The organism is Mesorhizobium sp. M0239, from assembly GCF_040321815.1.
In the GTDB taxonomy this organism is placed as follows: domain Bacteria; phylum Pseudomonadota; class Alphaproteobacteria; order Rhizobiales; family Rhizobiaceae; genus Mesorhizobium.
In genome coordinates this window covers 110290-150782 of record NZ_JAMYSG010000019.1, presented here as the reverse complement: position 1 = coordinate 150782, position 40493 = coordinate 110290, and the positions used below count along the sequence as shown (strand labels likewise).

General features: G+C 63.5%; 38 protein-coding genes (1 of these 38 running past the window's edge). 14 read left to right on the top strand and 24 right to left on the bottom strand.

The genetic code is table 11. The annotated features are described in order from the left end of the window. Positions 1–125: 125 nt before the first annotated feature. From NKI99_RS20995 to NKI99_RS20975, 5 genes are all read right to left on the bottom strand, one after another. Positions 126–1064, bottom strand: coding sequence for an ABC transporter substrate-binding protein (locus NKI99_RS20995; protein ID WP_027038073.1), 939 nt, complete (start codon positions 1062–1064; stop codon positions 126–128). A gap of 77 nt (positions 1065–1141) precedes the next feature. After that, positions 1142–2140 (bottom strand): ABC transporter permease subunit, encoded by a 999-nt coding sequence (locus NKI99_RS20990; RefSeq protein ID WP_352611812.1) that lies wholly within the window; start codon positions 2138–2140, stop codon positions 1142–1144. Beyond that, positions 2137–3681, bottom strand: coding sequence for a sugar ABC transporter ATP-binding protein (locus NKI99_RS20985; protein WP_352442064.1), 1545 nt, complete (start codon positions 3679–3681; stop codon positions 2137–2139). Before NKI99_RS20985 ends, NKI99_RS20990 begins: the two co-directional genes overlap by 4 nt. Then, a complete protein-coding gene (locus NKI99_RS20980) occupies positions 3678–5057 on the bottom strand; it encodes an FGGY-family carbohydrate kinase (protein ID WP_352611811.1) in 1380 nt (459 codons plus the stop codon). Before NKI99_RS20980 ends, NKI99_RS20985 begins: the two co-directional genes overlap by 4 nt. Continuing rightward, positions 5054–5830 carry a DeoR/GlpR family DNA-binding transcription regulator gene (locus NKI99_RS20975; RefSeq protein ID WP_352611810.1) on the bottom strand — a complete coding sequence of 259 codons (777 nt, stop codon included), beginning with the start codon at positions 5828–5830 and terminating at the stop codon, positions 5054–5056. Before NKI99_RS20975 ends, NKI99_RS20980 begins: the two co-directional genes overlap by 4 nt. A 192-nt stretch (positions 5831–6022) precedes the next feature. Here NKI99_RS20975 and NKI99_RS20970 point away from each other — a divergent pair, with 192 nt between their 5' ends. Genes NKI99_RS20970 through NKI99_RS20960 form a run of 3 tightly spaced genes read left to right on the top strand, consistent with a single transcriptional unit; the run spans position 6023 to position 9196 of the window. After that, positions 6023–7066 carry a class II aldolase/adducin family protein gene (locus tag NKI99_RS20970; protein WP_352442062.1) on the top strand — a complete coding sequence of 348 codons (1044 nt, stop codon included), beginning with the start codon at positions 6023–6025 and terminating at the stop codon, positions 7064–7066. 7 nt (positions 7067–7073) lie between these two features. Beyond that, a complete protein-coding gene (locus tag NKI99_RS20965) occupies positions 7074–8348 on the top strand; it encodes an FGGY-family carbohydrate kinase (protein WP_352611814.1) in 1275 nt (424 codons plus the stop codon). After that, complete coding sequence (locus tag NKI99_RS20960; RefSeq protein ID WP_352611809.1) at positions 8345–9196, top strand: TIGR01459 family HAD-type hydrolase; 852 nt, start codon at positions 8345–8347, stop codon at positions 9194–9196. Before NKI99_RS20965 ends, NKI99_RS20960 begins: the two co-directional genes overlap by 4 nt. On the opposite strand, the gene NKI99_RS20955 is transcribed toward NKI99_RS20960, so the two are convergent. Next, entirely contained in the window at positions 9183–10193 is a 1011-nt protein-coding gene (locus NKI99_RS20955; RefSeq protein WP_127269653.1) for a sugar-binding transcriptional regulator, read from the bottom strand. The two genes, NKI99_RS20960 and NKI99_RS20955, sit on opposite strands and share 14 nt — an antisense overlap. 159 nt (positions 10194–10352) lie before the next feature. On the opposite strand from NKI99_RS20955, the gene NKI99_RS20950 reads away from it, so the two are divergent. Beyond that, complete coding sequence (locus NKI99_RS20950) at positions 10353–11156, top strand: hypothetical protein (RefSeq protein ID WP_128309612.1); 804 nt, start codon at positions 10353–10355, stop codon at positions 11154–11156. A 14-nt stretch (positions 11157–11170) separates the two neighbouring features. Here the strand turns inward: NKI99_RS20950 and ptsP are convergent, their stop codons facing one another. From ptsP to NKI99_RS20925, 5 genes are all read right to left on the bottom strand, one after another. Next, positions 11171–13150 carry a phosphoenolpyruvate--protein phosphotransferase gene (gene ptsP, locus NKI99_RS20945; RefSeq protein WP_352611808.1) on the bottom strand — a complete coding sequence of 660 codons (1980 nt, stop codon included), beginning with the start codon at positions 13148–13150 and terminating at the stop codon, positions 11171–11173. A 56-nt stretch (positions 13151–13206) separates the two neighbouring features. Beyond that, positions 13207–13587: a PTS glucitol/sorbitol transporter subunit IIA gene (locus NKI99_RS20940; RefSeq protein WP_013529330.1), complete on the bottom strand. Its 381-nt coding sequence runs from the start codon at positions 13585–13587 to the stop codon at positions 13207–13209. Between the two features lie 109 nt (positions 13588–13696). Beyond that, positions 13697–14698, bottom strand: coding sequence for a PTS glucitol/sorbitol transporter subunit IIB (gene srlE / locus NKI99_RS20935; protein WP_127295941.1), 1002 nt, complete (start codon positions 14696–14698; stop codon positions 13697–13699). A gap of 16 nt (positions 14699–14714) precedes the next feature. Further along, positions 14715–15476, bottom strand: coding sequence for a PTS glucitol/sorbitol transporter subunit IIC (gene srlA / locus NKI99_RS20930; protein WP_013529328.1), 762 nt, complete (start codon positions 15474–15476; stop codon positions 14715–14717). Between the two features lie 88 nt (positions 15477–15564). Then, a complete protein-coding gene (locus NKI99_RS20925; protein WP_023811041.1) occupies positions 15565–16002 on the bottom strand; it encodes a transcriptional regulator GutM in 438 nt (145 codons plus the stop codon). 195 nt (positions 16003–16197) lie between these two features. Between NKI99_RS20925 and NKI99_RS20920 the strand changes: the two genes are divergently transcribed. Both NKI99_RS20920 and NKI99_RS20915 read left to right on the top strand, forming a co-directional pair. Then, positions 16198–16839 carry a hypothetical protein gene (locus NKI99_RS20920; RefSeq protein ID WP_128309425.1) on the top strand — a complete coding sequence of 214 codons (642 nt, stop codon included), beginning with the start codon at positions 16198–16200 and terminating at the stop codon, positions 16837–16839. A 94-nt stretch (positions 16840–16933) separates the two neighbouring features. Further along, positions 16934–17608: an HAD family hydrolase gene (locus tag NKI99_RS20915; protein WP_352611807.1), complete on the top strand. Its 675-nt coding sequence runs from the start codon at positions 16934–16936 to the stop codon at positions 17606–17608. Here NKI99_RS20915 and NKI99_RS20910 read toward each other — a convergent pair. From NKI99_RS20910 to NKI99_RS20885, 6 genes are all read right to left on the bottom strand, one after another. Beyond that, positions 17605–18774, bottom strand: a complete 1170-nt coding sequence (locus NKI99_RS20910; RefSeq protein ID WP_352611806.1) for a DUF930 domain-containing protein — start codon at positions 18772–18774, stop codon at positions 17605–17607. The two genes, NKI99_RS20915 and NKI99_RS20910, sit on opposite strands and share 4 nt — an antisense overlap. A 108-nt stretch (positions 18775–18882) precedes the next feature. Continuing rightward, a complete protein-coding gene (locus NKI99_RS20905) occupies positions 18883–19641 on the bottom strand; it encodes a 5'/3'-nucleotidase SurE (protein WP_352611805.1) in 759 nt (252 codons plus the stop codon). Continuing rightward, positions 19638–20804 carry an MBL fold metallo-hydrolase gene (locus tag NKI99_RS20900; protein WP_352554516.1) on the bottom strand — a complete coding sequence of 389 codons (1167 nt, stop codon included), beginning with the start codon at positions 20802–20804 and terminating at the stop codon, positions 19638–19640. Before NKI99_RS20900 ends, NKI99_RS20905 begins: the two co-directional genes overlap by 4 nt. After that, positions 20804–21883, bottom strand: a complete 1080-nt coding sequence (locus NKI99_RS20895) for an ABC transporter ATP-binding protein (RefSeq protein WP_023811035.1) — start codon at positions 21881–21883, stop codon at positions 20804–20806. Before NKI99_RS20895 ends, NKI99_RS20900 begins: the two co-directional genes overlap by 1 nt. After that, positions 21871–23574, bottom strand: coding sequence for an ABC transporter permease (locus NKI99_RS20890; RefSeq protein ID WP_023811034.1), 1704 nt, complete (start codon positions 23572–23574; stop codon positions 21871–21873). Before NKI99_RS20890 ends, NKI99_RS20895 begins: the two co-directional genes overlap by 13 nt. Positions 23575–23662: 88 nt before the next feature. After that, on the bottom strand, positions 23663–24649 hold the full coding sequence (locus tag NKI99_RS20885; protein ID WP_128305052.1) for an ABC transporter substrate-binding protein: 987 nt from the start codon (positions 24647–24649) through the stop codon (positions 23663–23665). A gap of 257 nt (positions 24650–24906) precedes the next feature. Here NKI99_RS20885 and NKI99_RS20880 point away from each other — a divergent pair, with 257 nt between their 5' ends. Further along, positions 24907–25878, top strand: coding sequence for a sugar-binding transcriptional regulator (locus NKI99_RS20880; RefSeq protein WP_023811033.1), 972 nt, complete (start codon positions 24907–24909; stop codon positions 25876–25878). A 45-nt stretch (positions 25879–25923) separates the two neighbouring features. Here NKI99_RS20880 and NKI99_RS20875 read toward each other — a convergent pair whose 3' ends face one another. The 5 genes from NKI99_RS20875 to NKI99_RS20855 form a co-directional block, all read right to left on the bottom strand. Further along, entirely contained in the window at positions 25924–26292 is a 369-nt protein-coding gene (locus NKI99_RS20875; RefSeq protein WP_013529317.1) for a hypothetical protein, read from the bottom strand. A gap of 114 nt (positions 26293–26406) precedes the next feature. Then, positions 26407–27789, bottom strand: a complete 1383-nt coding sequence (locus NKI99_RS20870; protein WP_352554468.1) for a pyruvate dehydrogenase complex dihydrolipoamide acetyltransferase — start codon at positions 27787–27789, stop codon at positions 26407–26409. 3 nt (positions 27790–27792) lie between these two features. Beyond that, positions 27793–28791, bottom strand: coding sequence for an alpha-ketoacid dehydrogenase subunit beta (locus tag NKI99_RS20865; protein WP_128305050.1), 999 nt, complete (start codon positions 28789–28791; stop codon positions 27793–27795). After that, positions 28791–29819, bottom strand: a complete 1029-nt coding sequence (locus tag NKI99_RS20860) for a thiamine pyrophosphate-dependent dehydrogenase E1 component subunit alpha (RefSeq protein ID WP_127261511.1) — start codon at positions 29817–29819, stop codon at positions 28791–28793. The genes NKI99_RS20865 and NKI99_RS20860 overlap by 1 nt, the downstream gene beginning before the upstream one ends. Before the next feature lie 2 nt (positions 29820–29821). Next, complete coding sequence (locus NKI99_RS20855) at positions 29822–31150, bottom strand: NAD(P)H-dependent oxidoreductase (protein ID WP_128305049.1); 1329 nt, start codon at positions 31148–31150, stop codon at positions 29822–29824. Between the two features lie 374 nt (positions 31151–31524). On the opposite strand from NKI99_RS20855, the gene NKI99_RS20850 reads away from it, so the two are divergent. Next, positions 31525–32424, top strand: a complete 900-nt coding sequence (locus NKI99_RS20850) for a hypothetical protein (protein ID WP_352611804.1) — start codon at positions 31525–31527, stop codon at positions 32422–32424. Between the two features lie 6 nt (positions 32425–32430). Here NKI99_RS20850 and NKI99_RS20845 read toward each other — a convergent pair whose 3' ends face one another. Then, positions 32431–32589, bottom strand: a complete 159-nt coding sequence (locus NKI99_RS20845; RefSeq protein ID WP_164893025.1) for a hypothetical protein — start codon at positions 32587–32589, stop codon at positions 32431–32433. Positions 32590–32697: 108 nt separating this feature from the next. On the opposite strand from NKI99_RS20845, the gene NKI99_RS20840 reads away from it, so the two are divergent. The 6 genes from NKI99_RS20840 to NKI99_RS20815 all read left to right on the top strand — a co-directional run bounded on the left by NKI99_RS20840 (position 32698) and on the right by NKI99_RS20815 (position 40284). After that, complete coding sequence (locus NKI99_RS20840) at positions 32698–33645, top strand: MurR/RpiR family transcriptional regulator (RefSeq protein WP_023811028.1); 948 nt, start codon at positions 32698–32700, stop codon at positions 33643–33645. A 46-nt stretch (positions 33646–33691) separates the two neighbouring features. Further along, on the top strand, positions 33692–35134 hold the full coding sequence (locus tag NKI99_RS20835; RefSeq protein WP_128305046.1) for an amidase: 1443 nt from the start codon (positions 33692–33694) through the stop codon (positions 35132–35134). 75 nt (positions 35135–35209) lie between these two features. Next, positions 35210–36742: an ABC transporter substrate-binding protein gene (locus NKI99_RS20830; protein WP_352611803.1), complete on the top strand. Its 1533-nt coding sequence runs from the start codon at positions 35210–35212 to the stop codon at positions 36740–36742. A 74-nt stretch (positions 36743–36816) separates the two neighbouring features. Then, complete coding sequence (locus NKI99_RS20825; protein ID WP_023811025.1) at positions 36817–37755, top strand: ABC transporter permease; 939 nt, start codon at positions 36817–36819, stop codon at positions 37753–37755. Positions 37756–37805: 50 nt separating this feature from the next. Continuing rightward, a complete protein-coding gene (locus tag NKI99_RS20820) occupies positions 37806–38603 on the top strand; it encodes an ABC transporter permease (protein ID WP_155930577.1) in 798 nt (265 codons plus the stop codon). 1 nt (position 38604) lies between these two features. Next, the gene (locus NKI99_RS20815) at positions 38605–40284 is read left to right on the top strand and encodes a dipeptide ABC transporter ATP-binding protein (RefSeq protein ID WP_352611802.1); all 1680 of its coding nucleotides are present in this window, start codon (positions 38605–38607) and stop codon (positions 40282–40284) included. Positions 40285–40369: 85 nt separating this feature from the next. On the opposite strand, the gene NKI99_RS20810 is transcribed toward NKI99_RS20815, so the two are convergent. Further along, positions 40370–40493: the end of a TetR/AcrR family transcriptional regulator gene (locus NKI99_RS20810; protein ID WP_023811021.1), read on the bottom strand. It continues 410 nt past the right edge of the window; 124 of the gene's 534 nt are visible here — the last part of the coding sequence; its start codon lies beyond the right edge, outside the window; its stop codon occupies positions 40370–40372.

Below are 40493 nucleotides of genomic sequence, written 5' to 3'. Positions count from 1 at the left end.
AGCGATTGCCGCGGGCTAAGCCAGCGCCCTACGAAAGCCCCCTCTCCGGGCGCGTAGCGGCCCCCACACCCCCCCCCCGGGGGGGGGGGGGGGGCCCCCCCCCCCCCCACCGGCCTTGGGAGGATTTAGCGGGCTGCGGTCCAGCCCTTGTAGTCCTTCAGGTTCTCGGCCGTGATGAGCTTCGGGTCGAGCAGGACGGTCGGCTCCGCCGGCTTCTTGCCGGCCAACAGTTCGGCCGCCATCGTCAGCGACTGGCCGGCCATCACATAGGGATCCTGCGAGGCCGAGGCCTTGATCATCGAGGTGCCGGAGGAGAGTTCCTTCTCGATATCGGGCGCGCCGTCGACGGCGGTGAAGATGAACTCCGAGCGGTTGAGCTGCTTGGCGGCAAGCTGGGCGCCGATCGCCGTCGGATCGTTGATGGCAAACACCGCATCGATCTTGTCGAAGCGGGTGAGCAGCGACTGGAACACCTTCAGGCCGCCGTCGCGCGAGCCTTCGGCATTCTGGTCGTCGGAGAGGATCTTGATGTCGGGATGCTGCGCCAGCACGTTCTTGCAGCCCTTCACCCGCTCCAGAATCGACGACGATGCCGGTCCGTTGAGGATGACGTAGTCGCCCTTGCCGCCGGTGTGGTCGACCAGGTACTGGCAGGCCTCTTCGCCGGCCTTGACGTTGTTGGTCATCACGGTCACGTCGGCGCCCGGCGCCGAAACGTCGAAGGCGGCAACGACGATACCCGCAGCCTGTGCCTTCTTCACCGCCGGCGCGATCGCCTTGGCGTCGACGGCATTGAGCATGATCACGTCGACACCGGCGGCGATGAACGAATCGACCTGCGAGACCTGCTTGTTGAGGTCATAGTCGGCCGACACCGAGGTCACCTCGACCTTTGGGTTGATCTTCTTGGCCGCGTCCTCGATGCCCTTGATGGTGGCGACGAAGAAGGGATTGCCGAGCAGGCCGACCGAGATGCCGACCTTATTGAGGTCCTTGGCCGAAGCAGGCGCGATGGCGAGCGACGCGAGTGCGACGCCGCAGAGCAGTTTGGCGATGGTCTTCATTGCTTTCCTCCGATTGCCCCGCGCCTCTCACGGTGCGTTACATGAAACCGGTCGTTGACGCCGGCGACTAAGGTCAATCACGTTCTTGCTCCTGCCTGGAGCCTGTAGCGGTCGAGGGCGACCGCCACGATGATGACCAATCCCTTGATGATGTACTGCCAGATGTCGGAGACACCGGCCAAGATGAGCCCGTTGGAGAGCACCGCGATGATCAGGCCGCCGATCAGCGTACCCCAGATCGAGCCGACGCCACCGACGAAGCTGGTGCCGCCGAGGATGACAGCGGCAATGGCGTCGAGTTCATAGGACTGCCCGAGCTGCAGCCCGTTGGCGGCATAGAGCCGGGCCGCCGACATGGCGCCGCCAAGGCCGGCCAGCAGGCCGGAAATGCCATAGACGAAGAGCAGCACCAGCGGCACCTTGATGCCGGTCAGCCGCGCCGCTTCGGCATTGCCGCCGACGGCATAGATCCAGGTGCCGAGCACGGTGCGCTTGAGCACCAGCCAGGACAGCACCACCACCGACAGCGCGATGATGACCAGCCAGGGAATGCCGAACAGCGAACCGTTGCCGATAAAATCGAACGGCAGGTCCGAGTTGAACACCGTGGTGTCCTGGCCGAGCAGGCGGGCAACACCGCGCACCGCGGTCAGCGAACCCAGCGTGACGATGAAGGGCGGCAGCTTGATATAGGCGATGAGCAGCCCGTTGATGAGGCCGAAGCCGAGCCCGACCAGAATGGCCGCCGGCACGCCGAGCAAACCCCAATCCGGCACCAGCGACACCATCACCGCCACCATCGCCGATGCGGCGAGGATGGCGCCGACGGACAGGTCGATGCCGCCGGTCAGGATGACGAAGGTCATGCCGGCCGCCAGCACGATGTTGATCGACGACTGCTGGGTGACGATCAAGAGGTTGGTCTCGGTCAGGAAGCGCGGGTTCAGGAACTGGAAGCCGGCCGCCAGCAGGATCAGCACCGGCAGCATGCCAAGGGCAGCGAAAGCCGTGCGCAGCCGTCGGCTGGTGCCGGTGGCCTGGCCGCCTGCGCTGATCTCGGTCGCCTTGTCGGTCATTGCTGAGCCGCTCCCGTTGCAAGTTCCATGATTTTCTCCTGGCTTAGCGGTTCGCCTTGCGATGCCGTCACCTCGCCCGATATCGTGCCGTCGCGCATCACCAGCACGCGGTCGGCAACGCCGATCACCTCGGGCAGTTCGCTGGAGATCATCAGGATGGCGATGCCCTGTTTGGCGAGATTGTCGATCAGCCGGTAGATTTCCGATTTCGCCCCGACATCGACGCCGCGGGTCGGCTCGTCGAGGATGACGACCTTCGGCTCGGTTTCGAGCAGGCGGGCGAGCAGCACCTTCTGCTGGTTGCCGCCCGACAGCGAGCCGGCATTGGCCTGCACCGAACTGGTGCGGATGGAGAGACCGGCAACGGCCTTGGAAGCGCGCCTTTCGGCGGCCGCGAAGTCGCGCAAGCCGCCGGCGCGCGAATCCCGCGCCAGCACGCCCATGCTGATGTTGTCGGAAATCGACATGTCGAGGAACAGGCCGAGTTCCTTGCGGTCCTCGGTCAGATAGGCGATGCCGGCATCGAGCGCCTCGCGCGGCGAGCCGATGGTTACAGGTTTGCCGTCGAGTTCCAGCGTGCCTGACACGCGCCTGTCGGCGCCGAAGATCAGCCGCGCAAGCTCGGTACGGCCGGAACCGACCAGACCCGCCAGCGCCAGCACCTCGCCCTTGTGCAGGTCGAACGAACAGTCTTTCAGGAGACGGCCGTCGGACATGCCACGCACCGAGAGCGCCACCGCGCGCTTTTCGTCCGGCGGCCGATGATCCTTCTTGTAGAAAGCCGACAGATCGCGGCCGACCATCATCGAGACGAGGCGCGAGGCGCTGAGGTCGGCACGTTCGAGCGTACCGACATAACCGCTGTCGCGCAGCACGCTGACGCGATCGGCAAGCTGGTAGACCTCTTCCATGCGGTGACTGATGTAGATGATGGCGATGCCTTGCGATTTCAGCGTCGCGATGACCTCGAACAGCCGGTCGGTCTCGCGCGAGGTCAGCGACGTCGTCGGCTCGTCCATGACGATGATGCGCGCATTGGTCGACAGCGCGCGGGCGATCTCGACCAATTGGCGCTCGCCGAGCGACAGGCTGGAGACCATGTCGCGGGCCGAAAAGGAGACGCCCAGACGCGCGATGATCTCCCTGGCGCGCCGGGTGCACTGGTCACGATCGACGATGCCGAAGCGTCGCGGCTCGTTGCCGAGGAAGATGTTCTGCGCCACCGTCAGATTGGGCGCCAGCGACAGCTCCTGATAGATCACCGCGACGCCGCTGGCGCGCGCCTTGATCGGATCGCCGGTCGCGGCCGGCATGCCGTCGATCAGGATCTCACCGCCGGCATCCGGCCGATAGGCGCCTGAAAGCACTTTCATCAATGTCGACTTGCCGGCGCCGTTCTCGCCCATCAAGGCGTGCAGCTCGCCGGCATGGACGCTGAGCGAGACATCGTGCAAGGCACGGATGGTGCCGAACGTCTTGGAGATGTGGCGCATCTCCAGCACCGGCTGGCGCACCGTCTCGGCCTTGGCAATCGCACTCATCGCGCGCCTCCCGCCACCGCACCAGCGACGCCCCGGTCCATGGTGGCGGCACGCCAATTGCCGCGATAGCCTGCCAACCCGGTGAAACGCGACGCGCGCACCGGCTCCGGAACTTCGGCGGCGAATTCGCGCCCAACGCTCTCGAAGGCGAGCGCCGCTGCACCGGTGGCACTGCCCTCCAGCGTGGCGCCCTGCAGGAAAGCCTGGTCGGGACGCAATTGCGCCAGCAGTCCGGCGAGCAGACCGCCCGTGTTCAGCCCGCCATCGACGATCACCGTGTTGTTCGAATGGATGAGATCGAGCGACAGATCGACCATCAGCGCGACGTAGAGCAGCGCCGTAGCCGCGCGTTCCTCGGCATTGGGCGCGCGCCCCGCCAGTCGGCCGGAATGCCCCGCCATCGGCCCGCCCGGCGCGAAGCTCGGCAGCGCCATGATGCCGGCATCGATCACCCGCTGCACCGCCGGGCCGGCGATCTCGCCTTGCCAGCCGGCGCTGATGGTTGCGAATTCACGCCCGCCCATGAAGCGGATGGTCGGCACTGGGCCGCCGCCGACATCGACATTGACCAGCATGTCGCGGTCCCGGTCGAGCGCGTCGAGGGGACAGGACGGATTGAGCACGACGACCCAGGTGCCGGTAGAAACGACGGTGACCGGGCCAAGCTCCTGCCGGCGATAGGCATGCAGCGCCGCATTCGAGTCATGGACGCCGTTGTGGATGGCGATCGGGCTTGCCGCAGCGCCGAGGCGCTGCTCGCCGATAACGGTGCCGGCGCGCTCGAAGGCAGGCATCCGGTCACGCCAGCCCTGCGCGTCGACCAGCGAGGAAAAATCTTGGCGGCGCGGCGCCCACAAATGCGAATGGCAGCCGAGATAGGATACTTCCGAGACCGCCCGTCCGCCAAGGCGCCAGCTCCAATATTGCGGATAGCCGAGGATCGATTTCGACGCGGCGAACGCGTCGGGCTCGACCTCCTGCAGCCACAGCATGTGGCGGCCGTAGTTGAAGCCCAGCGGCAACCGCGGCGAGAAGGTCTCGGCAAAGCCCGGAATGCGGCGATCGATCCGCGCGGCAATCTCGGCCGGCGGCTCTTGCTCGTAATCGAGGATCGGATGCGTCAGCGCCGCCTCGTCGACCAAGGCAAAGGTGCAGCCATGGCCCGAGACCATGACCCCTTCCACTCCATGACCATCGACCGCATCGGCAACGGCGCTGAGCGCCCAATGGTGGAGCGGCGCCTCGTCGAGCACGCTGAAGCCGCCTTGGCGCACCCATTTCGGCTGGGTCCGGCGCTCGTCGACAATGCGCCCGTCCTGGCCGAAGACGAACAGCTTCGAATTGGTCTTGCCGAAATCGAGGACAGCCACCTTCACTGGATGGCTCCCGAGGCTATCCGCACCATGACGCCGGCGTCTTCCAGCATGCGCGCATCGGCATCGGAAAGACCGTCGTCGGTGACCAGCGTGCCGATGCGGGAAAGCGGGAGCGCGACATTGCGCGCGTGGATCGACAGTTTGCGGCTGTCGGCCAGCACCACGATCTGGTCGGCGCAGAGGCTGAGATCGACGATCGAGCGCACCAGCAGCGGGTGCGATTCCATCACGCCTTCCTGGCCAAGGCCTTGCGCGCCGAGAAAGAATTTGGAGGCGTAGAAGGGCACGGCCTGGGTGAGCGAATGAATGATGCCGGGTTCGCGATGCAGATCACCGCCCGCAACCGTCAGGCTGCAATGGCCGTGGTCGCTGAGATAGGCCGCCAGCGGCATCGAGTTGGTGTAGAGGCGGATGTTGCGCTCGGCGAGCTTGACCCCGAGATGGAAGCAGGTCGAGCCGCCATGCACGATGACGGCGTCGCCGTCACGCACCATGGTCGCCGCGAGAGCGGCGATCTGCCGCTTGGCCTCGACCGCAAGGTCGCGGTTCTCGTCATAGGGCCGGGCGTAGGCGACACCGGCCTGGGAAGCGCCGTCGAGCGCCGAGATGCCGCCATAGACCTTCCGCGCTTCGCCGGCTTCGTCGATCCTGTCGATATCGCGCCTGACCGTCGCGGCTGAAACGCCAAGCCGTTCCTGCAGCTCGCGCACCGAAGCGAACGGACGGTCCCGCAGCAGTTCGACGATCTGACGCTGGCGGCCGGAGTCTATCAATTCTTTCCTCCCGGATGCCATTTCCATGGCAGTTGGCGCAACTTACTCAACATTAGCCGGATTGCAAGCGGGTTTTGATGATACTAGATCACTATTGACGTAGATCACTCGTATCTGCGATATCAGCGCCAATTCGACCCCGGCAACGGGATTTCGCGCAGGACACGGCCGAGCCGTTGGAGGAAAAGCGCCATGGCGACCCAAGCTGACGCGCAGGAACTGGCGGCCTTACGGGCGCTTTCGGCCAGCATCGGGCAGAGCCCGCATCTGACCCAGGCGGCAGGCGGCAACACCTCGCTGAAAGCCGGCGACACGCTGTGGATCAAGGCCTCCGGCACCTGGCTGAAGGACGCGCTGGTCGATGACATCATGGTGCCGGTGGCGATGGCGCCGTTGCTGAGAGCCGTCGAACAGCGCGATCGCGCCGCCGACCAGCCGCAGGGTTTCACCATTGCAGCGCTCAACCCGCGCGGCCTGCGGCCGTCGATCGAGACCACGGTGCACGCCCTGATGCCGCAGCGCGTGGTTCTTCACGTCCATTGCGTCGACACCATCTCGCTTGCCGTGCAGGCCGATGGCGAGGCCGAGGTCGCCAGGCGGCTCGATGGCATCGACTGGGCCTATGTGCCCTATTTCCGGCCCGGCCTGCCGCTTGCACGCGGCATTGCTGAAAAACTGCGGCCTGGTGTCGACGTGCTGATCCTTGGCAATCACGGGCTGGTCGTCGCCGCCGAAACCGTCGCCGGGGCGGAGCTTCTGCTGCGCCGTATCAGGTCATTGCTGGCCCGGCCGGCGCGCGCGACCGCCGCACCCGACCTCGATGCCTTGGCGGCGCTTGCCGGCGACAGCTTCTACAGATTGCCGGCCGATGTCGAAGCGCATGCGGTTGCGCTCGACCCTGAGAGCCGCCGCATGGCGCAGGCCGGCAGCCTCTATCCGGACCACGTCATCTTCCTCGGCCAGGGCTCCATCGTGGCGAAACCGGGCGAGGCGGTGGCCGATGTCATTGCACGACTGGACACGTCGCCTGCGGCGATCCTGTTTCCCGGCGCAGGCGTGCTGATGCGCGGCGACGCCAGTGCCGGCGCCGATGCCATGCAACGCTGCCTCGCCGACGTGACGGCGCGCATCGACGTCGCCGCACGGCTGAACTATCTCACCGCTTCCGAGAATGACGAGCTGGTCAACTGGGACGCCGAGCAATATCGCCAGAAGCTCAACGCGGCTGGCGGCTAGCATGGACATGATGCCACTTGTCATCGGCATCGACCTAGGCACATCAGGTGCGCGCGCCGTCGCCATGCGCCCGGATTTTTCCATAGCCGGGCATTCGGCCGTTCCACTCGACAGGTTTGGCCGCGATGACCGAGCCCCCACGGCATGGTGGCAAGCGGTCAAGGCGGTGCTGACGGACCTGCTTTCCGGCATCGACCGCACGGCGGTCCGCGCCATCGCCATCGACGGCACCTCCGGCACGCTGCTGCCGGTCGACGCCGCCGGGCGGCCGCTGGCCGAACCGCTGATGTACAACGACAAGGTCGATGACGACGACATTCTGGCCGCGATCGACCGCACCGCGCCGGCTGCAAGTGCAGCGCACGGAGCGACATCCGGCCTCGCCAAGGCCCTGCGCTTCCAGCATCTGCCGGGCATTGCGGCGGTGCTGCATCAGGCCGACTGGATTGCCGGAAACTTCTCCGGCCGCTTCGACGTCAGCGACGAGAACAATGCCCTGAAGACAGGCTATGATGTCGAGGCCCGCCGCTGGCCGGAATGGATCGCCGCGACCGGAATGCGCGTGGAGTTGCTGCCGCGCGTGGTCGAGCCGGGCGAAGTCACCGGCGCCCTCACCGCGGAAGCCGGGGAACTGTTCGGCTTGCCGCGCGATGTGGCCGTCGTCGCCGGAACCACGGATGGCTGCGCCTCGTTCCTGGCGACCGGTGCTGCCGCGATCGGCGACGGCGTCACCGCGCTGGGATCCTCGCTGACCATCAAGATCCTGTCCGACCGGCCGATTTCGGCGCCGCGCTTCGGCATCTACAGCCACCGGCTCGGCAACGCCTGGCTGGCAGGCGGTGCGTCGAATTCCGGCGGCAAGGTGCTGGCTCAGCATTTTCCGCTCGCCCGTATCATCGAACTCAGCGCAAAAATCGACCCGGAGACCGACACCGGCCTCGATTACTATCCGCTTCCCGCCACGGGCGAACGATTTCCGATCGCCGATCCGGCGCTGCCGCCTCGCCTTGCACCCCGGCCGGCGGACGACGCCGATTATCTGAAAGCGATGTTCGAAGGCATCGCCGCGATCGAAGCGCTCGGCTATGACAGGCTTGCCGAACTCGGCGCGCCCGCGCTGATATCGGTCAGGAGCGTCGGAGGCGGGGCGGCGAACCCAGCCTGGACGGCAATCCGGCGGCGCAGGCTCGGCGTCGATTTCCTGCCCGCGCTTTCCGACGAGGCCGCCGCCGGCACGGCGCGGCTGGCGCTGATGGGTGCAAGCCGGGCAGGACTCCTATGAGCGCGAAAACGATCGAACGTCTCGACGGCATCGGGCCGCTGGCGGAGCGCTACGACGTGTTCCTGCTCGACCAGTTCGGCGTGCTGCATGACGGCACACGGCCCTATCCGGGCGCGGTGGCAGCGCTGTCGGCGCTGAAGCGCGCCGGCAAGACCGTGGTGCTGGTTTCGAACTCCGGCAGGCGGGCACGACCCAATGAAAGCCGGCTCATAAAACTCGGCTTCGAAGCGGGAAGCTGGGATCATTTCGTTTCTTCCGGCGAGGTGGCGTGGCGATCCTTCAGGGAGATGGCGACGTCGGGGAAGCTGCGCCCAGGGACAAAATGCCTGCTGATCAGCCGTGAAGCTGACCGCTCCGCGATCGAGGGCCTGCCTTTTGTGCTGACCGGGTCCGGCGATGAGGCCGAACTGGTGCTGATCGCGGCCAGCGAGGGTGACCGCTTTGACCTCGAGCATTATCGCAGGCTGTTCGCGCCGGCTGCAGAGCGGCGGGTGCCGTGTTTCTGCACCAATCCCGACATCATCATGCTGACGGCCGTTGGCCCTCGCTTCGGCGCCGGCCGTCTGGCCGATCTCTATGAAAGCCTGGGCGGCAGCGTTACCCGCATCGGCAAGCCCGACAAGGCGATTTTCGACGCCGCGCTGGCGCTGGCCGGCGAGCCGGACCGCGGCACCGTGGTCTGTGTCGGCGACAGCGTCGAACACGATATATCGGGGGGAAACAGCACCGGCATCGCCACCGCGCTGGTGCTGAGCGGAATACTGGCGGACACACCGGATCTCGCCGCTGTTTTCGACGAACAGCAGGCCTGGCCGGACTACATCACGGACAGCTTCAGCTTCCGCTGACCGCTTCCAGCATGCGCCGCGCGCTCTCCTCGTCGGTGATCAGGATGGTTGGGGCGATGAGGGTCATGGCGCCGAGCAGCGCTTCGGTTTTCTCCTCGCCACCGGAAGTGAGGATGCGGATCGGCGCCTTGCGCAGACGGTCGACATCCACCGACATCACGTGGCTGTTGACCGGATGGTCGACCAGATCGCCATTGCGGTCGAAGAAATGGAACAGGAGGTCACCAACGGCGCCACGCGCAAGCAGGGCCTCCCGATCCGCCTCCTTGAGAAAGCCGCCACGAGAGAAGGTGGTGGCGGAGGCGATCCCGCCGACGCTCAGCAGAACGGCATCGAGCACGTCGGCCATTTCGAAAATCTCCTGCAGGCCGCAGCGCTCGATCAGTGCGATCTTGGTCTCGACGCTGTCGACGACGGCTGGTGTCGGCATCAGATAGCCGTCGCCCTGGAATATCTGAGCGAAGCGCCAGGCGAACTCGGCTGGGTTTACCCGGCGCACGACGCCGACACCGCCAAGCAGCGAAATCACCTTGAAATCGGTGAGCGACTTGGCGCTGATGAAGGGCAGGCTCGAGAACAGCGTCTGCCCCCAGCCGACGCCGACCCGCATGCCGGACTTCATCGTGTCCGACAGGAAACTGCCGGTCTTGGCGCTGATCGCTGGTATCGGATCGGCATTGGGTGCCGAAAGCGGCGCCACCAGCGCCTGCTGCAGCCCGAACGTCTTCTCCAGCGCGCGCTCAAGCCGCACAATTTCTGACAATTCGCTCTCGATGGTGATCTTCACTTCGTTGCGCGCCCGGGCATCCGCCAGCATGCGCACGATGGTGACGCGACCGACGCCGAGCACGTCGGCGATCTCGTTCTGCGTCATCTGTTCGACGAAATACATCCAGGCGGCGCGAATCCTGAGGCGATCCGTTCGGCTTTCGCTGGCGACCTGCTCGGTTGCCTCGCCTCGACCGTCTTCGCTTTCGCCCTGTCGTCGTCTGCCCAAGTCTGTCTCTCCCCCTGCGGCGACGGACGAGCGCGCTGCCGCCGATTCTGCATGCTGGTCTAGTATCGCCTATTGATCTACCAATCGATAGGAACAATGTAGAGAGTGGCGGCTGCCCCGGTTGGCGGCTATCCGCAGCAAATTTCAAGGCGATCCGCGATGCTCCGACAAATCTCCGAAGATGTCCGCGTCAATCTGAAGGATCGGCTGCGGGAAGTCCGCGAAATCATCCGCCAGAGCCGCCATGACGGCAGCGGCGATGCCAGCATCCTGCGCGAAGCAACCAGCCATCTGCCGCCGTTTCCGGGCAAGGGCATCGAAGGCCTGCTCAGCCATGCCGCCAGTGCCGTCGACGAGGCGTTGTCGATCGCTGAAGCTTTCGTCCCGCATGAGCGCCCGATCAAAGTGGACGGCACGACGGTAAAGGGCCTCGGCACCTATTTCCCGATCGGCAACGAGGACCGCCAGCTGAGCGCCGAGCGCCTATTCCGGCGCGATATGTATTATCTGAGCAAGGCGGTGCTTGCCGGCCTGAACATCGACAATGCCCGCATCCACGAAGCCGATTTCGCAGCCGTCCATGCCACGATGCGCAAGCGGCATGGCGACCTCCTGGCCGCCTTGGCCACGCCAGGCGCCGGACTGCAGGCAATCGCGGGGATCTGTTCGGCGCTGCTGGTCGAGTGCCTCAGCCAGCGTCCGGTCCGCTTTGCCGAGACCGTGCCGGAAACGCCGGCCGCGATTACCGGCCGGGCGCTCGACATAAGCTGCCTGGCGCCGCTCGCTTTGGCCTGCGGCCTGGCGACCACCGGCAGCGACGGTGCGCCGGAGCCGGATATGCTGGAGATCGCGATATTGGCGGCGGATATTCGCCACGACCGCATCGTTCAGGCCTGCGCCAAGGCAAACCCGATCGCTGAACTGACACCGGTGTTCGCCACCTTGCTTGCCCATCTGCCGTAATTAGCCGGTCTGGGCTAGCCTTCAGCGGCCATGGCCATGATCGCTTTCTTGGCGCGCTGGATGGAAGCCGGGCTCATCGAGAGTTCGGTCAGTCCCATCTTCACGAAGGTCGCAATGAGATCGGGACGGCCGGCCGCCTCACCGCACATGCCGACCATGATACCGGCGGCGACGCCGGCTTTTGCCGTCATTTCGATCGCCGACATGACGGCTGGATTGGTGACATCGTTGAGCTTGGCGACGGTCGGATTGAGCCGGTCGGCGGCCATGATGTACTGGGTCAGATCGTTGGTTCCGATCGAGAAGAAAGCGACCTCCTTGGCCAGCGCCGGAGCGATCAGCACGGCGGCCGGGGTTTCGATCATGACGCCGAGATCGAATGATGCGTGCGGCACGCCTTCGGCTTTCAGCTCGGCCGTGCATTCGTCAACCAGCACGCGCGTCTGCCTGACCTCCGAGAGGTCGGACACCATCGGCAGCATCACCTTGATGTTGCCGTGCACGGCGGCGCGCAGCAGCGCCCGCAGTTGGCGCTTGAAGATGTCGGACCGGTCGAGACACATGCGGATGCCGCGCCAGCCGAGGAAGGGGTTTTCCTCGTCGGGAAATTCGATGCCGGCAATCGGCTTGTCACCGCCGATGTCGAGCGTGCGCACAATGACCGGATAAGGCGCAAAAGCCTTGGCCAGCGCCGCATAGGTCTCGGCCTGCATGTCTTCCGAGGGCAGATGCATATGGCGCATGAACAAAAGCTCGGTGCGGAACAGGCCGATGCCCATGGCACCAGCCTCTTGCGCCGCTTCGATTTCCTCAAGTGAGCCGATATTGGCCGCGATCTCGATGATCCTGCCGTCGGCAAGCTTCGGCGTCACCGTCTTGAAGATGGTCAGTCCGGCGCGCTCCTTTGCCGCCGCTTCGACGCGGCCGGCGAAATCGGCGCGGGTCGCCGCGTCGGGGTCGATGATCACATGGCCGGTATTGCCATCGAGTGCGACCTCTCGCGCGGTGCGCAAGGCATTGACCTGGCCGCCGAGGCCGAGCACTGCCGGAATGCCGTGCGAGCGCGCGATGATGGCGATGTGCGAAGTGGCGCCGCCATGGCCGCACACCACGCCGCCGATACGCTTCAGCGGCGCGCGTGCCAGATCCCAGGCACCGATGTCGTCGGCGATCAGGATAGCGCCTTCGGGGATGTTTTCGAGGCTGATATCGTCCTGCCCCAGCAACACGAGGCAGATCTGCCGCCCGACCGCATGAACGTCGTCCGCCCGCGCGTTGAGATAGTGATCGTCGACCGCGCTGAATTCGGCGGCAATGGTGGAGGCGGCGGTGATGACGGCGGAGACCGCGTCATTGCCGCCCTTGATCAGGCCCTCGGCCTCACCAGTCAGGCTGTCGTCGGCGGCGATATCGCGCAGCGCAGCGACGATGCCGCGGTCTCCAGCCGACAGGCTGTCCTGCGCCAACGCAAGATCCATGCGGGCCTGGACCGCGCCGACGGCTGTGCGGAACCTGTCGATCTCGCCTTCGATCTCCTCGGCCCGCAACACGCGGCCCCGTCCGGCGATATCGGGTGGGAAATGCGCAAAGGCCGGGCCGATGGCGAAACCTTCGCTGGCGGCCACGCCACGCAGGCGGTTTGCCCCGTCAGGAGCCGCCGGCACGAATCCGGGCGCGGGTGCCGCTTCCTGCCCGGCATCGTTCGCCGGGCTCTGCGCTTCCGCTTCATCATCGAGGCCGGCCCGCGGATTCTCGAGGTAGCCGATCAGCGCCTCGAGCGCCTCGATGGCATCGGCGCCATTCGCCCGCACCGTGACTTCCTGGTTCTCCTTGACCGCCAGCAGCATCAGCTTGACCGAACTCTTGGCGCTGACCGCCTTGCCGTCCTTGACCAGTTCGACGTCGGATTCGAAGCCCTTGGCGAGCTTCACGAACCGCGTCGCGGGACGGGCGTGCAAACCTTCATGCACTCGGACGATGGTCGAGCGTTCCATGGCAAATACTCTGGTTTTGGGCGCCGCTCCCAACATAGGCCGCGGCGCGAATGCTGTCAGGCGGCGATGGTGATGATCGCCCCGGTCTTCAGTGCGGCCACGAGCGCTTGCGGGTCGACTTGCGACGCGCAGATCTCGCCGGGCCTCTCGGCCTCCGTAGCGCCGTTGAACGAAATGACGACATGGCCCATTTCCAGCACCTTGCTCCACGCGCTGGAGCCGACCGCTGTGATAACAGCGGCAACCGGGCCGAGGGTGATCGAAGCGCCCTTGGCGGGCGCTCCGTCACTTGGCCCCTGCTCCGCCTTGTGGAGCACCGAAACCTCGGCAAGCTCCGGCGGCGAGCCATCCGCAAACAGGATGACCACGCCCCCTTCGGCAAGGTCCGCCACTTCGGGGCCGATGGCAGTGACCCGTGTTCTCAGCAGAACCGTCATATGGCGAACCTCATTTTTCTCAACTTTCCCTAGAGCGGTGAACCGCTCTATCTCTTTGTTTTGACGCAATCTCCAAGGGAAAGCACTGTGCGCTTTTCCCGGAGTTGCCTTAGAACACGATCAGACTGACGACCCAGGCGATCAGCACCGAGACCGGCCCCATGATCTGGCGGCTGATGAGCACCGCCGGAACGCCGATTTCGATCGTCTTCGGCTTGGCCTCACCGAGCGCCAGGCCGACAGGGACGAAGTCGCAGCCCACCTGGGTATTGTAGGCAAACAGCGCCGGCAGTGCCATCGCTGGCGAAATCGTGCCGTTGGCGATCTGCGGGCCGATAATGGCAACGCCGATGACCTGCGCGATGACAGCGCCTGGCCCGAGGATGGGCGACAGGAACGGCAGGCCGCAGATCGCCGAGATGATCAGCAGGCCGACGATGTTGTTGGCCAGCGGACCCATCGGCTGCGCCAGCACATCGCCGATGCCGGTATACAGGATCAGACCGATGAGCATGGTCACGAAGGCCATGAACGGCAGCACGTTGCGAATGACCTGATCGATGGTGCGGCGGCCGGCATTGAAGAAGATGCCGACGATACGTCCCATGACGCGGCCGATCGTGCTGATGAGCCCGATCAGCCCACCTTCGCTCGGCAGCGGCTGTGGTGCCGCGGCCGCATTGTTGCTTGAACTCATCGCTGCTGCTCCCCCTGCAGTCGTGATCGTTTCGGATCCGTCCGCCATTGTGATGTTGGCCGGCTTCACGCCCGAAACGTAGATGTCCTCGGTGATGAACTGGGCCAGCGGCCCGGATTGACCGACCGGCGTCAGATTGACGGTCGGGATACGCTTGCGCGGATAGACGCCGCATCGTGCGGTGCCGCCGCAGTCGACGACGACAACCGCCATCTCGCTTTCGATCGGTGGCGCCCTGAAGCCGTCGACGGCTTCGCCACCGGTCATGTCGGCGATGAGCTGCGCCACCGGGTGGATGCCACCACCGGTGACGGAAACAACCTTGCTGCGCTGTTCGGTCGGCTCGATGACGAGCGGGCCGCCCCAGCCGGTTTTGCCCTGGGTGATCCTTACGGCTTTGTATGTCTTGGCCATGATGTCCTCCCCGCCCTTACAGCTCGACGCCCTGGCGGCGTGCCATGATGGCGGTGATGCGCTCGGTCAGCATGCCCTTGAGCAGGATGACGACGAGGCCGACGATGGCGTACCAGATCGCCACCTTGACGTGGTAGCCGGCGACGACGACGCCCTTTTTTTCCAGCTCCAGCAGCGCGACGAGAATGCCGCCCCAGACGAAATACTCGCCGGGATTGATGTGCGGGAACAGGCCGAGCGGCGGGTGCACATAGGACACGGCCGCGTCATAGAAGGCCGGCTTGTGCTTTTCTTCCAGGAACGATCCGAACGTATAGGCCATCGGATTGGTGAGGAAGAACACCGCCAGCAGCGGCAACAGCGTGTAGCGCGTCAGCGCGATCCGGCCGGCGCCGCGCGCCAGACCATGCACGCGCTCTTCACCGACCAGTTCGGTGACCGCGTAGAAGGCCGTCATCAGCACCACCAGCGTCGGGATGATGCCGGTGACGAAGCCGGCGAAGACCTCGCCGCCCTTCTGGAAGATGCCGATAAAGTACTTGCCGATGGCGGTCAGCCAGCCGAGCTGCTCTTCCTGCTGGACGTCCTTCAGCTTTTCCTTGAACTGATCGACAGTGATCGGTCCGCTGTCCGCTTGTGCGAGGACAACGAGATGGTCGGAGGCATGCTCGACAGCGAGCTTGCCATGCAATGCGGCATCCGAGACCATGGCACCTGCGACATGCAGATTGTGCACGGCCATGTCGGCATGCTGCGCCAACAACGAAAATACAGACATTTCTCCTCCTTATGCCACCCGCCGGTTGATCCCAGTCGGTGCGCGGCGTCCTCTATCCCTTTGATTTAGAGCCCGAAATCCTCCGGCTCTAAGCCCTTGCTATGTTCAAACCGGACAGGCCCGGCTTCTTCCCCGGCTCCGACCGTGTCTTGTCGATCTGCTCGATCGCTCGTTTCACGGCCTCGGCCACACCGGGTTCCCCCTCCCCCATGATTGCAGGGTTGGACCGGAGTTTATCGAGGGGAACACCCTCGAACTCTTCATGTCTTTTGAACTTGGTGAAGACGGAACGGCCGCTCATCACCATCAGGCGGCGCACGACCAGATCGGGTGTCACCACCACGAGCGCGATGGTGCCCTTGGCCAACCGACCGCGAAAATTGCCGGCTCCGACGAAGCCGTCCTTGTACTGGTCGGTGACGCCCCTGAAGACATCCGAATAGTGCCGCATCTGCAGCCAGACGCCGAGCGACTGCAGCGCCCACACAATAACCAGCAGAAGCAGTCCCCACTGCCAAATCGCCATTCGGTTCTCCTCCCGAAGCCTCAGTTGAACCGCACCTTGGACCGGCGCGTGACAACAGCAAAGTGAGAACATTTGTTTCCGAGAATGTCAATATGTATGATATTGGCCTCGGCTGCGGTCATCCACAAGGGCGCTGACCGATTTCGGCCGTGTCACCGTTGTGCTAGGCTGACCGGGAAACAGGATACGAGGAATATGGATCTGCCCTTCAGGGACGAACTGGCCTTGATGCCCGATCTTCGCCATCGGCTGCGGCAGCTGCGCTGGTTCCGCGCCACTTTTCGCGGCAGCGCGAAGGTGGTCTCGGATACGTTCGGCGTGCGCTTCGAGATCGACGAGGCCAAGCTCACCAGGGCCTTTCTCGACTGGGTCGAGATCATGGAGGCGCAGAAGCGCTTCGCCGCGATCGACCGCGCCGACTTCATCGTCTTTGCCGCCGGCCTCGTGCTGCGCGAGTTGATAAAACAGGCGCCGGCAAAAGAAATCTCCGGCCTCACCCAGCTGGTCGAGACGGATACGAACGCGGGCACGCTGGAAATCGTCCGCTTCTGGCCGGAGGGTTTCCTCTACACCAACTACTGCGTCTCGGTGATTTCGGCGATCCACGAGCAGGAATTCGGCACGGCACCCGGCATCGACAAATGCGCCGACGATTTGCGCACATGGTGGTCCTATCGCGAGAACGTGACCGAGATGCCGGCCTATGCGGTGGCTTTCCTCGACCGCTTTCTCGGCGCCGAACCGAACTGGATCACCCCGGATCGCGCGCAGTCCCGGCAAGCCATGCAACGGGCGCTCGGGTCTTCCCGTGCGAGCGATGCGTTGCGCCAGCTTTGAGCCCGCTCTTCGCGCCCTCAAAAACGCACGCGCTATTGAACATTTGACTTTTTGTCGATAGCGATGTGCGAAAATTGACTCGAGAGGGGAACGCGTGGCGCGACCAAGGCCTATTATTTTCGATTGCGACGGCGTTCTCGTCGACAGCGAGCCTCTGGCCGCCCGCGCTTATGAGCGCGTCTACGAAAAGCACGGCATGCCCGGTGTCAACACCAGCATCATCGCCCAATGCATCGGCATGAAGCAGTCCGATATCATCGCCAGGATCAAGGAATTGACCGGGCACCAGTTTCCGGCGGCGGCGGACGGCGACATCTGGGCCGAGACCAAGGTGCTGTTCTCGCAGGAATTGAAGCCGACACCGGGAATCACTGCGTTTCTGGAGACGCTTGCGGGCGACCGCTGTGTCGCCTCGTCCTCCTCCGTTGAGCGCATAAACCACAGCCTTGCCGTGACCGGGTTGGTGCGTTTCTTCGGCGACGCGATCTACAGCTCCTCGATGGTCAAGAACGGCAAGCCCGCGCCGGACATCTTCCTCTTCGCGGCGGACAAGATCGGCGCCAATCCCGTTGACTGCATCGTCATCGAAGACTCGCCCTTCGGCATCCAGGGCGCGGTCGCCGCCGGCATGACCGCGATCGGCTACACCGGTGGCGGCCATACCTATGCCGAGCACGCCGCGCGGCTGACGGCTGCCGGTGCCGATTTCGTCTGCGCCGACTGGAAAGAAGTTAGCCGGCAATTGGCCAGGTTTGGTGTGCCCGCCTAGTTTAGACGATACTTTGTGAATCCACGGCTGGCCCATTCGCCAGGCGGCACCAATGAGCCCACACGGAAGTTGAAGGACAGAACCCTCGTCGCATCGGCGTCGACTTCGCATCGGAAATTTAGATTGTACCAGGCGTTTCTGGTGCTGAAGGCGGCCTGCGGAGGATTGAGAACATTGCCTTTGTCCAGCGTGATGGTTGGCACCCATTTGACCGTATAGTCGGCAGTTTGCAGTTCCCGGCTCAGAACGTTGCCGCAAAGGGTGGCCACGCGCTGACCGCGCGGCACATTCTCCATGGAGCTTGTAGCGAACGCATTGCCGGTTGCCCCTTGCGAGTAAAGCTTTCTGACGCCCGGAAGGCCGGAATAGATCGGTGATCCTGCAACGTCGTTGTTGGTGGTATTTGATCTTCCAGCATTCCCGATCGGCGCTTTGAAAGCTCTTGCGGGTTTGAACGTCATTGTCTTGGCAGGTTTGGGCTTCGCCTTTCCTGTCGAGGCTGGAGGCGCCGGCTTGTCACCGGTCTCAGCCGCCAATGGCTTTGGCGTCACGACGGCTTGCTTTTCGGCGGGTTGCGGTGCGAGTTCCTGTTTGTCCGGCTTCTGCTTGTCGGTGTCCTCGGTCGCCGCCTTTTCCTCGCTTTGCGCGGGCTTTTCGTCCGGCGCAACGGCGGCCGGCTTCTCGTCAGGCTTGCTGGGCTCCGCCTTCTGCTGTGGCGTTGCAGCCGGGGCGGGCTGGGTCGGCGCGGGTGTCGGTGCTACAGGCGGCTTCGCAGCCTCATCCTTGGCCGGCGACGGCGTGTTGGGCTTAGCGCTGCTTCCGTCGAGCGATTTCTCCGGCCCGGTATCTTTCTGGCCGTACTGGAAAACGCGCTTCAGAACCTGGTCGTCTGGCGGCTTCGGCGGTTCCGGAGGCGGCTTTTGTTCAGGCGGCTTTTCAGCCTTCTTTTCAGGTGTCGGTTCCGGTGGCTTTGGAGCAGGTTTCGGCTTGGGCTTCTCGGGTGGCGGCACGATCGCGACATTGACGGGCTGTTCCTGCTGAACCGGCTGCTGCTCGGGTCTCGGCAGGCCATAGACCAGAAACGCCGCGATGAGCGCATGCAGGATCAGCGATGCGGGCAAAGCCCACAGCAGATGCCGCCGCCGTTCTCCTGTCTCGCCCTTCATCCTCACCGATGTGGAATGAAATAGCGGCGGCTTCAAGCATAGGTAGTGGATTGGCTTGATTTAACCGCTGACAGGTTGGTGATCGGATGACGACGCGCAAACCCCAGGTCAGCCAGTTTGCCGCTGGCGCGCGATCCCGTCCAGAAACCGTTCGTCCAGCTGTGTCTCGCCAAACCAGTTCAGCCGGTTGATGCTGATGAAGCCGGCATCGATCGCCTCGTTCTCGTCGCCCGGCTGGCTGTCATGAGCCCGACCGCGCGGCACCGTGATGACAGTGCGATCGCCATCGCTCTCCACGATCTCGGCCCTGCGGGCGATCTTGTCGCGACCGATGCGCGGCTGTCGGATTTCGGCCGGCAGCAAGGTCGGCAGGTTGATGCTCAGCCAATGACCCTCAGCGGCCCAGTCGGCGCGCGATTGCCACAATGAAGCGATCAGCGCGCCAAGCCATTGGTCGTCGCCATCGGTGAAATCAGGATTCTTCACGCGGGAGAAGCCGATGGCTGGAACGCCCCAGAAAGTCGCCTCCCGCGCAATGCCGAGCGTTCCGGAATAGGCAAGGTCCTCGGCAACGTTGCGGCCATCGTTGACGCCCGACAGCACAAGGCCCGGTTTCTCGGAATCGGCGAACAGCCAGGTCATAGCGCTTACCACGCAATCGGCCGGGGTGCCGGAACAGGAGTACCAGTTCGGCTTGACGCGCCGCATGGTCAACGGCCTGGCAATCGTTAATGACGAGCTGGCAGCGGTGCGCTTGCCGTCGGGCGCGACCACCCAGACATCGTCGCTCAACGTGCCGGCGGCCTTGACGAGACGGGCAAGCCCCGGCGCTTCGATGCCATCGTCGTTGCAGATCAGAATTCTCATCGTTTTCTTGCCTCAGGCACCGTGATGCGCTGGCCGGTGCGGCATTGCGTCCGCAGCGACGGGATGTGGGTTTGCAGATCGCCGAGAAGGTCCGGCGTGCAGGAATGACCGAGTGCGGCGGGACGGCCAGCCTTCTCCCAGATGTCGACATTGCCCGACAGCGTCGGATGGGTCGGCATGCGCACCCAGTCCGCCCGGCCGACCTTGTGCAACAGATCGCCCGGCGAACCTGACGGCAGATGGCCGGTAAGCAGCACCGGAAAAGCGGAATGGTCGGCACGCGGCAAGAGGCGCGACGACGGGCCGGCCTCACCCATACCGTCATCCGCCAGCAACGGCATTGGCGGCAGGGGATCGGCATCGGTCCAGTCGGCTGCTTCCTGCAAGCGGCGGCGCAGCAACTCTGAAACACCCGGCAACAAGGCTGCCGTGGCGCCGATCTGCGCTTCCAGGGACGAACGCATGCCGGCATGGATGGCGAACGTCCCAGGCAAGGCCGCGATCAGCTCCAGCGACCGACCCGAGAGCGGCGTCGGCAAAAGACACCCGCCCGAATGCCTCGCAACCCACTGCGATATTTCGCGCGCCCGCGCCGCCCCCGGCACCGGATCGGCGCCATAGGAAGCATCGAGGACAAGCAGGTCGCAGTGCGGGATCGTGTCCATGACGAAGACATTGCTGTCCGGCACCACGTCGGCGGAATAGGCAACGCGGCTCTCGCCATCGTCCACGGCAAACCAGACGCCGCCCACCACATGCCCGGAGCGTCCCGTCCGGATCGTGAGGTTGCCGCTGTTCAACGTATCGCCGGGTTCGAACAATTCGATGCGATCTTCGGGAAAAGGGAACCGCCTGAAATCCTCGGGCTCAGCATAGCCCGCGAGCGTGGCGGGCGCCTCATTGCGGGTCTCGGCCGTCATGAAGATCGGGCCGGCATAGCCGCGCGACAGCAGCCAGCTCAGCGCGCCGATATGATCCTCATGGGCATGCGATACGAACAGCGCGTCGATATCGGTGACCGCCCCCTTCAGCGCCGGATGGTAGTCCGCGCCCGACGCGCCGACCTTGATGCCGACGTCGAGCAGGATGCGATCCTTGCCGCTGCTCACAGCAAGACTGGTGCGGCCCTTTTCGCCAAAGCCGCCGAGCAGGTCGAGCATCATCACGATGCCGCCCCCACCGCCGGGATCAGCCAGCCGGACCTTATGCGCAGACGCGCCCGGGACCCGCTTTCCAGCATGACTGGGTCGGGCTGTTCGAAGTGCAAGGTGATGTCGGGACTGGTCGAAGGCGTGAATTCGATACGCGCCGAGCCACCCTGATAGATCACCCGCTTGACCAGGCCATCGAAGCCGGGGCCATCCGGCGAAACGTCGAGATCGGCTGACCGGCAGCAGATCTTGGCGCCAGCGCGCGGCCGCTCGCCTGGCCGGCAGCGGACAATCAGTTCAGTCCCGAGAACCCGGACCTTGCAATGGCCCGCCTGCTCCGCGCTCAGCACGTCGGCGGGCAGCAAAATGCCTTGCGAAATGAAGGATGCGACCATTTCATTTGCCGGCTCATGATAGAGCTCGCGCGGCGTCGCCAGCTGGGCAAGGCGCCCGCCATCCATCACCGCGATGCGGTCGGCCAATGCCATCGCCTCGGCCTGATCATGGGTGATATAGACGATAGTGGTACCTGTGCGTTTGTGAAAGGACGCGAACTCGTCCTCCATCGAAGCTCTCAGATGCACGTCGAGATTGGCCAGCGGCTCATCGAACAGCACTAGCGAGGGCGCGGCGACAAGGCAGCGCGCCAGCGCCACGCGCTGGCGCTGGCCGCCGGAAAGATTGGCCGGCCGACGCTCGCCGAGCCCTTGCAGATTGACCAGGGCCAGTGCGTCTTCAACCTTCCGGCGGGCGACGGCCTTGTCGAGCTTCGCCACCTTCAGCGAATAGCCGATGTTCTCGGCCACCGTCATATGCGGCCACAGCGCATAGTTCTGGAAGACGATGCCGACGCGCCGCTTTTCCGGCGCGACGCTGCCGCCCTTGCCCGACACGACCTCGCTGCCGATGCGGATTTCGCCCGACGTCACTTTCTCGAATCCGGCGACGAGCCTCAGCAACGTCGTCTTGCCGCAGCCGGAGGGGCCGAGCACTGCCAGGAACTCGCCGTCGGCGACGTCGATCGACACGTCCTTGACGGCATCGAAATTGGCGAAGCTCTTGGTCACATTGTCCAGGCTCAATCGCGCCATGGCAGCACTCCGGTCGGAAGGTAGGGGGCAAGCAGATTGGTCACCAGCATCAGCACGAAAGTGACCGCCACGGTGATGACGGACATCGCCGCCGCATAGTTGGAATCGCCGCCCTGCTCGAAGGAGAACATCACCACGCCGATCGTTTCCGAGCCCGACGACCACAGCAGTGCGGAAACGGTAAGTTCGCTTAAGGCCGTCATGAAGATCAGCAGGCCGCCGGCGATCGCCGCCGGTGCCACCAAGGGAAAGATGATCGTGCGCATGCGGGTGAACAGCCCGGCGCCTGCCACTTGCGCCGCTTCCTCCAGCGCCCGGTCGATCTGGTGATAGCCGCTGATGGTTGGCCGCAGCGCCAGCACCAGGAAGCGGGCGAGATAGGCGTAGAGGATGATCCAGACCGTGTTGTAGAGCTGGATGCCGGTCAGCGGGATCGGCCGCAGGAACATGAGCAGCGAGGCGATCGCCAGCACCACACCGGGCAGAGCATAGGGCAGTTCCACCGACAGATTGAGCAGCCGCACCCAGCGCTGCTTGCCCCAGGCGATCAGATAGCCGATCGGCACGGCGACCAGGACCGCGAAGAACGCAGCCGCGATCGACAGCCAGAAGCTGTTGAAGAAGGCACGGCTGGCGGCATCATGCTCGAACAGCACGAAGCGATAATTGTCGAAGGTTGCCGTCTTGGCGGTGAGCGCGATGCCGTAGCCCGGCACCAGCGATGTCAGAACCAGCCCGAACAGCGGCAGGAACAGCACCACGATGATCAGCAGCCACATGCCGGCCTGCACGGCCGGCCGCCATCGGCCGAGTTCGTATGGCTCAGCCGCCAGCGACGTGGAGCTGATGCGATAGTCCCGGCGGCGGCTCATGATCTCCTGGGCAAGGATGCCCGCCATGGCGATGATACCGATCAGCACCGACAGGAATGCGGTTTCGCCGAGCACGGCGGGGCCGCCGCCGGCCAGCTTCTGATAGATCAGCGTCGGCAGCACGAGATAGTTGGCGGGAATGCCTAGAAAGGCCGGAATGCCGAAATTGCCGACGCAGGAGACGAAGGCGAGTGCGGCGGCGGCCATGATCGAGGGCGTCATCAACGGCAGCACGATGGTGACCAGCATGGTGAACCAGCCGGCACCGCCCGCCCGCGCCGCTTCGATCAGTTCGCGCGGCAGCTTGCGCAGGCCGGCGCGCACCAGCAGGAAGACCAGCGGGCCATACTGCACGCCGAGCAGCAGGATGATGCCCGATGTCGAATAGAGCGGGTTCCTGGTCCCGAGCGGCGGTGCCGCCCCGAACAGCTTGAGGAACGGGCTTGCCGGGCCGAACAATTGCAGCCAGGCCAGCGCCGTCACCTGCGGCGCGATCATCAGGGGCATGACGTAACAGAGCACCATGGCGCTGCGAGCGCGGATATCGGTCAGCGTAACGAGCACTGCCACCAGCGTTCCCGACAGCACCGCAAGCAGGGTGCCGCCGATACCGACGACCAGTGTGTGCCAGGTGGCGATCCAGGTCGCCGGACTGGCGAGCCCCGCCTTTATCGCGACGGTCGACAGCGTGCCGCCGGGTGCCACGATTTCCTTGATCAGGCGCAGCATCGGCAGCAGCGAAAGCAGGACGATGACGATGGCCACCGCCGCCGTCAGGACCATTTCCTGGCCCCGGCTTTCCCTGATCCGTGTTGACATGATTGCTTTTCCTGGGATTGATCAGCCGATGCGCTCGGATTTCGCAGTCGGCATGCCGCTAGGGGGGCATGCCGACTGGATTGCCGGCTCAGCCGCCGAACAGTTCCGAGAACTTCGCCTTGTCGGCGTCGGTCTTGGCGACGATTGCCTTGGTGTCGAACGACATCACCTTGACCTTGACGCCTTCCGGCAGCCATTCGGGGCGGCCGACCGAGGCACGCGCCGGCAGATAGCCCATCGAAAGGGCCAGCTTCTGGCCGTCATCGGAAAGAATGAAGTCGACGAACTTCTTGGCGCCATCGACATTCCTGGCGGTCTTCATGATGGCGACCGGTTCGGTCACTGCCGGCACACCTTCCGAGGGGAACACGAACTCGACCGGGGAACCCTTCTTCTTGGCGTTCATCGCCATGAAGTCGACGAGGATGCCATAGGGCTTCTCGCCCGATGCCACCGACTTCAGCACCGCACCATTGCCGCGCACGCTGACGGTGTTGTTGGTCTTCAGCTTCTGGAAGAAATCCCAGCCATAGTTGGTATCGCCGACGAAGCCCGAAAGCAGGTAGGCGGCGGCACCCGAATAGAGCGGGCTCGGCATGACCAGGCCATCGGCATAGGCGGGCTTGGCAAGATCGGCCCAATGCTGCGGCTTCTCGGTCGCCGCGGTGTTGTAGACGATGCCGGTGGTGATCAGCTTGCTGCCGAAATAGGTCTTGTCGGCATCATAGGCATCCGCTTCGATGCCGTCGAGCTTTGCCTCGGGATAGGGCAGCAGCCGGTCGTCCTTCTTCAACAGCTCCATGCTGACCGCGTCAGCGATCAAAAGCACATCGGGCTGCGGGCTGCCGGCGGCAAACTCGGCCGCCATCTTGGTCAGGATGTCGCTCGTTCCGGAGCGATAGATATTCACATCGATACCCGGCTGCGCCTTCTTGAAGGCATCCACGGTCTTGGCCGCGTCGGCTTCCGGCTGGGACGTGTAGAGAGTCAGTGTTTCGGCGTTTGCCACGCCGGCAAACAAAGTTGCCGCGAGCGCCAGCTGGCTGGCCAGCAGCTTGATGAAGTGCGTCTTCAATGAGACCTCCTGTCTTTCTGTGCATGACCGGTCCGGCTCTGGCCGGCTCCCCGTCTCTTCCTCCCTGCACGGCGCATATGACTGGTGGATGACACAGCGCGTGAAACCCACAAAATATGTTCATATGTACGATGTCAATTACAAATGAACAAAACTGTGCGACAATCGACGCGCCTGCGATCGGCATCAATTGACATCCGGCCGGTGTTTCCTTGATGAGCACCGGGCAGGCCACGGCTCATGAGGGACAGGAACCGATGACCACAGAAAAACCCAGACAGGCTCGCCTACCGATGGTCTCGTCGGACCTTACCGTCAAGACGGCATGGCTCTACTATGTCGAAGGTTTCACCCAGGAACAGATCGCCGAAAAGCTCGATGTTTCCAGGGTGAAGGTCATGCGTACGCTGGCCTCCTGCACCGCCGAGGGCATTGTCGTCACCATGATCAACGCGCCGACCGCCGGGCAGGTGGCGCTCGAGCGGGAACTGGAAAAGCGCTGGGGTCTGAACGCCGCCGTCGTCATCCCGACACCTTCGGCGCATGACCATCTGGAGAAGGCCATCGGCCATGCCGTCGCGGCCTATCTCGGCGAGCAGATGCAGGACGGCATGACGCTGGCGATCGGTGGCGGCGCGACCCTGCATGCCAGCCTCGGCTTCCTTGCCCGCCGGCAATTGAAGCGTGCCTGCGTGGTGGCGCTTGTCGGCAGCCTGCCGCACTCGCAATGGATCAATCCATCCATCGTTGCTGCCAAGGTCGCAGACGTCTTCGAGGTCGACAGCTATCAGATCACCGCGCCGGTGACGGTCGACAATTCCTCGCTGCGCGATCTCCTCTGGGCGCAGCCGACCCTGCAGGATGTACGCCAACGCGCGGCCGCCGCCGACATCGCGCTGCTCACCGTCGGCGACATGTCGCCGGACGCCACCATCTTCCGGCACGGCATCGTGCCCTCATCGCTGATCGCTCCGTTGAAAGCGAAGGGCGCGGTCGCCAACATGCTGTGCTATTTCGTCGATGCCGCCGGCGGGCTGGTCGACCACGAGGTCAACAGCCGCGTCATGGCCATCGATCTCGATGTGGTCAGCAACGTGCCGAATGTGGTTCTCGCCGCGGGCGGCAAGCGCAAGGTCGCGGCGATCCTCGCCGCGCTGAAAGCCGTCGACACCAACGTGCTGATCACCGACAGCGATACCGCCACGGCGCTGCTTGCCAAGGGCGGCTGAGCCGGTTCGACTGGCCCCGGTGTTTCCCGCTACCCGTGTTTCTCGCTAAATGAGCCCGCGCTCGCGCAAAAAATCCTCGACACCGACATGGGTCATGGATTCGAATTCGGCGATCGCCTCGGCCACCCGCTTGCGCTGCGCCGCCAACAGCGTGAAAACCTGCTTCATCTCGCCGGAAACACCAAAACGGCTCCAGCGCTCGGCGATATGCGTGGGCAAGCCGATATCGGCGCAGAACGCGTCCAGGCTGTCATAGCCGAGGCTGGCGACAAGCTGCCTGGTCTCCTCCGCCGACATGCGCGGCTCGAAAGCGTGGTCGTGCAGGCGCTGCGCCACCAGCTTGATATCGGATGGCGACGCGCCCATGACCTTGCCGAACAGGGTTTTGACGTCAGATGGGTCGAATGCAGGCATATTTGGCCTCCCTGGATCGCAATCCAGATAGAACATGGGTCAAGGGTCGGCGCCTGACAAGTCGTTTCTGTTTTAAGCCGGCGCATCATTCGGCGCCGGCTTCTGCTTGGTGGATCAGACCAGCAGGCCGATCGGATTTTCAAGGAGGTTCTTGAAGGCGACCAGCAGTTCGGCACCCAGCGCGCCGTCGACGGCGCGATGGTCGGTCGACAGCGTCACCGACATCACGGTGGCTATTCTGATCTCGCCGTTCTTGACCACTGCCCGCTCCTCGCCGACACCAACGGCCAGGATGGTCGCATGCGGCGGGTTGATGACGGCGGCAAAGTCCTTGATGCCGAACATGCCGAGGTTGGACACCGCCGTGGTGCCGCCCTGATACTCTTCCGGCTTCAGCTTGCGGCTGCGGGCGCGGCTGGCCAGATCCTTCATCTCGTTGGAGATGGTGGACAGCGTCTTCTCATCGGCCTTGCGGATAATCGGCGTGATCAGGCCGCCCGGGATCGACACCGCGACGCCGACATCGGCATGCTTGTGCTTGACCATGGCGCTTTCGGTCCATGAGGCATTGGCATCCGGCACCGCCTTCAGCGCCATAGCCATCGCCTTGATGACCATGTCGTTGACCGACAGCTTGTAAGCCGGCGCCTCGCCCTTGTCGGTCTTCTTCACTGGCGCTGCGGCGTTGATCTGCGTGCGCAGCGCCAACAGCGCATCAAGTTCGCAGTCGAGCGTTAGGTAGAAATGCGGGATGGTGGTCTTGGCCTCGACCAGGCGCCGCGCGATGGTCTTGCGCATATTGTCATGCGGGACGAGGTCGTAGGAGCCCTGTTCGAACAGTTTCAGCACCTGCTCGTCCGACATTGCCTTCACCGCAGGCGCAGGAGCGCCAGCAGGAGCCTTGGCGGCAGGCGCCGCCTGGGCGCCTCCACCGGCAATCGCCGCGTCGACATCCGCCTTCACCACCCGGCCATGCGGGCCGGTGCCGGCAATGCTGGCAAGGGCAAGACCCGCCTCGCGGGCCAGGCGTCGGGCAAGCGGTGTTGCACGGCCGGCGGATGGGGATTGGCCAATCTCCCCCCTTGTGGGGGAGATGCCAAGTGGCGGCAAAGAGGGCAGGGCAGAGGGGGGCGTGACAGAATGCGACGTTGGCTGGGCAGCGCCCCCCTCTGTCGGCTTCGCCGACATCTCCCCTACGGGTGGGGAGATTGGCGCTTTGTCCTGCTTTGTCGCAGCGACATCAGCCCCATAAGCCTCATCGTCAGCATAAATCCACGCGACGGCAGCGCCGACCGCAATATCGACACCTTCCTTGCCGCTGACATCGCGCAGGACGCCGCTGGCCGGCGCGTCGATCTCCATCGCCGCCTTGTCGGTCTCGATCTCGAACAGCACATCGCCCTTCTTGACGCGCGCGCCCTCCTCGGCGAACCAGCGCGAGATCTGTCCGGTCGCCATGTCCATGTCGACCTTGGGAAGAATGACTTCGGTCGGCATTTCTCAGCGAACCCCTTTCACGAGGTCGCGCGCGGCGGTGATGATGTCGGGAACCTGCGGCACCGTCGCTTTCTCAAGTTCCGGATTGTAGGGGATCGGCGTTTCGGCGCCGCCCAGCCGCACGATCGGCGCATCGAGATAATCGAAAGCCTCGCTCTCGGCGATCATGGCACTGACTTCGGCGCCGATGCCCAGCGTCTTGACCGCTTCGTAGACGCATAGCAGCCGCGACGTTTTCTTGACGCTGTCGATGACGGTCTGCTTGTCCATCGGCCGGATGGTCCGGAGATCGACGACTTCGACGTCGATGCCTTCGCTCTCCAGCGCGGCAGCCGCGTCGAGCGCCTTCTGCACCATGATCGAGGTGGCGACGATGGTCAGGTCCCGGCCCTCGCGGCGGATATCGGCCTTGCCGATCGGCACGGTGTAATAGCCTTCGGGCACCGGTCCCTTCATCTTGTAGAGCAGCTTGTGCTCGAAGATCATGACTGGATCGGGATCGGCGACCGCCGCCAAAAGCATACCCTTGGCATCATAGGGGGTCGCCGGCTGGATGACTTTCAGACCCGGCACATGGCCGAGCCAGGCCTCGAGGCTCTGGCTGTGCTGAGCCGCCGCACCGGTGCCGGAACCGGCGGGAAAGCGCATCACCACGGGAACCGAAACCTCGCCGCCCAGCATGAAGCGCATCTTGGCCGCCTGGTTGACGATCTGCTCCATGGCAAGCGTGGCGAAATCGGAAAACTGGAACTCGAAGATCGGCCGCATGCCGGTGAGGGCAGCGCCCACCGCAACGCCCGCGCCGCCCAGTTCCGAAATCGGTGTGTCGATGACGCGGTCAGCGCCGTAACGTTCGACCAGGTCGCCAGTGACCTGGAAGGCGCCGCCATAGACACCGATATCCTCACCCATCAGGAAGACGCGTTCGTCCATGTCCATGGCGATCGCCATGGCTTCCTGGATCGCCTGGGCGTAGCTCAGTTCACGCACCATCGCGTCCATCACGCCTGCTCCGTATACACGTAATTTCCGGTCTCGCTGATATCGGGCGATGGGCTCGCCTTGGCGAACTCGATGCCCTCGGCGATCTCTTGCGCCACGGCATCGCGAATGGCCTCGATGCCCTTGTCGTCGATGAAGCCGAATTCCCTGAGCTCGCTTTCGAACAGGGTGATCGGATCGCGGTTCGACATCCAGTCCTCGATCTCTTCCTTGGTGCGATAGCGGTTGCGGTCGCTCTTGGAATGGCCGCGATGGCGGTAGGTCTTGGACTCGATCAGCGTCGGCCCCTCGCCGGCGCGGGCTCGGGCGATGGCCTGATGAGACGCCTCGGCGACCTCGGAGAAGATGTTGCCGTTGACGATGACGCCGGGCATCGAATAGGCGGCGGCGCGCTCGGCGATGTTCTTGACGGCGGTCGAGCGGGCCGTCGATGTCGACATGCCATAGCCATTGTTCTCGCAGACGAAAATGACAGGCAGCTTCCAGACCGCCGCCATGTTGAGCGCCTCGTGGAAAGCGCCTTCATTGTTGGCGCCATCGCCGAAGAAGGAGACCACGACCTTGCCGGTCTTCATCATCTTGGAGGACAATGCCGCCCCGACGGCGATCGGGATGCCGCCACCGACGATGCCATTGGCGCCGAGATTGCCCTTGCCGACATCGGCGATGTGCATCGAGCCGCCACGGCCCTTGCAATAGCCTGTGGTCTTACCGAAGAACTCGGCGAACATGCGCTTGACCTCGGCACCCTTGGCTATGCAGTGGCCATGACCGCGATGCGTCGAGGTGATCTGGTCATCCTCGGCAAGCGGCATGCAGATGCCCATGGCGCTGGCTTCCTGGCCGATCGACAAATGCATGGTGCCGTGGATGAGACCGCGCGTGTAGCACTCCTCCGCGCCCTCTTCGAAGCGGCGGATCAGGTACATCTTGTGGAGCACCTCCCTGAGCTGCTCGGCGCTGTAGTGGCGGTAGACGAAGGGCAGATTGGCGCGACTGTCAGTGACGGCTTTGCTGGCTGTGGCCATGATCACGCTCCCACGGCCCCATAGACAAGCTTGTCCTGGCGGGCGCGCAGTTCGGCGATCTTGGAGCCCGCCGCGGGCGCTGCATTCGCGTAGGTTATGAGCTCGCCCTTCTTGATCGGCGCGGTGACCGAGCCGCCCTGCAGCAGGCCGCAGGGAATGGCCTTGGCGGCGCGCGCCTCAGGCGTCGTCATGATCCAGGCACGGTAGCAATATTCGCCGATCGCATCGAGCTTCTCGCCGGGCTTCATGTCCTTCTTGGCCACGGCGGCGACTTCGGCCACCGGTTTGGCCAGCGGCACCATGTCGGCCTTGCCGTAGAGCACGACGCGGGCGCAGGTCAGCGGCACTTCGAGCGAGGTAAGGTGATAGGGACGATGGAAAGTGAAATACGGGCCTTTGCCCATCTTCAAATCTTCCATGCGCTCGGAGATACGCGGATGCGACATGTCGGCAACGACGAAGACGCCTGGCGCGACACCCTTGCCGATCGAATAGTCGACGACGCCGACCCTCGACAGCACGCCGCCATCCTTCTGCGGCACCAGCACCTTGGACAGTTCGCCAAGCGTCGCCGCCGGGCCATGCATGCCGGCCTTGTCTGGAACCAGGCCGGTGGCATTGGCGATCGCCGCCATCTCGACCATGGTCTTGGAGCCGTCGACGAATTCGACCAGCATCCGCACGTTCATGTGCCGGCGCTTGGCCTCCTCCTCATAGTCGGGGGGAATCGCGTCGATGTTGAGCGGATTGTTCTTGCCCTTGCCTGCGGCAACGATCGGATGCCCCATCGCCGAAACGAATTCGATCAGCTCCATGCAGGAAGACGGCTCGTCGCCGGCGCCCAGCGAATAGGTGACGCCGAGCCGGTCGGCCTCGCTCTTCAGATAGGCGCCGATGGTGACGTCGGCCTCGACATTCATCATCACCAGATGCTTGCCATGTTCCATGGCGCGCAGCCCGATCTCGGCGCCGACGGCGGGAACCCCGGTGGCGTCGATGACGACGTCGATCAGATCGTTGTTGATGACCAGATTGGCGTCGTTGGTCACCGCGACCTTGCCGGCTTCCATCGCCGCGGTCATCGCCGAAGCGTTGGACACTTCGCGCGCATGCCCGGTTTCCTGGAAGGCGATATCGACCGCCTTGCTGGCGGCAGGCAGGTTCAGTTCGGAAATGGCGCCGATCTCGATGCCCGACATATGGGCGACACGGGTGACGATGTCGGTTCCCATCTCGCCCGAGCCGATCAGGCCGATGCGGATAGGCTTGCCCGACTTGGCGCGTTCCTCGAGATCGCGGGCAAGGCCCGTCAATGAAACATTGGAAGCCATACCGCTCGTTCCTCCCAAAAATGCAGGCTTGTTCGATTGCCTGACGGGTATTGAACATCTGTATTTCTGTCAAGACTAATGTCCAAATTCGATGCCTTTTGACACGCTTTCGGGGAGGCGCGGCGACCCCAGGCAATGGCGGCCGCACAGCGGGGTGCATACCGGTGGGCAGGCGCGGGGGCGAGTTTCCTGACGCACGGAACAAGGAGACCGGTCCGAAACGATCGCCATGACGGCGGCCACCTCAAATGCGGAGGGCCCTACGGAGCTCGATCGGCGCTGACGCCATCACGCGCTGCCCCACGGTCTGACTTGTGAGAAAGTAGGCTTCGGCCTAATAAAGCCGCAGCTCATTCAGAGCCTGGGGGAATTGTATGAGCTGGAACCCGAGGAGGGTCCTTATCGATCTGCTGAACCAGAACCGGCCTGTCAGAGCCGCCAAGGCATTGCGAAATGCCTTGATTGAACGCAACTTCCGCGGACGCGGTGTTGCGGAAGGCCTGAAGTTCGCCGACGAAGTCCGGCGAACCGGTGATCGGCGATTTTGTTTTGTCATTGCCTTCAACACCCCTTGGGTCATCGACGCGATGGCCCGCTCCTGGGAGCTGTATTCGTCCGGAATGACGCTGGTCGTTGTCGACAACTCTCCAAAGCAATCGGCTCGCACCCGCATCGAGGAAATCTGTCGAGCGCGAGGCGTCGCCTATTTCAGCTTGCCCCGAAACTGGGAGCGTCATCCCAATCGGTCGCACGGAACGTCCATGAACTGGATCTTCCACAATATCATCCGGCCGATGCAGCCGGAGCTGTTCGGCTTTCTGGATCACGACGGCTTTCCGATCATCCCCGTGGACATTCCCGCGACGATGGAAGGAAAAGCCGTCTATGGCTCAAAGCGCTGGTCAACTTCGGATCACCAAGCGTGGTTTTTGTGGGCAGGGTTCTGCTTCTTTCGCTTTAGCGCCATGGAGAACGTGGACATGGACTTTAACCCCCGCTTCATCCACGGGATGGACACCGGCGGAGGCAATTGGGCTGGGCTCTATCGCCTGCTCGGCGAAAACGACGTAGTGGATGTGCCAGCCACTACGGCTCATCTGAACCTCGGCGAGGCCGACTCCGGTCATCAAATGTTGGGCAGCGCCTTTTTGCATATCGGCGGCGCTGGCTACCGTAAGTTGGTTAACGCCGAGCGATACCGGCGGCTGGTCTCCAACTATTTGTGGGAGACCTATCTGCAGGGCGATGAGAACCGCCTCGTCAAGGAACTTTGACCAAGCTCAGGCTGTAGCCTTTACTTCGCCAGCCTTTGCTGTGCCGTCCACTGACAGGGTGGTCTGCAAGGCTGGGTCCCAAATACCGGACCGCGTCAGCACCGCACCTTGACCGATCATGAAATAAAAATACCGGAATACAAAACTATAAAATTTATCTTTCATGGCGTGTTCTCGCGTGCTAGCGTCGCGTCACGACTGGAAATGGAGTGCGCTTCCTGGGGTGGCATTTTCCGGTCTGTTCCAAATAGGTCTGCCAAGGGACAGCGGTCGATGAAGACGAAAACGCCTGGCGGGAAGGCTGTGTCCGGAGAGACTGAGGTGGCCAGTGCGCTGGAAGCCAGGTTGCGTGAGGGCTGGCTGGATTTCGCCCGGACCGAGCAGGCAATTGCGCGATACCTGCTCGCCAACATCCATGACATTCCCTTTGAAACTGGCGCCACCATTGCCGTCGGCGCCGGTGTAAGCGAGGCAAGCGTCACCCGTTTCGTACGGCGTCTCGGTTACACCGATCTCAAGGAAATGAAGCGTGGCCTGCGCTCCGCACCGAAAGCCGGAGGCCCGGGCCTGGACAGTGCCGAGTTGCGTTTCCGCATCGGCGGCGAAAAGCGGGAGCGGTTGGCTCGCAGCCTGGAGATGGAGCAGCAGGCCTTGACCGCGGCCTATGGCCTTGCCCAGGGCGAGATGTGGTCCGAAATTGTTCATCTGCTGAGCACCTGTGATCGCGTGAACTGCGTCAGCTTCCAGGCAGTGAAGGGATTGGGGCTCGATTTCGCGACGCGTCTGCGCTGGGTGCGGAGCGATGTCCGCTTTGCCGAAGGTTTGGGCGGCACGTTCTCGGAAATCCTCACCGACAGCGGCGAAAATTCTTGTGTCCTGCTGATCGACACAGCGGAATACGCCGCGATGAGCTTTCGGCTTTGCGCCCAGATCAAGCGCCGGAAGATTCCTCTGATCATCGTTACCGACAAATACAGTCATTGGGCATCTGAATACACAAAACTGGCGCTCGAAGTATCGACGCGCGTCGACCTGTACTGGGATTCGACGGCCGCGATAAGTTCGGTTCTGAACCTCCTCACGCATTCCGTTGCCGAGAAACTCGGCAAATCGGCCGAGACGCGGATGAATGAGCTGGAGGATATCGCCGGGATCCTGCGGACCTTCCACAAGCCGCCACGGCGCGTCGCACGGCACATCAAAGAAGAAGGCGAAGAATGACGATGCATCACCCGTTGCTGAAACCGTGGACAGTCAGGGCAAGCGCATGAAGTTGACGGAATACGCCGCCTATGACGGCGTTGGTCTGGCCGATCTCCTGCGCAAGCGGGAAGTTACGCCGCGCGAACTGGGAAACTGCATCCTTTCAGGGATCGCCGCGGTCAATCCGCAGCTCAATGCCGTGATCGAAACCTATGCCGATGCGATCGAAGCGCTCGGCGAGGATCCCGGACCCGCACCTTTCCACGGCATGCCGACATTGACCAAGGATTTCCCCATCGAAGCCGGCCGGCCGGGAGAGTTCGGCAGCGTTCTTGCCAAGGGTTTCATCTGCGGCGACGATCACGCCTTCTGGGTGAAAATGCGATCCGGCGGCCTTGCCAATATCGGGCGCACCACCACGTCGGAATTCGGCATAGCGGCGGCAACCGAATCCTCCCTCTATGGTGCGACACGCAACCCCTGGGATACCAGCAGGGGTGTTTCGGGATCGAGCGGCGGCGCAGCGGCAGCCGTTGCCGCCGGCATCGTTCCCTTCGCGCAAGGCGCCGACGGTGGCGGCTCCATTCGCACCCCCGCCGCCTTTTGTGGTGTCGTCGGCCTGAAGCCGTCTCGTGGCCGGATCAGCGGTGCGCCGGAATCGAATGCGCCAATGCTGGGTCTCGCCATTTCATTCATGCTGACACGCTCGATCCGCGACACGGCGGCTTTGCTTGATCTGGGGTCTGGTGCGCTTCCCGGCGACAGCTATGAGATCGTCCCTCCAACCACCAGCTATGCCCAGGCGATCAAGACGCCACCAAAGGCTTTGCGCATTGCCCTGTGTACAACGTCCTGGTCCGGCTATCCGCTCGACGCCGAGGTGAAGGCGGCAGTTCTCGAAGTGGGCAAGAGGCTGGAGCAACTGGGCCACAAGGTCGTCGAAGCCGGGCCTGTGTTCGATTATGAGCGCTATCTGGCGGCGCAGAAAGTGATCTGGGCAGCCTCTACGGCGCAGTCGCTCGACGAGTTGGCGGGCCTGCTGCGACGGCCTCTTGAAGAGGCCTGCCTGCAGCAGACGACACTTGCTGTCTATCGCCATGGCCGAACGCTGGACGCGGCAAGCCTGATCGCGGCCCTCGCTGTTTATGACCAGATCACGCGGACGATTGGCGAATTCCTGGCCGTCCATGACGTGCTGGTGACGCCGACTTGCGCGATCCCGCCGGAGTTGCTCGGCACGCACAACCCGGATCGTCCCGGCCGCGACATCGATACGGTGTTCGCCGATCTGGCGCCGAAGGAGACGTTCAGCGCGCTCTTCAACGGCACCGGATCGCCGGCGATATCCCTGCCGCTCGGCTGGACGCAAAACGGCCTGCCGATCGGAGTGCAGTTTGTCGCCGCATTCGGACGCGACGATCTGCTGCTACGGCTAGGTGCGGTGCTTGAGGCTGACTACGCCTGGCACCAGCGCCAACCACCTACCCACATCACCAAGACTGCTTGAACCATCAAGGACTGCTTGAACCAACAAGCATGGAACCGCCCCCGGGAACATCATCAACGAAAATGGGAGATTGTCATGGACCGCAGAGTATTCCTCAAAAGTGCGGCGCTTGCCGGCTTCAGCATCGCGACATTGCCGGCCACATTGCTTCGAGCCAATGCTGACGGCAGCAAGATACTGCGTATGGCCTATGGGGCCGAGGTTCTCACCCTGGACCCGATCAAAACCACTTACGGAGCCGATATCCTTATCCAGGGCATGATGTATGCACGCCTGCTGCATGCCAATGCCGATCGCACAGAAGTCGGCCCGGGCCTTGCCGAGAGCTGGGACATCGCGGATGACGGCAAGACCTATACCTTCCACCTGCGCGAGGGCAAATTTTCCGATGGGTCGCCGATCACGGCCGAGGACGTGGCGTTCAGCTGGAACCGCATGCGCTTCCAGAAGGATTCCGCCTATGCGGCGCCGTTTCAGCCCCTGACCAAGGTCGAGGCAAAGGACGCCAGGACAGTGGTGATGACGCTCGACCGCAAATTCACGCCCTTCATGACGCTGACCGAAATCTGGAATACCGGCATCGTGCCGAAGGCAGCGGTCGAGAAAATGGGCGACGACGCTTTCGCCAAGGCGCCGGTCACATCAGGGCCGTTCAAATTCGTCGAATTGAAGCCGGGAGACCGCGTGGTCCTTGGCCGCAACGAGCATTATTACCGCCAAGGCGAGCCCAAGATCGACGGCGTCGAATTCCGCTATGTCCCGGACGACAACACCAGGGTCTCGATGTTGCAGGCGGGCGAACTCGACGTCTGCCTCGCAGTTCCGGCCCCGCGCATGGCCGAGTTGAAGGCCGCCGGCTTCCGGGCCGACCCTGAACCTTCGAGCACCACCTATGACATGCTGATCAACCATTCGGCAGAACCCTTCAACGACCTCAAATTCCGCCAGGCCGTCAGCTATGGCATCGACCGCACGGCCATCAATGCCGCGGTGACGCTGGGTCTCGGCACGCCGGCCAGTTCCATCATGAGCCCGACGCTCGATTTCTTCGACAAATCGCTGCCAGTCATTGCCCGAGACGTCGAAAAGGCCAAGGCCCTGCTGGCAGAATCCGGCAAGACCGGAGCCAGTTTCGAACTCATCCAGAATGCCGGAAGTGCCGACGAGGAAAAGGCGGCGGTGCTGATCCAGGCGCAGTTGGCGGAAGTCGGCATCACCGTCAACATTGCCAAGATCGATTCAACCCAGGCATGGACCCGCCTCGCCGATGGCGAGTATCAGGCGGAAATGAACTGGTGGTACAACGAGACGCGAGATCCCGACAACGCATTGCGCTGGTGCGTCTGGGGCGCGGGCGACAACAAGTCCTACTACACCCGCTACAACAACGAAACGGTCGACAAACTGATCGATGAAGCCTCGGGTGAGGCGGACAATGCCAAACGGGCCGAGCTCTATGCCCAGATCCAGAAGACCGTGGTGGACGAGGTGGCGCAGGTGGCGCTCTATCACCCGACGTGGCTCAACGCCTACGCTCCGAGCGTGAAAGGGTTGGTCCTGAACGTCGGCCTGCAATTCTCGTCCATCGGCGGGACCAGCCTGGATTGATCAGCACAGGATGCGAGACGGGGACGAGACACTTCGTCCCCGTCTCGCATCGATTTGACACCAGGATCCCGACCATGAATCGATTCTCCTTCGTGCTTAGACGGCCGATACAGTTGATCCCCGTGCTGCTGGGTATCAGTGTGATCACCTTCCTGCTGCTGCAAATGACACCCGGCGATCCGGTTCGCCTCATGCTTGGCCCCAAGGCCAGTCAGGAGGCGATCGAATTCGTGCGGGCGCGATACGGTCTCGATCAGCCCATCCCCGTGCAGTATTTCTATTACGTGCTGAATTGCCTGCGCGGCGATTTCGGTCAGTCGATCGCCTTCCGGGGTCCCGTCAGCGGCGTCATCGCGGCACGGATCGCGCCAACGGTTTTCTTGATCCTCTACGGCCTCGTGATCTCGCTGCTGTTGACATTCGCGCTCGCGGTCACCGCTGCCCGGCAGCGCGGACGGTGGATCGATCACCTCATCCGTCTCGTCTGCGTCGCGGGCGTCGGCGTGCCGTCCTACTTTGTCGGCCTGCTGTTGATCATGGGCTTCTGCCTGCGGCTGAAGATTTTCCCGGTATCCGGTTACGGACCGACCTTTATCAACAATCTGTGGCATCTGTTCTTGCCGGCCCTGACGATCGGTATCGGGGTGACGCCGATCCTCGCGCGCAATCTGCGCGCGACCTTCATTCAGCAGCTGGACAAGGATTATGCGATCGCCTGCCGCTCCAGGGGCCTGCCGGAAAGCTACATCTTTTCCCGGCATGTGTTCTGGAATTCCCTGTTGCCGACAGTCAATCTGCTGGGCGTCGTGGTCGCCTTCCTGATCGGCGGGACGGTCGTTGTCGAAAATGTCTTCAACATTCCAGGGCTCGGCAACCTGCTCATCCGCGGCGTTCTCACGCACGACCAGTTCGTCGTCCAGGCAGTGGCCCTGCTGCTTGCCGTAGGTGTCGTCATTTCGAATTTTGCCGTCGATGTCTTGACCGCCATTCTCGACCCACGGGTGGAATTATGAGCGATGTGATGCGAGGCAGCGGCCCCTTGGCCATGACGCGGATCCGCACGATGCCGGCAACCTTGGCCATTGGCGGCGCCATCACCTTGGCCTGGATCGTCGTGGCCATTCTGGCGCCGGTGCTGACCAGTTTCGACCCGATCAAGGTCGATGTGATGCAGGCGCTGAAACCACCTGGCGCCGAGCATTGGTTTGGCACGGACGCCATCGGCCGCGATGTCCTGGCGCGGACACTGTTTGCCGCGCGCTACGATCTCGCCATGGCCTTCTTCGGCGTGGTCGGTCCGATCATCCTGGGGACGACCATCGGCCTCATCGCCGGCTATCTGGGCGGCAGGATCGATGCGGTGCTGATGCGCATCCTCGAGGTCACCGTATCATTTCCCTATTTCGTCCTCGTGATCGCCATCGTGGCCGTGTTGGGGCCCGGCCTCAAGAGCTACTTCATCTCGCTCACCTTGGTGAACTGGGTCAGCTATGCCCGACTTGTGCGGAGCCAGGCGCTGGTGCTGCGCGGCGTCGATTTCGTGCTGGCGGCACGTGGCATGGGTTTTGGGCATTTGCGCATCATGCTGTTCCACATCCTGCCGAATGCCATCGTCCCATCGATCGTCTTCGTCATGACCGATGCCGTGCTGGCCATCGTGCTCGGATCATCATTGGGTTTTCTCGGCCTCGGCGTACAACCGCCGACGCCCGAATGGGGCGCCATGATCGCGGATGGGCAGACCTACCTGACGACCGCATGGTGGATTGCGATCTTCCCAGGCATCGCCATCTGCCTTCTGGCGCTCGGCCTCTCCTTGACCGCTGATGGTCTCGCCCGCCTCCTGAACACGGAATCCTGAGATGAGCGACCTCGTCAGCGTCGAGAACCTCACCATCGACTTCACCACCGATTTTGGCGACGTCCACGCCCTGCGCGGCGTCAGCTTTTCACTAAAAGCGGGAGAGGTCCTTGGGATCGTCGGTGAATCCGGATCGGGCAAGACGGTGGCCTGCAGAGCCATCCTCAAGCTGATTGCCGGCAACGCACTGGTGAAGTCGGGCCGGATCATGTTCGAGGGCAGCGATGTCCTCGCCATGAAGGATGCCGAGCTGGGCCGGCTGCGCGGCGGGCAAGCGGCGATGATCTTCCAGAACCCGTCGACGCATCTTGATCCGATCATGACGGTCGGGCGTCAGGTGGGCGAGGCGATGGTGGTCCATCAGGGCATATCCTGGCGGCAGGCCAATGCGCGGGCGGTCGGACTGCTCGAAGACATGCATATCAAGGACGCGTCAAGGCGCGCGGGCGCCTATCCTCACGAGCTGTCCGGTGGCATGCGTCAGCGGGTGATGATTGCGGCGGCCCTTGCCTGCGAACCGAAACTGCTGATTGCCGACGAGCCCACGACGGCACTTGATGTCACGGTGCAAGCTCAGATACTCGACCTGCTCCGCGGCATCCGGCGTGAACGCAACCTGTCGGTCATTCTGGTCTCTCACGACCTTGGCGTGATCGCGGAAATGTGCGACCGCGTCGTCGTCATGAAGGACGGTGCGGTGCTGGAAATCGGCTCGGTCGATCAGATCCTGCGTGACCCCGCCCATGAATACACGAAGCGCCTGATCGCTTCCCAACCCTCGCTGATGAAGCCGACCACGCATGCCTGCCCCGTGGCGACGGAACCGCATCTCCTGGTGAAGAACCTGTGCGTGAACTTCTACCCTGGGCAGAGCCTTGCGGCCTGGGCGACGCGCAAGCCGCCGCAAATCGTGCGCGCCGTCGACAATGTTTCGCTGGCATTGCGGCGCGGTGGGGCGCTGGGGATCGTCGGCGAGTCCGGTTCCGGCAAGAGCACCATAGCCCGGGCTATTGCAGGCCTTGTGCAGCCGCAACAAGGAGAGATCGAGGTGGACGGCCAATCGCTCGATCGCGCACTGAGGCAGCGCCGACCGGAGCAGGTTCGCAAACTGCAGATGGTGTTCCAGGACCCGTTCATGTCCCTCAACCCGGCGTTTACGGTTGCGCGAACTCTGGCCGAACCGCTGCGGCAACAGAACATCTGCCCGGAAAGAGACATCCCGGAGCGGATCCGTGAGCTGATGGAAAAAGTGGAATTGCCACGCCAGTTGCTGGACCGACGCACCACGCAGCTTTCCGGCGGCCAGCGGCAGCGCGTCGGCATCGCCAGAGCCCTGGCGCTGGAGCCCGAGATCTTGATCGCCGATGAAGTCACCTCCGCTCTGGACGTCACCATCCAGGCCCAGGTGCTCGGCCTCTTTGCGCGGCTGCGCCGCGAATTGTCGCTGACGCTGATCCTGATTTCCCACGATCTGGGCGTGGTGCGTTATCTCTGCGAGCACGTTGCGGTCATGCAGCACGGCAAGCTGGTTGAGTATGGCAATACGGAAGACGTTCTGGATCGTCCGCAGCAGGCCTATACCCAAGAGTTGATCGCCGCTATCCCGAAACTCTCGCGTCGAACGAGCAGCGGAATCCAACCAGGAGACACCCCGCTACTGGCCGCCGGAAGCAAATGCTAGACTAAAGCCTTCAGGGCCGAGCGTGATCGAGCACGCCGGCGAACCGCGTTGACGCACAGGCCTGGCCGAAAAGCGGGTGGGCGACCTATTTGGCAATCTCGAGCAGGGACGATACCAACAGCTCGCGCTCGTCTTTCGACAGGACATCCGAATCGAAGAGGTTCATGCTGCGCAATCCCTCGATGGCGAGATAGCAGATCAATAGCGAT

Coding starts and splice junctions, on each gene's coding strand:
- NKI99_RS20995 (WP_027038073.1), bottom strand. CDS start 1,064: ATGAAGACCATCGCCAAACTGCTCTGCGGCGTCGCACTCGCGTCGCTC.
- NKI99_RS20990 (WP_352611812.1), bottom strand. CDS start 2,140: ATGACCGACAAGGCGACCGAGATCAGCGCAGGCGGCCAGGCCACCGGC.
- NKI99_RS20985 (WP_352442064.1), bottom strand. CDS start 3,681: ATGAGTGCGATTGCCAAGGCCGAGACGGTGCGCCAGCCGGTGCTGGAG.
- NKI99_RS20970 (WP_352442062.1), top strand. CDS start 6,023: ATGGCGACCCAAGCTGACGCGCAGGAACTGGCGGCCTTACGGGCGCTT.
- NKI99_RS20965 (WP_352611814.1), top strand. CDS start 7,074: ATGATGCCACTTGTCATCGGCATCGACCTAGGCACATCAGGTGCGCGC.
- NKI99_RS20960 (WP_352611809.1), top strand. CDS start 8,345: ATGAGCGCGAAAACGATCGAACGTCTCGACGGCATCGGGCCGCTGGCG.
- NKI99_RS20950 (WP_128309612.1), top strand. CDS start 10,353: ATGCTCCGACAAATCTCCGAAGATGTCCGCGTCAATCTGAAGGATCGG.
- ptsP (WP_352611808.1), bottom strand. CDS start 13,150: ATGGAACGCTCGACCATCGTCCGAGTGCATGAAGGTTTGCACGCCCGT.
- NKI99_RS20940 (WP_013529330.1), bottom strand. CDS start 13,587: ATGACGGTTCTGCTGAGAACACGGGTCACTGCCATCGGCCCCGAAGTG.
- srlE (WP_127295941.1), bottom strand. CDS start 14,698: ATGGCCAAGACATACAAAGCCGTAAGGATCACCCAGGGCAAAACCGGC.
- srlA (WP_013529328.1), bottom strand. CDS start 15,476: ATGTCTGTATTTTCGTTGTTGGCGCAGCATGCCGACATGGCCGTGCAC.
- NKI99_RS20925 (WP_023811041.1), bottom strand. CDS start 16,002: ATGGCGATTTGGCAGTGGGGACTGCTTCTGCTGGTTATTGTGTGGGCG.
- NKI99_RS20920 (WP_128309425.1), top strand. CDS start 16,198: ATGGATCTGCCCTTCAGGGACGAACTGGCCTTGATGCCCGATCTTCGC.
- NKI99_RS20910 (WP_352611806.1), bottom strand. CDS start 18,774: ATGAAGGGCGAGACAGGAGAACGGCGGCGGCATCTGCTGTGGGCTTTG.
- NKI99_RS20905 (WP_352611805.1), bottom strand. CDS start 19,641: ATGAGAATTCTGATCTGCAACGACGATGGCATCGAAGCGCCGGGGCTT.
- NKI99_RS20900 (WP_352554516.1), bottom strand. CDS start 20,804: ATGATGCTCGACCTGCTCGGCGGCTTTGGCGAAAAGGGCCGCACCAGT.
- NKI99_RS20895 (WP_023811035.1), bottom strand. CDS start 21,883: ATGGCGCGATTGAGCCTGGACAATGTGACCAAGAGCTTCGCCAATTTC.
- NKI99_RS20890 (WP_023811034.1), bottom strand. CDS start 23,574: ATGTCAACACGGATCAGGGAAAGCCGGGGCCAGGAAATGGTCCTGACG.
- NKI99_RS20880 (WP_023811033.1), top strand. CDS start 24,907: ATGACCACAGAAAAACCCAGACAGGCTCGCCTACCGATGGTCTCGTCG.
- NKI99_RS20875 (WP_013529317.1), bottom strand. CDS start 26,292: ATGCCTGCATTCGACCCATCTGACGTCAAAACCCTGTTCGGCAAGGTC.
- NKI99_RS20870 (WP_352554468.1), bottom strand. CDS start 27,789: ATGCCGACCGAAGTCATTCTTCCCAAGGTCGACATGGACATGGCGACC.
- NKI99_RS20865 (WP_128305050.1), bottom strand. CDS start 28,791: ATGGACGCGATGGTGCGTGAACTGAGCTACGCCCAGGCGATCCAGGAA.
- NKI99_RS20860 (WP_127261511.1), bottom strand. CDS start 29,819: ATGGCCACAGCCAGCAAAGCCGTCACTGACAGTCGCGCCAATCTGCCC.
- NKI99_RS20855 (WP_128305049.1), bottom strand. CDS start 31,150: ATGGCTTCCAATGTTTCATTGACGGGCCTTGCCCGCGATCTCGAGGAA.
- NKI99_RS20850 (WP_352611804.1), top strand. CDS start 31,525: ATGAGCTGGAACCCGAGGAGGGTCCTTATCGATCTGCTGAACCAGAAC.
- NKI99_RS20845 (WP_164893025.1), bottom strand. CDS start 32,589: ATGAAAGATAAATTTTATAGTTTTGTATTCCGGTATTTTTATTTCATG.
- NKI99_RS20840 (WP_023811028.1), top strand. CDS start 32,698: ATGAAGACGAAAACGCCTGGCGGGAAGGCTGTGTCCGGAGAGACTGAG.
- NKI99_RS20835 (WP_128305046.1), top strand. CDS start 33,692: ATGAAGTTGACGGAATACGCCGCCTATGACGGCGTTGGTCTGGCCGAT.
- NKI99_RS20830 (WP_352611803.1), top strand. CDS start 35,210: ATGGACCGCAGAGTATTCCTCAAAAGTGCGGCGCTTGCCGGCTTCAGC.
- NKI99_RS20825 (WP_023811025.1), top strand. CDS start 36,817: ATGAATCGATTCTCCTTCGTGCTTAGACGGCCGATACAGTTGATCCCC.
- NKI99_RS20820 (WP_155930577.1), top strand. CDS start 37,806: ATGCCGGCAACCTTGGCCATTGGCGGCGCCATCACCTTGGCCTGGATC.
- NKI99_RS20815 (WP_352611802.1), top strand. CDS start 38,605: ATGAGCGACCTCGTCAGCGTCGAGAACCTCACCATCGACTTCACCACC.